This window comes from Pseudomonas sp. LBUM1655 (assembly GCF_059716085.1).
The window spans coordinates 401,404-459,074 of sequence record NZ_CP166801.1; the positions used below are offsets into that span (position 1 = coordinate 401,404).

Here is a 57,671-nt window from a genome sequence, read left to right on the forward strand (position 1 = left end):
TTGCTGCAAATCGAAAAAGGCGAGCCATGCCTGCTGATTCGCCGTCGCACATGGTCGGGCCGTCAGCCGGTGACCGCCGCGCGATTGATTCACCCGGGTTCCCGTCATCGTCTGGAAGGCCGGTTCCATAAATAGAGAGCATAAATGAATGGTTTGAAGGTTTTACGCGCCGAAGGCTACCCGCGCATGCCGTGGAAAAACGGCGGCGGCAGCACTGAAGAAATCACCCGTGACTCGGGGGCTGGCCTCGATGGGTTTGGCTGGCGTCTGTCGATTGCCGATATCGCCGAGTCCGGCGGCTTTTCGACCTTCGCCGGTTACCAGCGGGTGATCACTGTGCTGCAAGGTGACGGTATGACTTTGTGCGTCGACGGTGACGACACTCGGCCACTGTTACCCCTCGACCCGTTCGCCTTCAGCGGTGAGAGCCAGGTCTCCTGCACGCTGCTCGGCGGCGCAATCCGCGACTTCAACCTGATCTACGCGCCGCAGCGCTACAGCGCGCGCTTGCAGTGGCTGGACGGCGAACAGCGGTTTTTCAGTTCGGCGGGCACGGTGTTGGTGTTCAGTGTCAGTGAGTTGCTGCAGGTGCGGGTCGGTGACAGCGTTGCGCAACTTGGCCGACACGATTGCCTGCAACTGGACGGTAACACCGGGCTGGTTGAAGTCGCCGTCGATGCGGCCTGCTGCGTAATCGAACTCACTGCACGCTGATCTAAATCTGGTAACACATCCTGTGGTGAGGGGATAAATCCCCTCACCACAAAAGCGTTCATACCTCCTGTTTCTTTCTCCGCACCAATTTGTTACCGAACGCCCCAGCGTGGCGCAAAACCACGCTCTCGTAACAACTCCCCAACTTCCAAAACCACCCCCGCGAAAAATTTCACCCACGCCAGAACCCTTGATTCAGGCGCCCTCCAGTCGTATCCGCAATTTTTCTTGAGCACTCCACCAGCAAGTTGGCCGCTTGATTGCATATGCTTGTATGTACAAGTAAAGACGTATGCGTATAAGTCCGCAGCGTCCACTGATTCGCTTGTCGCGCATTGAAGCGCACAGGCTGCTTGCCCACTGCCAGGGTTGGTTTGAATTGATCGCTGAGGAGTCTTTTTCGTGACTGACAACAAGATGACCACTGCTACTACCTTTACGAAGCACCGTGACGTCGAAATCCGTGCATCGCGCGGCAACAAGCTGACCGCCAAGAGCTGGCTGACCGAAGCGCCGCTGCGCATGTTGATGAACAACCTCGACCCGGAAGTCGCCGAGAACCCGAAAGAGCTGGTGGTCTACGGCGGTATCGGTCGCGCCGCGCGTAACTGGGAGTGCTACGACAAGATCGTCGAGAGCCTGACCAACCTGAACGACGACGAGACCCTGCTGGTGCAATCCGGCAAGCCGGTCGGCGTGTTCAAGACTCACAGCAACGCCCCGCGTGTACTGATCGCCAACTCCAACCTGGTTCCACACTGGGCGAGTTGGGAGCACTTCAACGAACTCGACGCCAAAGGCCTGGCCATGTACGGCCAGATGACTGCCGGCAGCTGGATCTACATCGGCAGCCAGGGCATCGTCCAGGGCACCTACGAAACCTTCGTTGAGGCCGGTCGCCAGCACTACAACGACAACCTCACCGGCAAGTGGGTGCTGACCGCCGGTCTGGGCGGCATGGGTGGCGCTCAGCCTCTGGCGGCAACCCTGGCCGGCGCCTGCTCGCTGAACATCGAATGCCAGCAGGTCAGCATCGATTTCCGCCTGAAAAGCCGTTACGTCGACGAGCAAGCCACTGACCTCGACGACGCGCTGGCGCGCATCGCCAAGTACACCAAAGAAGGCAAAGCGATCTCCATCGCGCTGCTGGGCAACGCCGCAGAAATCCTCCCGGAACTGGTCAAGCGCGGCGTGCGCCCGGACATGGTCACCGACCAGACCAGCGCCCATGACCCACTCAACGGCTACCTGCCGGCCGGCTGGACCTGGGACGAATACCGCGCCCGCGCCAAGACCGAACCGGCCGCTGTGATCAAAGCCGCCAAGCAGTCGATGGCCGTGCACGTCAAAGCGATGCTGGAATTCCAGAAGCAAGGCATCCCGACTTTCGACTACGGCAACAACATCCGTCAGATGGCCCAGGAAAAAGGCGTCGAGAACGCATTCGACTTCCCGGGTTTCGTACCGGCTTACATCCGTCCGCTGTTCTGCCGTGGCATTGGCCCGTTCCGCTGGGCGGCGCTGTCGGGTGATCCGCAAGACATCTACAAAACCGACGCCAAGGTCAAAGAGCTGATCCCGGACGACGCCCACCTGCACAACTGGCTGGACATGGCCCGCGAACGCATCAGCTTCCAGGGTCTGCCGGCACGTATCTGCTGGGTTGGCCTGGGCCTGCGCGCCAAGCTCGGTCTGGCGTTCAACGAAATGGTCCGCAGCGGTGAGTTGTCGGCGCCGATCGTGATCGGTCGCGACCACCTCGACTCTGGCTCGGTGGCCAGCCCGAACCGTGAAACCGAATCGATGCAGGACGGTTCCGACGCCGTGTCCGACTGGCCACTGCTCAACGCTCTGCTCAACACCGCGAGCGGCGCGACCTGGGTTTCCCTGCACCACGGCGGCGGTGTCGGCATGGGCTTCTCCCAGCACTCGGGCATGGTGATCGTCTGCGACGGTACTGACGAAGCGGCCGAGCGTATTGCGCGCGTGCTGCACAACGACCCGGCCACCGGTGTCATGCGTCACGCCGATGCCGGTTACCAGATCGCCATCGACTGCGCCAAGGAACAGGGCCTGAACCTGCCGATGATTACCGGTAAATAAACGCAAAAACCCTGTAGAAGCTGCCGAAGGCTGCGATCTTTTGATCTTCAAAAAGATCGCAGCCTCGTTTCACTCGACAGCTCCTACAGGGGTACGAACCAACCCAGAATAACAATCCACAGAGGTTGAACCATGGCTGTCAGTCCCGATCGTGCAGGCAACAAACCGTTGATCGAAAGGCGTTCGATCGACTACATCCCGGAAGCGGAAAGACACGGTCGTCTGTTCAGCCAATTCACACTGTGGATGGGTGCCAACCTGCAAATCACGGCGATTGTCACCGGGGCATTGGCCGTGGTGCTGGGCGGTGATGTGTTCTGGTCGTTGATCGGTCTGTTGATCGGTCAGCTGCTGGGCGGCGGCGTCATGGCGCTGCATGCGGCGCAAGGGCCGAAGCTTGGCCTGCCGCAGATGATCTCCAGCCGCGTGCAGTTCGGGGTTTATGGCGCAGCCATCCCGATCGTGCTGGTGTGCCTGATGTACCTGGGCTTCACCGCAACGGGCACGGTGCTTTCCGGCCAGGCGCTGGGCCAGTTGTTTGGCGTCAGCGACAGCATCGGCATTCTGATTTTCGCCAGCGTCATCGTGTTGGTGACGGTGATGGGTTATCGGGTCATCCACTGGATTGGCCGCGTCGCCAGCGTCATTGGCGTGATTGCGTTCGTTTTTCTGTTCTGGCGCCTGATGAGCCAGACCGACGTCGGCGCACTTCTGCAAATCCGCCACTTCAGCTGGAGCAGCTTCCTGCTGGCGGTGTCGCTCGCGGCGTCCTGGCAGATCGCTTTCGGCCCTTATGTGGCTGACTATTCGCGCTACCTGCCGAGCAAGACGTCAGCGGTGAAAACCTTTTTCGCCGCCGGCGCCGGTTCGGTGATTGGCGCCCAAGTGGCGATGATCCTTGGTGTGTTTGCTGCCGCTTCGGCCAACGGCCAGTTCGCCGGCCATGAAGTGGCTTACATCGTCGGTCTGGGCGGAACCGGTGCCACCGCTGCGCTGCTGTACTTCAGCATTGCGTTCGGCAAGGTGACCATCTCGACACTGAACTCCTACGGCAGCTTCATGTGCATCGCCACCATCATCAGCGGTTTCAAAGGCCATCTGCAGGTCTCGCGCATGCAGCGTCTGGTGTTCGTGCTGGTGATCGTTGGCGCGGCGACCCTGATCGCGTTGCTCGGTCAGCACTCGTTCCTCGGTGCGTTCAAGTCTTTCATCCTGTTCCTGCTCGCGTTCTTCACGCCGTGGAGCGCGATCAACCTGGTGGACTACTACTGCATCACTCGCGAGCGCTATGACGTGCCGGCGCTGGCCGATCCGAACGGTCGCTATGGCCGCTGGAACCTACTCGGTATCAGCGTTTATGTCTTCGGGGTACTGGTGCAATTGCCGTTCATCTCCACCAAGTTCTACACCGGTCCGCTGGTGGCCGCTCTCGGTGATGTGGATATCTCCTGGATCATCGGTCTGCTGCTGCCTGCCGCCGTGTATTACGTGTGCGCAAAAAAATGGCACAGCCCAGTGCCCGATCAACTGATTCTGCCGGTCGAGCAGGACAGCGTTGTACAACCTAAAACAAGTGGGGCCGTTCGCGCTGCGGCGCAGGCCTGATTGGACGTGGACAGGGCTGGATGCCTCTTGACTGCCGTAAGCCAATTCATGATTAGGAGCGTCGCAACAATGAAATCGAACAAGACCCTGCTGACTACATTGCTGTCCATGGGCCTGTTGGCCAGCGCTGGCGCCACTCAAGCCGCCGGCTGGTGCGAATCGGGCAAACCGGTGAAATTCGCCGGTCTGAACTGGGAAAGCGGCATGCTGCTGACCGACGTGCTGCAAGTGGTGCTGGAAAAAGGTTATGACTGCAAGACCGACAGCCTGCCGGGCAACTCCATCACCATGGAAAACGCCCTGAGCAGCAACGACATTCAAGTGTTCGCCGAAGAGTGGGTCGGCCGCAGCGAGGTCTGGAACAAGGCCGAGAAGGCCGGCAAAGTCGTCGGCGTTGGCGCCCCCGTAGTGGGCGCTATCGAAGGCTGGTATGTGCCGCGTTACGTGATCGAAGGCGACGCCAAGCGCAAACTTGAACCGAAAGCCCCTGACCTGAAAAACATCGCTGATCTGGCCAAGTACTCTGCTGTGTTCAAGGACGCCGAAGAGCCCTCCAAAGGCCGTTTCTACAACTGCCCGGCCGGCTGGACTTGTGAGCTGGACAACAGCGAAATGCTGAAAAGCTATGGTCTGGAAAGCAGCTACACCAACTTCCGTCCGGGCACCGGCCCGGCGCTGGATGCGGCGGTGCTGTCGAGCTACAAGCGTGGCGAGCCGATCCTGTTCTACTACTGGTCGCCAACCCCGCTGATGGGCCAGGTCGATCTGGTCAAACTGGAAGAAAAACCGGGCGTCGACAAGCGCGTGACGATCAAGGTCGGCCTGTCCAAGACCTTCCACGAGCAAGCCCCGGAGCTGGTGGCCGTGCTGGAGAAGGTCAACCTGCCAATCGACCTGCTCAACCAGAACCTCGGCCGCATGGCGAAGGAGCGTATCGAGTCGCCAAAACTGGCGAAAATCTTCCTCAAGGAACATCCTGAAGTCTGGCACGCATGGGTGAGCGAAGACGCAGCCAAAAAGATCGACGCGGCCTTGTAGGTCCAGCTTCTCCGGCTGCCGGCCACGGCAGTCGGATGCTTGATCGCAACCCCTTGATTGAGAGTCTCTTATGTTTCCCGAAAGCTTTACCTTTTCCATCGCCGACTGGGTCAACGGTTGGGTCGATTCCCTGGTCACCAACTATGGTGATGTGTTCCGCCAGATCTCGGACACCCTGCTGTGGGCCATCGTCAATCTTGAAGGCCTGCTGCGTGCAGCGCCGTGGTGGTTGATGCTGGCAATCGTCGGTGTCGTCGCCTGGCACGCAACGCGCAAAGTGGTGACCACGGCGGTGATCGTCGGTCTGCTGTTCCTCGTTGGCGCTGTCGGCCTGTGGGACAAACTCATGCAAACCCTGGCGCTGATGATGGTCGCGACGATCATTTCGGTGCTGATCGGCATACCGTTGGGGATTCTCTCGGCGCGCAGCAATCGCCTGCGCTCGGTGCTGATGCCGCTGCTCGACATCATGCAGACCATGCCGAGTTTCGTGTACCTGATCCCGGTGCTGATGCTGTTCGGTCTGGGCAAGGTGCCGGCGATTTTCGCGACCGTGATCTACGCCGCGCCGCCACTGATTCGCCTGACCGATCTGGGCATCCGCCAGGTCGACGGCGAAGTCATGGAAGCGATCAATGCGTTCGGCGCGAACCGCTGGCAGCAACTGTTCGGCGTGCAACTGCCGCTGGCCCTGCCGAGCATCATGGCCGGGATCAACCAGACCACCATGATGGCCCTGTCGATGGTGGTGATCGCCTCGATGATCGGCGCCCGTGGCTTGGGTGAAGATGTGTTGGTGGGGATTCAGACCCTCAACGTCGGGCGGGGTCTTGAGGCCGGTCTGGCGATCGTGATTCTCGCAGTGGTCATCGACCGCATTACTCAGGCGTATGGTCGGCCACGGCATGAGGTGAGCAAATGAGCAACGCAACCGTGAGCAAGATTGAAGTCAAAAACGTCTTCAAGATTTTCGGCAACCGCGCCAAGGACGCCCTGGCCATGGTTGGCCAGGGCAAGACCAAGGATCAGGTGCTGAACGAAACCGGTTGCGTGGTCGGGGTCAACGACCTGTCGCTGAGCATCGGCACCGGCGAGATCTTCGTGATCATGGGCCTGTCCGGCTCGGGCAAGTCGACGCTGGTGCGCCATTTCAATCGCCTGATCGACCCGACCAGCGGCGCGATCCTGGTCGACGGCGTGGACATCCTGCAATACGACATGGAAGCCCTGCGCGAATTTCGCCGGCACAAGATCAGCATGGTCTTCCAGAGCTTCGGCCTGCTGCCGCACAAGACCGTGATCGACAACGTCGCCTACGGCCTGAAAGTGCGCGGCGAGAGCAAGCAACTGTGCGCCGAGCGGGCGCTGCACTGGATCAACACCGTGGGCCTCAAGGGCTACGAAAACAAATACCCGCATCAGCTTTCCGGCGGCATGCGTCAGCGTGTCGGCCTGGCCCGTGCCTTGGCGGCGGACACTGACATCATCCTGATGGACGAAGCGTTCAGCGCGCTGGATCCGCTGATCCGCGCCGAGATGCAGGACCAGTTGCTGGAACTGCAAAAGACCCTGCACAAGACCATCGTCTTCATCACCCACGACCTCGACGAGGCCGTGCGCATCGGCAACCGCATTGCGATCCTCAAGGACGGCAAGCTGATTCAGGTCGGTACGCCGCGCGAGATCCTGCATTCGCCGGCGGATGAGTATGTCGACCGGTTCGTGCAGCGGCGTGCGGCGGTGGTTTGACAGCTTTTGTGGTGAGGGTATTTATCCCCGATGGGCGGCGAAGCCGCCCCTCAGGATTGCATGCGGTGTACCTGAAGCAGCCGGGCTGCATATTTGGGGCGGCTTCGCCACCCATCGGGGATAAATCCCCTCACCACAGGATTTCCGCATCAACAGAATTGGCATGAGGTTTTAGATGTCCCAGGCTGAAAAAATCGTGATCACCGGCAGCCCCCTGCGTTGGCAGGACGTGGTCGCCGTCGCGCGGCACGGCGCGCAACTTGAGCTGTCGGGCGAGGCCTGGGCGCGCATCGAAAACGCTCAGGCCATCGTTCAGCGCATTGTCGTCAGCGGCGAGCGCGCTTATGGCGTCAACACCGGTCTGGGCGGGTTGTCCAACGTCTCGCTGAAAGACGAACAACTCAGCCAGTTGTCGCGCAACACCTTGCTCAGCCACGCCTGCGGCGTCGGCCCGGTACTGCCTGACGAACAGACCCGCGCCATCCTCTGCGCGGCGATCCGCAACTTCAGCCAAGGCAAATCCGGCCTGCACCGCCGGGTCGTCGAAGCACTGTTGGCACTGCTCAATCGCGGCATCACCCCGCAGGTTCCGTCGCAAGGCTCGGTGGGCTACCTGACCCACATGGCGCACATCGGCATTGCGCTGCTGGGCGTGGGCAATGTCAGCTATCGCGGGCAGATTATTTCTGCACAACAGGCCTTGGCAGAAGAGGGCCTGCAACCGGTGCAACTCGGCGCGAAAGACGGTTTGTGTCTGGTCAACGGTACGCCGTGCATGACTGGCCTCAGCTGTCTGGCCATCGCCGATGCCACGCGTCTGCTGCAATGGGCCGACGTCATCGGCGCCATGAGTTTCGAAGCTCAGCGTGGTCAGATCGATGCGTTCGATGCCGAGATCATTGCGCTTAAACCGCACCCGGGCATGCAGCAGGTTGGCGTCAATCTGCGCGCGTTGCTTGATGGCAGTGAAGTGATCGCGTCGAGCAAAGGCATTCGCACTCAAGATGCCTTGAGCATTCGTTCGATCCCGCAGGTGCATGGCGCCGCGCGCGATCAACTCGAGCACGCAATCAAACAGGTCGAAGCTGAACTCAACGGCTGCACCGACAACCCGTTGCTGTTGGGTACGCCGGACGATTTCCGCGTCATGTCGCAAGCCAATCCGCACGGCCAATCGGTAGCGATGGCCGCTGATCTGCTGGCGATCGCAGTGGCGGAAATCGGCTCGATTGCCGAGCGCCGTCTCGATCGTCTGGTCAACCCGCACGTCAGCGGTTTGCCGGCGTTTCTGGTGGCCAATCCGGGGGTGAACTCGGGGATGATGATCGTGCAATACGTCGCCGCGTCGCTGTGTGCGGAAAACCGCCAATTGGCGCAACCGGCGGTGCTCGACAACTACGTCACCTCCGGTTTGCAGGAAGACCATCTGAGCATGGGTACCAGCGCCGCGCTGAAGCTGCATCGCGCGCTGGAAAACTGCACGCAGATCCTCGCCATCGAATATCTGCTGGCGGCCCAGGCGTTTGAATTCTTGAAAGCGCAGCGCTTTGGCGCGGGCACCGATATCGCGTGGCGCCTGCTGCGTGAGAAAGTCCCGGCCCACGATCAGGACCGCTGGCTGGCGCCGGATATCGCCGCCGCTGCGAGCGTTTTGAAAGCCCCGAATTTGCTGCACAACGTATTACCGAATTTGCACTGATTTCTTAAACGCCAGCGTGCCAAGGCGCGGATCGCCCAAAAAGCGAAATGCGACGGATAACGGAATGCTCCGGAGCGACTGGCGAGCCAATAACAATCTCTCAAAAGGAGCATTTAAATGACTGCGCTAAACCTGATCCCCGGCCAACTGAGCCTGGCTCAACTGCGTGACGTTTTTCAAAACCCGGTCAAGCTGACCCTCGACAACAGCGCATCGCAGCAGATCGAAGCCAGTGTGGCCTGCGTCGAACAGATCCTCGCCGAGAACCGCACCGCCTACGGCATCAACACCGGGTTCGGCCTGCTGGCCTCGACTCGTATTGCCAGCGAAGACCTGGAAAACCTCCAGCGCTCGCTGGTGTTGTCCCACGCCGCCGGCGTCGGCGAGCCGATCAGCGATGCGCTGGTGCGTCTGGTCATGGTGCTCAAGGTCAACAGCCTCAGCCGTGGTTTCTCCGGGATTCGTCGGCAGGTGATCGATGCGCTGATTGCGCTGATCAATGCCGAGGTCTATCCGCACATTCCGCTGAAAGGTTCGGTGGGGGCTTCCGGTGACCTCGCGCCACTGGCGCATATGTCGCTGGTGCTGCTGGGCGAGGGCAAGGCGCGTTACAAGGGCGAGTGGATGGAAGCGACCGAGGCGCTGAAAGTCGCCGGCCTGACGCCGCTGACGCTGGCGGCGAAAGAAGGTCTGGCGCTGCTCAACGGGACTCAGGTCTCGACTGCGTTCGCCTTGCGTGGTCTGTTTGAAGGTGAGGATCTGTTTGCCGGTGCGATCGCGTTGGGCGGTCTGACCGTTGAAGCGGTGCTCGGCTCGCGCTCGCCGTTTGACGCGCGTATCCACGCCGCTCGTGGCCAGAAAGGCCAGATCGATGCCGCCGCCGCTTACCGTGATTTGCTGGGTGAGCGCAGCGAAGTTTCCGACTCGCACCAGAACTGCGAGAAGGTTCAAGACCCGTACTCGCTGCGTTGCCAGCCGCAAGTCATGGGCGCGTGCCTGACCCAATTCCGTCAAGCGGCTGAGGTGCTGGCGGTCGAAGCCAACGCCGTGTCGGATAACCCGTTGGTGTTCGCCGCTGAAGGCGATGTGATTTCCGGCGGTAACTTCCACGCCGAACCGGTGGCCATGGCCGCTGACAACATGGCCCTGGCCATCGCTGAAATCGGCTCGCTGAGCGAACGCCGCATCTCGCTGATGATGGACAAGCACATGTCGCAACTGCCGCCGTTCCTGGTGGCCAATGGCGGGGTCAACTCCGGTTTCATGATCGCCCAAGTGACGGCGGCGGCACTGGCCAGTGAAAACAAGGCGCTGTCCCATCCGCATTCGGTGGACAGCCTGCCGACCTCGGCCAACCAGGAAGACCATGTGTCCATGGCCCCGGCTGCCGGCAAACGCTTGTGGGAAATGGCCGAGAACACTCGCGGGATTCTCGCGGTGGAATGGCTCGCGGCGGTACAGGGGCTGGATCTGCGTAACGGCCTGAAGACTTCGGCGAAGCTGGAAAAGGCCCGGGCGATTCTGCGTAAGGAAGTGCCGTTCTATGAGAAGGACCGGTTTTTTGCGCCGGACATCAATGCGGCGACCGAGTTGTTGGCTTCGCGGTGTTTGACTGAGCTGGTGCCGGCGAAATTGCTGCCTAGCCTGTAAGGGCCTCTTCGCGAGCAGGCTCGCTCCCACAGTTGGAATGCGTATCCCTGTGGGAGCGAGCCTGCTCGCGAAATCGATTTTGAATAGTGTGGAGACTAAGGGATGAAAACCCTCTGGCAACACTGCCACGTCGCAACCATGGCGCAAGGCGTCTACTCGATCATCGAAGATGCGGCCATCGTGACGTCCGGTGCGCATATCGAGTGGATCGGCCCGCGTCATCAATTACCGTCCGGCGAATACCCGGCGGTCAATGATCTGCAAGGCGCGTGGGTTACCCCCGGCCTGATCGATTGCCACACCCACACCGTGTTCGGCGGCAACCGCAGCGGCGAATTCGAAAAGCGCCTGCAAGGTGTCAGCTACGCCGAGATCGCGGCGCAGGGTGGTGGCATTGCCAGTACCGTACGCGCCACTCGTGAAGCAACCGAAGACGAACTGTTCGCCAGCGCCGCCAAACGCCTGAAAAGCCTGATGCGCGACGGCGTGACCACGGTGGAAATGAAGTCCGGCTACGGTCTCGATCTAGCCAATGAACGCAAAATCCTCCGTGTCATCCGTCGCCTGGCAAAAGAGCTGCCGATCAGCGTGCGCAGCACCTGCCTGGCCGCCCACGCGTTGCCACCGGAATACAAGGATCGCGCCGACGACTACATCGATCACATCTGCGCCGAGATGCTGCCAGCGCTGGCCGCTGAAGGTCTGGTCGATGCCGTGGATGCCTTCTGCGAATACCTGGCGTTCTCGCCGGAGCAAGTCGAGCGCGTTTTCATCACCGCGAAAAAACTCGGTCTGCCGGTGAAACTGCACGCCGAGCAATTGTCGTCGCTGCACGGCTCCAGCCTGGCCGCGCGCTACCACGCGTTGTCCGCCGATCACCTGGAGTTCATGGACGAAGCCGACGCCATCGCCATGGCCGCGTCCGACACCGTCGCGGTGCTGCTGCCGGGCGCGTTCTACTTCCTGCGTGAAACCCAGTTGCCGCCGATGGACGCCCTGCGCAAGCACAAGGTGAAGATCGCCATCGCCAGCGATCTCAACCCCGGTACCTCGCCGGCGCTGTCGTTGCGCCTGATGCTGAACATGGCTTGCACCTGCTTTCGTATGACCCCGGAAGAAGCCTTGGCCGGCGCGACGATTCATGCCGCGCAAGCGCTGGGCATGGCCGACACTCACGGCTCACTGGAAGTCGGCAAGGTCGCGGATTTCGTCGCCTGGCACATCGATCGTCCGGCGGATCTGGCCTATTGGCTAGGTGGTGATCTGGACAAACGCGTCGTGCGTCACGGCGTTGAATCAAGTCTGTAGGAGAGCGGTTGTGGATAAGGTTCTGAACTTCAAACAAGGTCGCGTGCCGCTGCTGATCAGCATGCCCCATGCCGGTGTACGTCTGACCCCGGTGGTCGAGGCCGGCCTGATTGGCGACGCGAAAAGTCTGCCGGACACTGACTGGCATATTCCGCAGCTCTACGACTTTGCCGAAGAACTGGGCGCCAGCACGCTGGCGGCCGAGTACTCGCGTTTCGTCATCGACCTCAACCGGCCGTCCGACGACAAGCCGCTGTACGCCGGCGCCACCACCGGGCTGTACCCGGCGACGCTGTTTGATGGCATCCCGTTGTTCAAGGAAGGGCTGGAGCCGTCGAAAGAAGAACGCGCGACATATCTGGAGCAGATCTGGACGCCGTATCACCGCACCTTGCAAGAGGAGCTGGCACGGCTGAAGGCCGAGTTCGGTTACGCGTTGCTGTTTGACGCACACTCGATCCGCTCGATCATCCCGCACCTGTTCGACGGCAAATTGCCGGACTTCAACCTCGGCACCTTCAACGGCGCGAGCTGCGATCCGCAACTGGCCGCGCAACTGGAAGCGATCTGCGCGCGTCATGGCGATTACAGCCATGTGCTCAACGGTCGCTTCAAGGGCGGCCACATCACCCGCCATTACGGCAACCCGGCCGAGAACATCCACGCTGTGCAACTGGAACTGGGTCAGTGTACGTACATGGAAGAGTTCGAACCGTTCCGCTATCGCGCCGATCTGGCCGAGCCGACACGGGTGGTGCTCAAGGAGTTGCTGCAAGGCTTCATCGCCTGGGGCAAATCCCGCTACAGCGCATAAACCTCTTTCTGTGGGGGCATGCTCATTGACGTAAATCGGGTTTATGATGCCCAACGGCAGAATAATAGAAGTCCCCCCAGGGATGACCTCGACCCCTTACGGAGCGCGCAATGCAGACTTTGTTTCCGCAGATCAAACCACACGCCCGGCACGATCTGGCTGTCGATGACACGCATACACTGTACGTCGACGAAAGCGGTTCGCCGGAAGGCTTGCCGGTCGTGTTCATCCACGGCGGCCCCGGTGCCGGGTGCGATGCACAGAGCCGCCGGTATTTCGATCCGAACCTGTACCGCATTGTCACCTTCGACCAGCGCGGCTGCGGACGCTCCACCCCGCACGCCAGCCTGGAAAACAACACCACCTGGGATCTGGTCGCCGACCTTGAGCGAATCCGCAAACACCTGGGCATCGACAAATGGGTGCTGTTCGGAGGCTCGTGGGGTTCGACCCTGGCACTGGCCTACGCGCAAACCCATCCGGAGCGCGTTCACGGTCTGATCCTGCGCGGGATCTTTCTCTGCCGTCCGCAGGAAATCGAGTGGTTCTACCAGGCCGGTGCCAGCCGTCTGTTCCCCGATTACTGGCAGGACTACATTGCGCCGATCCCAGTGGACGAGCGCGACGACCTGCTCAACGCTTTCCACAAGCGCCTGACCGGCAATGATCAGATCGCCCAGATGCACGCGGCCAAAGCCTGGTCGACCTGGGAAGGGCGCACCGCGACCCTGCGGCCGAACCCGCTGGTGGTCGATCGTTTCTCCGAACCGCAGCGCGCCTTGTCGATTGCGCGGATCGAATGCCACTACTTCACCAATAACGCCTTCCTTGAACCGAACCAACTGATTCGCGATATGGGCAAGATCGCCCATCTGCCCGGCGTGATCATCCACGGCCGTTACGACGTGATCTGCCCGCTCGATAACGCTTGGGAATTGCATCAGGCCTGGCCGAACAGTGAGCTGCAAGTGATCCGCGATGCCGGCCACGCTGCGTCCGAACCGGGTATCACCGACGCATTGGTACGTGCCGCCGGTCAAATGGCCCGACGCCTGCTCGACCTGCCGCCCGAAGAAGCATGAAGGGGCTTTTACAACGCGTGCGTGGCGCGCGAGTCGAAGTGGCGGGAGAGGTGGTTGGCGCGGTAGATCACGGTTTGCTGGTGCTGGTGGCGGTCGAACCCGACGACACGCGTGCCAGCGCCGACAAACTTCTGCATAAGCTGCTTAACTATCGGGTATTCAGCGACGCCGAGGGCAAGATGAACTTGTCCCTCGCGGACGTTGGCGGCGGGCTGTTGCTGGTCTCTCAGTTCACCCTCGCTGCCGACACCAAAAGCGGGTTGCGGCCGAGCTTTTCAACCGCCGCCCCTCCGGCGCTGGGCGAGGAATTGTTCGACTATCTATTGAGCAAAGCGAAACAGGTGCATGGCACTGTGGCATCAGGTAGATTCGGCGCCGATATGCAGGTGCATTTGGTCAACGATGGCCCTGTTACCTTTTTGTTACAGACCTGAAAGCACCTGAAACACCTTTTTAGGAAATTTCGACTGTTTTTAGGGTGTTTTCGCGATAAATACTTTGTTACCCCTGATGCGTTGTCACGCGGGCTACTAGATAATCGCGCGCTATGGGGATCAGCGTTCGTTGGTCCATTTTTGACTTAGGTAGAGACTTGTCTGGATCCGATTGGGGAATCATTTTGCCCTAGCGGAGTCGGAACAATGCTCGCCAACTTGGCAAGGGTGCTCTGGTAGGTCGGCTTTTCAATGCCGATACCTTTAAAGACACTTCATCTGGCCGTTGGTTTTTTGATCTGTTTTCGGCGAGGGTTGCTCGTGATCGTTAGTCCCTGTAATGCAGCAAAAATGTCTGCCAAACGCATGCGAAGTGCCCTGGTAGCGGGTTCGGCGCTCCTGTGCCTGCTTAGCGCCGGTCAGCTTTGGGCGTTCAATCTTGACGATGTATCCGCCAAGGCTAAAGAGCTGGCCGGGCAGAAGTTCGAAGCCCCGCGCAGCAACCTGCCGAACGAGTTCCGCGACATGAAGTTCGCGGATTATCAGAAAATCCGTTTCCTCACCGAAAAGGCTGAGTGGGCTGATCAGAAGACGCCGTTCAAACTGTCCTTCTATCACCAGGGTATGCACTTCGATACACCGGTGAAAATCAACGAAATCACGGCGAACACCGTCGAAGAGATCAAATACGATCCGACGCGTTTCGATTTCGGCGATTTGAAATTCGATCCTAAAGCCACCGAACAACTGGGTTATGCCGGTTTCCGTGTGCTGTACCCGATCAACAAGGCCGACAAGCAAGACGAAATCATGACCATGCTCGGCGCGAGCTACTTCCGCGTCGTCGGCAAGGGTCACACTTACGGTCTGTCGGCCCGTGGTCTGGCGGTCGATACCGCGCTGCCGTCGGGTGAAGAATTCCCGCGTTTTCGCGAATTCTGGATTCAACAGCCGAAGCCGGGCGACAAGCACCTGGTGATCTTCGCTCTGCTGGATTCGCCGCGTGCCACCGGTGCCTACCGTTTGATCCTGCGTCCGGGCAGCGACACCATTGTCGACGTCAAGGCGCAGATGTTCCTGCGTGACAAGGTCGGCAAACTGGGCATCGCGCCACTGACCAGCATGTTCCTGTTCGGCGCCAACCAGCCGTCGAAAGTTCTCAACTATCGTCGTGAGCTGCACGACTCCAGCGGTCTGTCGATCCATGCCGGCAACGGCGAGTGGATCTGGCGCCCACTGAACAACCCGAAACATCTGGCCGTGAGCAACTTCAGCGTCGAGAACCTGCGTGGTTTCGGTCTGCTGCAACGTGGCCGTAACTTCAGCCACTACGAAGACCTCGACGACCGCTACGACAAGCGCCCAAGCGCGTGGATCGAACCGAAGGGCGACTGGGGCAAAGGCACCGTCGATCTGGTCGAAATTCCGACTGCCGACGAAACCAACGACAACATCGTTGCGTTCTGGAGCCCGGAAAAAATGCCGGAGCCAGGCCAGCCGCTGGACTTCGCTTACCGCATGCACTGGACCATGGACGAAGCGGCGATTCACGCGCCGGACAGCGCCTGGGTTGCGCAGACTCTGCGTTCCACCGGTGACGTCAAACAATCGAACCTGATCCGTCAGCCGGACGGCAGCGTTGCCTATCTGGTCGACTTCGAAGGCCCATCGCTGGCCGCTCTGACTCCGGATGCCGACGTGCGCAGCCAGGTCAGCGTTGGCGACAACGCCGAACTGGTCGAGAACAGCGTGCGCTACAACCCGGAAACCAAGGGCTGGCGCTTGACCCTGCGGATGAAGATCAAGGACGCGAGCAAGTCGACCGAGATGCGAGCCGCCCTGGTGCAGCCAATCGTGACCGCTGATCTGGCCAAGTCTTCGGTGCCGGCGTCCAACTCGTCCGTCGCCAAGGCCGACAAGGTTGCCGCCAAGCAGCAAGAGAAGCTCGACAAGGAAGCCAAGGCTGCCGAGGCCAAACAGGCCGAAGCCAAGCCAGTTGCAGATGCCAAGGACAAGGCCAACAAAGACGCCAAGCAGCCAGTCGCTGCGGACGCGGCCCCAGCCACACCGGAATCGGCGCCGACTGAAGAAGTCCTGACCGAGACCTGGAGCTATCAGTTGCCTGCCGATGAGTAACTCTCAAGTACAGCCAGAGACTCTGTCCGAGTATCTGGCGCATCTGCCGATGACCGACCAGCAGCGCGCGGAACTCGCGGGTTGCCAGTCGTTCAGCGAGCTGCATCAACGCCTGTCGTCCTCGACGTTCGACGCCCCCACCGAAGCCGCCCAGGCTTCGGTGGGCAAGCGCCTGACCCTGAGCACCGCCGAAGAGCTTGAAGAAGCGGAAATGCTGGTGCTCGACGCCAGCGGTCGAGTCAGCCTCAAGGCCACGCCGCCGATTCGTCGGACCAAAGTCGTTCCGGAGCCATGGCGCACCAATATTCTGGTGCGTGGCTGGCGCCGTATGACCGGCCGTACCAATCCACCGCAACCGCCGAAGGACGAGAACGTCCTGCCGGCCGCGCGCTGGCGCACTGTCGGTTCGATCCGCCGCTACATTCTGTTGGTGTTGATGCTCGGCCAGACCATCGTTGCCGGCTGGTACATGAAAGGCATCATGCCTTACCAGGGCTGGTCGTTCGTCGATCTGGACGAAGTCCTGCACCAGCCGCTGCTGCAAACCGCCACGCAAGTGCTGCCGTATGCGCTGCAAACCAGCATTCTGATTCTCTTCGGCATTCTGTTCTGCTGGGTGTCGGCCGGTTTCTGGACGGCACTGATGGGCTTCCTCGAGTTGCTCACCGGTCACGATAAATACCGCATTTCCGGCAAAAGCGCCGGCAACGAGCCGATTGCCAAAGACGCTCGTACCGCGCTGGTCATGCCGATCTGCAACGAAGACGTGCCACGGGTATTTGCCGGTCTGCGCGCAACGTTCGAATCGGTTGCCGCTACCGGTGATCTGGATCGCTTCGACTTCTTCGTGCTCAGCGACAGTAACGACACCGACATCTGCGTGGCCGAGCAACAGGCCTGGCTGGACGTCTGCCGCGAAGCCAAGGGCTTCGGCAAGATCTTCTATCGCCGCCGTCGCCGTCGCGTTAAGCGCAAGAGCGGCAACCTCGACGACTTCTGCCGTCGTTGGGGTGGTGATTACAAGTACATGGTCGTCCTCGACGCTGACTCCGTGATGAGCGGTGAGTGTCTGACCAGTCTGGTGCGCCTGATGGAAGCTACGCCGGACGCCGGGATCATCCAGACCGCGCCGCGTGCGTCGGGCATGGACACTCTGTATGCGCGCATGCAGCAGTTCGCCACTCGCGTTTATGGGCCGCTGTTCACCGCCGGTCTGCACTTCTGGCAGTTGGGCGAATCCCACTACTGGGGTCACAACGCGATCATCCGCATGAAGCCGTTCATCGACCACTGCGCCTTGGCGCCGTTGCCGGGCAAGGGCGCGTTTTCCGGTGCGATTCTGTCTCACGACTTCGTTGAAGCCGCGCTGATGCGTCGTGCCGGTTGGGGCGTGTGGATTGCCTACGACCTGCCAGGCAGCTACGAAGAACTGCCGCCGAACCTGCTCGACGAACTCAAGCGTGACCGTCGCTGGTGCCACGGCAACTTGATGAACTTCCGTCTGTTCCTGGTCAAAGGCATGCATCCGGTACACCGCGCGGTGTTCCTCACCGGCGTGATGTCGTACCTGTCGGCGCCGTTGTGGTTCTTCTTCCTGGTGTTGTCGACTGCGCTGCTGGCGGTGAACACGCTGATGGAGCCGCAGTACTTCCTTGAGCCGCGTCAGCTCTATCCGCTGTGGCCACAATGGCACCCGGACAAGGCGATCGCGCTGTTCTCGACGACTATCGTGCTGTTGTTCCTGCCGAAACTGTTGAGCATCATTCTGATATGGGCCAAGGGCGCGAAAGAGTTCGGCGGCAAGTTCAAGGTAACGCTGTCGATGCTGCTGGAGATGCTGTTCTCCATGCTGCTGGCGCCGGTGCGGATGATTTTCCACACCCGTTTCGTGCTGGCCGCGTTCCTCGGCTGGGCCGCGACCTGGAACTCGCCACAGCGTGACGACGACTCCACACCGTGGAGCGAGGCGGTCAAACGCCACGGCCCGCAGACCCTGCTGGGCTTCTGCTGGGCGCTGTTGGTGATCTGGCTGAACCCGAGCTTCCTGTGGTGGCTGGTACCGATTGTCGGTTCGCTGATGCTGTCGATCCCGGTGTCGGTGATTTCCAGCCGTGTCGGTCTGGGCCTCAAATCCCGTGACGAGAGCCTGTTCCTCATCCCTGAGGAATACAATCCGCCACAGGCGCTGCTGGCGACTGACCAGTACACCCACGAGAACCGTTGGCATGCGCTGAATGATGGCTTTATCCGTGCAGTGGTCGATCCGCAGCAGAACGCCTTGGCGTGCTCGCTGGCGACTTCCCGTCACGGTCAGGCCGAGCCGATCGAATGGCTGCGTCAGGAGCGTGTTCGTCACGCGATCAAGGTTGGCCCTGCCGGGTTGAATAACCATGATCGTCTGCAACTGCTGAGCGACCCGGTTGCGCTGGCGCGCTTGCATGAGCAGGTCTGGGGCGAAGGTCACGCCGAGTGGCTGGACGCATGGCGGGCTTCGGTGAAAGCCGATCCGCATGCGCCGCTGCTGCCGCTGCGACCGGTGAGCATGCAAGCTCAACCGGCCTGATAAGAAGCCCCGCGAAAGCGGGGTTTTTTTTTGCCCTGACGACAGCGGGCGCTGATCTGCAATCGATCAAAAAACCTTGTGCAAACGAACGAGTGCGTTAGCATCCGTCCAAGAATTGGCGCACCCGGGCATTTTTGCCCGTCTCTGTTGGTTTTCGCGCCGCAAACGCAATGGTTTTGGGGACTTGAAGATGAAGAAGTATCTGTCGATGCTGCTGGTCGGCGTCACGGCACTGGTTGCAGTCACTGCGGCGCAGGCTGGCGCAATTGATGAAGCGGTCAAGCGCGGCACGTTGAAAGTCGGTATGGATCCGACCTACATGCCGTTCGAGATGACCAACAAGCGCGGCGAGATCATCGGCTTCGAAGTCGACATCCTCAAAGCCATGACCAAAGCCATGGGCGTCAAGCTGGAGCTGGTTTCGACCGGCTACGACGGCATCATCCCGGCGCTGATGACCGACAAGTTCGACATGATCGGCAGCGGCATGACCCTGACTCAGGAACGCAACCTGCGCCTGAACTTCAGCGAGCCGTTCATCGTCGTCGGCCAGACCCTGCTGATCCGCAAGGAACTGGAAGGCACCATCAAGTCGTATAAAGACCTGAACACCGCCGACTACCGCATTACCTCAAAACTCGGCACCACCGGTGAAATGGTCGCCAAGAAGCTGATCTCCAAAGCCAAGTACCACGGCTACGACAACGAGCAGGAAGCCGTGCTCGACGTGGTCAACGGCAAGGCCGACGCCTTCATCTACGACGCGCCATACAACGTTGTCGCGGTAAACAAGGTCGGCGCCGGCAAACTGGTGTTCCTCGACAAGCCCTTCACCTACGAGCCACTGGCCTTCGGTCTGAAGAAGGGTGACTACGACAGCCTCAATTTCATCAACAACTTCCTGCACCAGATCCACGAAGACGGCACCTACGATCGCATCCATGACAAGTGGTTCAAGAGCACCGAGTGGCTCAAGGACATGGAATAACGCCGGTCTGCAAGACCGCGTTACCCCTTTCGCGAGCAGGCTCGCTCCCACATTGGAATGCATTTCAAATGTGGGAGCGAGCCTGCTCGCGAAGAGGACCTTGTAAGCAACACCAATCCCGGAACCTGCAATGAAACATAAAAAAGCCCAATGGCCCTGGCACGTCCTCACCGTGCTGGTGCTGATCGGCCTGGCCGGTGCGTTGTATTACGCCACGTCGCTGATGTCCTACGAATGGCGCTGGAATCGCGTGCCGCAGTACTTCGCCTATCAGGCCGAAGAAACCCAGCGTGCCGCCGACATTTCCACCGTCACCGAACTGGTGCGCAAGGGCAGTAGCGCGCAAGTCACTCTGCGCAACGATGCCGGTGACGAGCAGCACCTGACCGTCGACGAGAACAGCCTGCAATTCGCTCAGGGCGACGATGTGGCCGAAGGCGACGTCGTGGGTGTCACTCGGCATTGGGCGGCAGGGCCGCTGTTGTGGGGGCTGTGGACGACGCTTTGGCTGTCGGTGGTCTCCGGCATTCTCGGTTTGTTGATCGGTCTGGTCACCGGGCTGTGCCGTTTGTCGAGCAACCCGACTCTGCGCGACCTGTCGAGCATCTACGTCGAACTGGTACGCGGCACGCCGCTGCTGGTGCAGATTTTCATTTTCTACTTCTTCATCGGCACGGTGATGAACCTGTCCCGGGAGTTCGCCGGGATCGCCGCGTTGTCGCTGTTCACCGGCGCCTACGTTGCCGAGATCATCCGTTCCGGCGTGCAGTCAATTGCCCGTGGCCAGAACGAAGCCGCGCGTTCGCTCGGTCTGAGCGCTGGCCAGTCGATGCGCCATGTGGTGCTGCCACAAGCGTTCAAACGCGTGCTGCCGCCACTGGCCGGGCAGTTCATCAGTCTGGTCAAGGACACCTCGCTGGTGTCGGTGATCGCCATCACCGAGCTGCTGAAAAGCGGCCGTGAAGTCATCACGACTTCGTTCTCGCCGTTCGAGATTCTGTTCTGCGTGGCCGGTCTGTACCTGTTGATCAACCTGCCGCTGTCGAAAATCGCCAGCCGGCTTGAGCGGAGGCTCGCGCAAAGTGATTGAAGTCCGCGATCTGGTAAAAGTCTTCGACACCCGTGGCCAGGTAGTGCGCGCGGTGGATAACGTCAGCACCAAGGTGGCCAAGGGCGAAGTACTAGTGGTGATCGGCCCGTCCGGTTCCGGCAAGTCGACGTTCCTGCGTTGCCTCAATGGCCTGGAAGAGTTCGACTCCGGTTCGGTGAGCATCGACGGTCTGCAACTGGCTGACCCGAAAACCGACGTGAATGCCTACCGCCGCGAAGTCGGCATGGTGTTCCAGCATTTCAACCTGTTCCCGCACATGACCGTGTTGGAAAACCTTTGTCTGGCGCAAAAAGTCGTGCGCAAGCGCGGCAAGAAAGAGCGCGAGGCGAAGGCCATGGAGTTGCTGAAAAAGGTCGGTATCGCGCAGAAAGCCAACGAGTTTCCGTCACGCCTGTCCGGCGGTCAGCAGCAGCGCGTGGCAATCGCCCGGGCGCTGGCGATGGAGCCGAAGGTGATGCTGTTCGATGAGCCGACCTCGGCCCTCGACCCGGAAATGGTCGGCGAAGTACTGGATGTGATGAAGAACCTGGCCGTGGAAGGCATGACCATGGTCTGCGTCACCCACGAAATGGGCTTCGCCCGGGAAGTGGCAGATCGGGTGCTGTTCTTCGATCACGGCAAGTTGCTGGAAGATGCGTCGCCGGCGGAGTTCTTTGATGCGCCGAAGGATCCGCGCGCTCAGGCTTTTCTACGCCAGGTCCTGTAACTTCGGCGTCCTCTCGGACGCCATCGCTGGCAAGCCAGCTCCCACAGTGAATCGGCTGAACACAAACTTTGTGATCGACTACAAACCTGTGGGAGCTGGCTTGCCAGCGATAGCATCACCTCGGTCCACAGTGAACCGAGGCAGATGAATCACCTCAAACCTTGAATCGCCCCACCAGCGTCTGCAGATGCGTCCCCAGCCGCGCCAGCTCAACGCTGGACGCTGCCGTCTCTTCACTCGCCGCCGATGTCTGATCCGACACATCGCGCACATTCAGCACGCTACGGTTGATCTCTTCCGCCACCGCGCTCTGCTGCTCTGCCGCCGCAGCGATCTGCTGGTTCATCGCCTGAATCGCCGAAACAGTGCGGGTGATGCTTGCCAGCGAGCCACCGGCCCGACGGGTCAGCTCAACGCTGCTGTCGGTCAGGGTGCGGCTGTTGTCCATGATCGTCGCCACTTGCTGGGTGCCGTTTTGCAGGCCGACGATCAGCTCTTCGATCTCTTCGGTGGACTTCTGCGTGCGCTGGGCGAGGCTGCGTACTTCATCGGCAACCACGGCGAAACCACGACCGGCCTCACCGGCACGCGCCGCCTCGATGGCCGCGTTGAGCGCCAGCAGGTTGGTTTGCTGGGCCACGGATTTGATTACGTCGAGGACGCTGCCGATCTTGTCGCTTTCGCGCTTGAGTTCGCCCATGGCTTCGGTGGAGTGACCGACTTCAACGGCCAGACGCTCGATCTGCGCAATGGCTTCGCCGACGACTTTGTCGCCTTCGCGGGCCTGTTGGTCCGCAGCGACAGCGGCTTCGGAAGCCTCTTCAGCGTTGCGCGCAACTTCCTGCACGGTGGCAGCCATTTCGTTCATGGCGGTGGCGACCTGATCGGTCTCGATCTTCTGATTGTTGACCCCGGCGCTGGTTTGCTCGGTCACGGCGGACAGCTCTTCGGCGGCACTGGCGATCTGTGTGACGCCATCGCTGATCCCGCCGATCAACTCGCGCAGGCCTTGGGTCATGCTCTGCATCGAACGCTGCAACTGGCCAAGTTCGTCGCGGCGCAACGAGACCAGGTTGTGGGTCAGGTCGCCGGCTGCGACGCGCTCGGCGACTTTCAGGGTCTGGTTCAGCGGAATGATGATTTGCCGCGTGATCGCCCAAGCCGCCAGCAGGCCGAAGGCCAAGGCCAGCAGGGTGGCGATCAACAGCATGTTCTTGGCGTGGGCGGCATCGGTGTCGCGCACGATAGTTTGCGAAGCCGTCAGCTTCTTGCTGAGGTCGATCAAGATGTCGCCCTGAGCGGACATGCGCGCGAGTGACTTGGCATTGGTGACCTGCGAGTCGCGGAACTGAGCGACCGCCGCGCGATAGGCTTTGATCGAATCGGTGGCCTGTTGCAGGTTGGCGATGTGTTGTTCCGGCAGTTTCGACGACAGGCTTTCAAGATTTTTGAGGGCATTGTCGATGGCATTCAGTGCCGGTTGCTCTGCTTCAGCCTTGCCGCTGTAGGTGTAGCCGCGCACTTGATAACGCGCCTGCTGGAGCAGTTTGCTCAGTTCAATCACGCTGTTGAACTGCGCGACGCTGTCACCTTGCAGCAAGGATTTTTCAACTTCCGATACCTTTGCCACGGCGTTGTCGGCGCTGGCGCCCAGCTTGCTGCGGGCGTCTTCGCGCTGGACGGTGGCTTGAGTCATGTCGGCAAAAGCACGTTTGTATTCGGCAACGGCGGCCAATTGCTGATCGACCATGGCGGCGTCGGATGGTTGTTCAATCAGGCCGCGTGCGGTTTGCAGGCCGCTGTCGAGTTTGTTCAGCAACTCGTTGACCGCGCCCGGGCCTTGTTCGCCACGGCGTGCGTCATAGTCCACGCGCGCCAGGCGCAGGTCTTTGGTCAGCTCGTTGAGGCTGGAGATGAAACCGAGCTTGTCCCCACGGCTGATGATGCCGCTCATGCCGGTCCAGCCGGTAAAGGTGATCAACAGCGTCAGCACCAGCACCAGGCCGAAACCGATTCCCAGTTTGCGTTTGACGCTGACGTTTCCAAGACTCTCGGCTAACCAACGGTACATGCGACGACTCCCTCAGACCACTCATTGGACTTATGGGAACTGTATCGGCTGCGTGATGGCATTCTGTAATGCCATCTGTCCTGGCTAGAAGAGGCGGGCGAGGAGGGCGGTGACGGCGGTTTCGACGCGCAGGATGCGTTCGCCCAGTTGCACCGGTTGCAGGCCGGATTTGGCCAGCAGATCGATTTCGTAAGGAATCCAGCCACCTTCGGGGCCGATGGCCAAAGTCACCGGTTCGCTCAATGCGCGCGGGCAGGGCGGATAGTTACCGGGATGGCCGACCAGACCGAGTGTGCCTTCAGTAATCGCTGGCAGGCGGTCTTCGACAAACGGCTTGAAGCGTTTCTCGATGATGATTTGCGGCAGCACCGTATCCCGCGCCTGTTCGAGGCCGAGGATCAGCTGTTCGCGGATTGCGTCAGGTTCGAGAAACGGTGTCTGCCAGAAACTCTTCTCGACCCGATAGCTGTTGACCAGAATGACCTTTGACACACCCATGGTCGCCACGGTCTGGAACACCCGACGCAGCATTTTTGGACGCGGCAGGGCCAGTACCAAGGTCAGCGGCAGTTTGGCCGGTGGCGGCTGATCGACGCTGACGCGTAGTTCAGCTTCACCAGCCTCCAGCCGCAAAAGCTCAGCCGAACCCATCAGCCCATTGATGCGACCGACCCGCAGGCTGTCACCCACTTGCGAGCGATGAACTTCCTGCATGTGCGTCAGGCGTCGATCACGCAGCACCACACGGTCGGCCGCAATGAAGTCGGCCTCTTCGAGCAGCAGCAGGTTCATGCCTGGGTCGCTGGCGGCTGGTCGTTGTGATCGTCGGCCGGATTTTCATCCGGACGTTCGCGCTTGCTGACCAGACCACCGAACAGAATGCCGATTTCAAACAGCATCCACATCGGCACGGCCAACAGGGTCTGCGAGAAAATGTCCGGCGGCGTGAGAATCATGCCGACCACGAAGCAGCCAATGATCACGTACGGACGGATCTTTCTCAGGTAGGCGACGTCGACCACGCCGATCCACACCAGCAGCACCACGGCCACCGGTATCTCGAACGCCACGCCGAAGGCGAAAAACAACGTCATGACGAAATCGAGGTAGCTGGCAATGTCGGTCATCATTTCCACGCCGGCCGGGGTGGCGGCGGCGAAGAACTTGAAGATCAGCGGGAATACGAAGTAATAGGCGAAAGCCATGCCGGTGTAGAACAGCAGGATGCTGGAGACCAGCAACGGCACGGCGATGCGCTTCTCATGCTTGTACAGGCCCGGCGCGATGAAGCCCCAGATCTGATGCAGGATCACCGGAATCGCGAGGAACAGCGAGACCATCATCGTCAGCTTCAGTGGCGTCAGGAACGGCGACGACACGTCGGTGGCGATCATCGTCGCGCCGACCGGCAGGTACTGACGCAGCGGCGTCGAGACGAAGGTGTAGATCTGCTGGGTGAAGGCGAACAGCCCGGCGAAGATGATGAAGATCGCCGCCACACAACGCAGCAGGCGGGTGCGCAACTCGGTGAGGTGCGAAACCAGCGGCATATGCTGGTCGTTTTCTGGGAGATCGCTCATGGGGCTCGCGGCGGCAGTGTAGGGTCGTGAGGGGCCGGCGCGGTCGGCGCGACGGTAGGAGCAATGTGTTCAATCGAAGTAGGTGTCACGGCCGGTGCCGGCTCGGTGGCAGCTACAACCGGGGCAACTGCGGCAGGCGCATGAATCGTCTGCTCACCCACATGTTCAACCGGAGTCGGCTCTTGCTGAACCGGATTGAAAATCTTCCGCGCCTCCTGCTCCAGCGACAGAATGTGCTCGTTGTGCAGTTGCCGACGAATCTCGTCGGCACCGATTTCACGTTCAACTTCCTGTTTGATCGCGTTGAAGCTGCGCTTCAGCCGTCCGACCCACAGTCCGGCGGTGCGTGCAGCGCCCGGCAGACGCTCGGGGCCCAGCACCAGCAGGGCAACGAGGCCGACGAGCAGCAGTTCAGAGAAGCTGATACCAAACATTAGTCAGTGCTCACACGTCTTTGCGGATCGGCTCTTCGACTTTCTGCGCCTGCACGTCGATGGTGTGCGGCGGGTTGGCCTGAGCGGTGGCTTGCGGCTGTACCGGTGGCACTGGCTGCGCAGGCGTCACGGTAGGATCGGCAGCTGGCTTCTCGTCGTCGTTCATGGCTTTGCGGAAGCCCTTGATCGACTCACCCACGTCGGTGCCGAGGTTTTTCAGTTTCTTGGTGCCGAACACCAGCACCACGACTACCAGAATGACGATCCAGTGTTTCCAGTCAAAAATGCCCATGTTGCTGTTCCTCTCTAATAGTTGTTCAGGCGGACGGGCGCGAGGCTTTCTCGACGTGTCCGGACAGGCCGAAGCGACGATCCAGTTCATCGAGTACAGCCTGTGGATGCTGCCCCAGTTGAGCGAGCATGACCATGCTGTGGAACCACAGGTCGGCGGTCTCGTAGATCACGTCGCTGCAGTCGCCGCTGATGGCGGCGTCCTTGGCGGCAATAATGGTTTCGACCGACTCTTCGCCGACTTTCTCCAGAATCTTGTTCAGACCCTTGTGATACAGGCTGGCGACATACGAGCTGTCGGCCGCTGCGCCTTTGCGCTCTTCGAGCACTTCGGCCAGGCGGGTCAGGGTGTCACTCATGTTTGTGTCCTGCGGAATAGATTGCGTGCGGGTCTTTCAGCACCGGGTCGACCGTTTTCCAGTCGCCGTTTTCGAAGACGCGGTAAAAGCAGCTTTGACGGCCGGTATGGCAAGCGATGTCGCCGATCTGTTCAACCATCAGGATGATCACGTCGGCGTCACAGTCCAGACGCATCTCATGCAAGGTCTGTACGTGGCCGGACTCTTCGCCCTTGCGCCATAGCTTGCCACGGGAACGTGACCAGTAGATTGCACGGTTTTCCGCGGCGGTCAGTTCGAGCGCTTCGCGGTTCATCCAGGCCATCATCAGTACACGTCCGGTCTTGTGATCCTGGGCAATCGCGGGCACCAGGCCGTCAGCGTCCCACTTGATCTCGTCCAGCCAGTTTTTCATCTTCGACTCCGACAGCGAACCCACACTTCAAATAGTCGGGTTCAGGCGTTGAAACAGTGTGCCAGCCGATCACGGAACTGGCTATCGGCGAACGACCAGATACAAGCCCACGGCTACCATGATCCCGGCGGGCCAATGCCCCAATTCGTTCAGCGGGCCACCGGCGGCGAGGATCGCACCGCCGGCCAGATGGGCGCTGCCGAGCAGGCGCAGGAACCAGTCGTCCTTGCGTTTGTGCCACGGCGGCGGTGGGTCTTTGGCGTGTGGCTGGGACATGCGTTCAAGCAGATCGCGGGCCATGTTGGCCAGATGCGGAATCTGTTCGAACTGGCTCTGCACGTTGCCGAGCAAGGCTTTCGGGCTGACACGTTCGCGCATCCAGCGTTCAAGGAACGGCTGTGCGGTGTTCCACAGATCCAGATCCGGATAGAGCTGACGACCGAGGCCTTCGATGTTCAGCAAGGTCTTTTGCAGCAGTACGAGTTGCGGCTGCACTTCCATGTTGAAGCGGCGTGCAGTCTGGAACAGGCGCATCAGCACCTGGCCAAATGAAATATCTTTTAACGGTTTTTCGAAGATCGGTTCGCACACGGTACGGATCGCCGCTTCGAACTCGTTGAGTTTGGTTTCCGCCGGCACCCAGCCCGAATCGATGTGCAATTGCGCAACGCGGCGGTAGTCACGTTTGAAGAAGGCGAACAGGTTGCGCGCCAGATAATCCTGATCTTCCGGGGTCAGGCTGCCGACGATCCCGCAGTCGATCGCGATGTACTGCGGGCTCCACGGGTTGACGGTGCTGACGAAGATGTTGCCCGGGTGCATGTCGGCGTGGAAGAAACTGTCGCGGAACACCTGGGTGAAGAAGATCTCCACACCACGTTCGGCAAGCATTTTCATGTCGGTGCGCTGATCGGCAAGGGTCGCCAGATCGGTAACCTGGATGCCGTAGATGCGCTCCATCACCAGCACTTTCGGCCGGCACCAGTCCCAATAGACTTGCGGCACGTAAAGCAACGGCGAGCCCTCGAAATTGCGCTTCAACTGGCTGGCGTTGGCCGCCTCGCGCAGCAGGTCGAGCTCGTCGTAGATGGTTTTCTCGTAGTCCTGCACCACGTCCACCGGGTGCAGCAGGCGGGCGTCAGCCGAGACCTTTTCGGCGGCGCGGGCGAGGATGAACAGCCACGCCAGATCCTGAGCGATGATTGGCTTCAGACCCGGGCGGATCACCTTCACCACCACTTCTTCGCCGGTTTTCAACTGCGCGGCGTGCACCTGCGCCACCGAGGCCGAGGCCAGCGGTTGAACATCGAATCGGCTGAACACTTCGCTGATTTTCTTGCCCAGCTGCTCTTCGATCAGCTTGATCGATAGCTGCGAATCGAACGGAGGTACGCGATCCTGCAACAGCATCAGCTCATCGGCGATGTCTTCCGGCAGCAAGTCGCGGCGGGTCGAGAGAATCTGCCCGAACTTGATGAAGATCGGCCCCAGATCCTGTAATGCCAGGCGCAGGCGCGCGCCACGGCTCAGGTCCAGCGGCTTGCGAGGGAACCAGCGCCATGGCAGCACATAGCGCAGCGCCAGCAGGAACCAGGGCAGCGGTAGATCGAACAGCAGGTCATCGAGACGGTAGCGGATCACGACGCGCTGGATGCGCAACAGACGGCGGACGGCAAGCAGCTTCATGCGTTATCGCTTGGGTCGAGGGATCGGGAAAGGCGCTCGAAACGCGCCTCGAGACGTTCCAGATCAAGTTTGATCCGGTCCAGTTCGCTGAACCGCGCTTCGGCTTCGCGCTGCCCGACGAGGGTGCGCGATTCTTCGGCGAGGTATTCGGCAAGATTCTGGTTGAGGCTGGCAAATCCTTGTTGATACCAGCGTGCGCGGCTGCGCAAATGACCGCCAACCAGTTGCGTGGCCACAGGTCCCAGCCAGCGCGAGAGTTCGTACTCCCAGTCCAGCTCCAGATCCTGCAGCACACCGGCCAGCTCCAGCAGCACGCCGCTGTCGCCGTCGAGTTCGACTTCCGGGGCGTGCAGCACCGCTGTCTTGTCCTTGCTCAGGGCCAGTTTCAACAGACTCGAAGCCGGGGCGCGCAGGGTGCAGTCGACACCGGTTTCCCAGTGGGACGCGAGCATCAAACCTTCATCGCTCGGCAGAATGAACAGTTGCAGCGCCGGGCTACGGCAGTCGATGGCAATCACCTTGCCGGTCAGATGCGCCAGCCGCGGCAGCGCCGTGCTGTCGAGACGCAGCACCCGGTTGAGGCCGAGTTCGACGCTGGCGAGCAGCCCGGTGAGCAGCATCAGGGCTTGATGCCGCGGTGCAGGGCGACGATGCCTGCGGTCATGTTGTGATAGGTCACGCGGTCGAAACCGGCGTCGACCATCATCGACTTCAGGGTTTCCTGATTCGGGTGCATGCGGATCGATTCGGCCAGGTAGCGATAGCTTTCCGAGTCATTGGTGATCAGTTTGCCCATCAGCGGCATGAAGGCGAACGAGTAGGCGTCGTAGGCTTTGGACATCAGCGCGTTGGTTGGCTTGGAGAATTCCAGCACCAGCAAGCGACCGCCGGGCTTGAGCACGCGCAGCATCGAGCGCAGGGCGTCTTCCTTGTGCGTCACGTTGCGCAGGCCGAAAGCGATGGTCACGCAGTCGAAATGGTTGTCCGGAAACGGCAGTTTTTCAGCGTCCGCCTGAACGAATTCGACGTTGCCGGCCACACCCAGATCCAGCAGGCGGTCGCGGCCGACCTTGAGCATGGATTCGTTGATGTCGGCCAACACCACCTGACCGGTAGGGCCTACCAGATGGGAGAATTTTTTGGTCAGGTCACCAGTGCCGCCGGCAATGTCCAGAACGCGATTGCCGCTGCGCACGCCCGACAGTTCGATCGCGAAACGCTTCCACAAGCGGTGCATGCCGCCCGACAGAAGGTCGTTCATCAGGTCGTACTTTGCGGCTACGGAGTGGAACACCTCAGCGACTTTTTCCGCTTTCTGGCTTTCCGGAACGTCTTTGAAGCCGAAGTGAGTGGTGGGTTCGGCATCGCTGCCTTTGCGCTGATCAGTCATATCGCTGTCACCAAAAGAGAATGCGCGACATTCTAATCCCCAAGCCATGCTTTGTCTTGGAATGGCTAAAGGTAAGATGGACAACCTTCGGGACGATTTGCCGCAGACGCGGTCAAGATTTACCGATGAACATTCATAAGTCAGGAGTCATTCGATGGCCCGTATTAGTGTTGAACGTGCCCATAGCCTGGGCAAGGAAGCTGCCCGCGAGAAGGCCGACAAGCTGGCGCAGAAACTGTCCGAGCAATACGGCCTGGAGCCGCAGTGGTCGGGCGACACCTTGAACCTCAAGCGTTCGGGCGTTAAAGGCGCGGTGCATGTGGCTGACGATTCGATCAAGGTCGACGTGGAACTGGGCCTGATGATGTCGGCCATGAGCGGCATGATCAAAGCCGAGATCGAGAAGGCGTTGGACAAAGCGCTGGTTTGATTTCTGCCTGAAACGAATCCCGTGTGGGAGCGAGCCTGCTCGCGAATGCGGTGTGTCAGTCACAGAAAATCCGACTGATAAAACGCTTTCGCGAGCAGGCTCGCTCCCACATTCGTTTCGTGTGAAGCCAGAGGTTTATGTCAGTTGTTAGGGTGCCGTTTCTAATTTTTCTACCTACTTTGTGCCAGAGCCCGACACTTTCGCGGGCAGTTCCTCAAACCTTCTGCGCGTGAGGTGCACCATGGCCAAAGTTATTTTGAAGAAAAAAATCGACGCTTCGACAACCGCTCTGAGCGACGTCAAATCTTATGCCCGCAAGATCTGGCTGGCAGGCCTGGGTGCCTACGCCAAGGTCGGCCAAGAGGGTAGTGACTACTTTCAAGAGTTGATCAAGGCTGGTCAAACTGTTGAAAAGAAAGGCAAAAAAGTCGTCACCGAAAAACTCGAAGCGGCCAACGCCGAGATCGATGAAGCCCGTGACGAAGTCAGTTCTTTCAAAGGCCGTGTCGAAGTTCAACTCGACAAGGTCGAGAAGGCGTTCGACAGCCGCGTAGCAAGCGCCTTGAATCGTATCGGCATTCCGTCTAAACATGACGTTGAGACACTCTCTGCTAAGCTCGATGAGCTGACGGCATTGCTCGAACGCGTCGCGCGTAAATCTTAAGGAGAACGGGATGGCTGGTAAAAAGAACACCGATAAAGAAGGCAGCTCGTGGATTGGGAAAGTCGAAGACTACTCCCGCAAAATCTGGCTGGCTGGTTTAGGCGTGTACTCGAAGATCGACACTGACGGCAGCAAGCTCTTCGATACATTGGTCAAAGACGGCGAGAAAGCCGAGAAGCTCACCAAGTCGGCAGTCGGCAAAAAAGTCGATGCCGCCAAGGATTCCGCTTCCTCGGCCAAGTCGCGCATCAGCGGCGTGAAAGATCGCGCGCTGGGCAAGTGGGATGAGCTGGAAGGGGCTTTCGACAAGCGTCTGAACAGCGCGATTTCGCGCTTGGGCGTACCGAGCCGCAATGAAGTCAAAGCGCTGCACAGCAAGGTGGAAACCTTGACCAAGCAGATCGAAAAACTGACTGGCGAGAAGGCCCGTCCTGTCGCGAAAACCGCTACGGCCAAGCCAGCAGCTAAAACTGCGGCGGCAAAACCGGCAGCCAAAACAGCCGCCAAGCCACTGGCCAAAGCGGCTGCCAAACCGGTGGCGAAGGCTAAAGCAGCAGTTAAATCCGTAGCAAAGACTGCTGCCGCCAAACCTGCTGCGAAAGCAGCGGCCAAGCCGGTTGCAGCCGCCAAGGCAGCCGCGAAGCCCGCCGCTAAAACCGCGGCGAAGCCAGCAGCCAAGCCAGCAGCGAAAACCGCTGCCGCCAAACCTGCTGCCAAGCCAGCGGCCAAACCGGCTGCGGCGAAGAAACCGGCAGTGAAAAAACCGGCCGCACCGAAAGCCGCAGCGCCGAAACCGGCAGCTCCCGCGGCCAAGCCTGCTACCCCGGCAGCTCCGGTGAGCGCGTCAAACTCCGCCGCGGCACCGACTCCGGTGGCCACTCCGACTGCTGCATCGACCCCGTCGACGCCAACCAGTCAGTCCTGATTTTTCAGGGCAAAACAAAACGCCCGGCCTGTGAAGGTCGGGCGTTTTTGTTTGTGCTTTTTAAAAGCTTACCCTCACCCCAGCCCTCTCCCCGAGGGAGAGGGGGCCGATTCGGGGATGCTTCAGCCTTACACCGACCTGAAAGTGTCGTATTGAATTCATAATCGACTGGATTTTTCAGGTCGCCGTATCGCGTAAGACAATAAGGTCAGTCCCCTCTCCCTCTGGGAGAGGGTTAGGGTGAGGGGCTCTTGATTTCATTCGTGATCTTCGAGGTATTGCAGGGCCATCCGTTCGGTCGCCACCTTCACCGGCGGCAACAAATGCGGCGCCACCAGCATCATGATCTGATAAACCACCAATCTGACCTCGCCCTCCCGATCAAGAATGCGCTGATAGTCCAGCGAAAACAGCAGCGTCATGGTGATCTGCTCCACCAGTTGCCCCAGTGCCTGGGTATCGCTGACCAACTGCCCCGACGCTTTCAAACGCGCCAGCAACGACGCCAGCGTGCGCTTCAATGCATTGAGCAGATGACGAATCCCCTTCGCCAGTTTCGGCAGGCGTCCGGCCAGGTTCGACAAGTCCTGAAACAGGAACCGGTACTGCGCGAGGCGCTCGACGATCAGGTGCAAAAACAGCCAGTAATCCTCCGGCGCCAATTCCACATCCGGCGGTGGATCGAGCAGCGGCGCGAGTTCATTCTGGAAGCGTTCGAACAACCCGAGTATCAGCGGCTCCTTGCCGTGGAAGTGGTAGTAGAGGTTGCCGGGGCTGATCCCCATTTCGTTGGCAACCTCCATGGTGGAGACGTTCGGTTCGCCCTTTTCATTGAACAGTTGCAGAGCACATTCGAGAATCCGGTCGCGGGTTTTCATCCAGTCTTCTTAGAAAAGTTCGGTTAAGCGTCAGCGCACACGCACGTAAGTACCGGGTGCTGCCTCCATCGGTGGATAGTTCGGGTTGCCGAGGGTCATCTGGGTTTCGTGCTGGGCGCCCGAGCGCTGCTGAATCCATTCCAGCCACTGCGGCCACCAACTGCCGTCGACGTGTTTGCCGTCGTAGTACCAGGCGCGCGGGTCGCTGCTCATCTTGCCGTTCTCGACGTAAGCGGCTTTCGGGTTGCTTGGCGGGTTGAGGATGCTTTGCACGTGGCCGCTGTTGGACAGCACGAAGCGCTTGTCACCACCCAGCAGCAGGGTCGAGCGATACACCGCGTCCCACGGCGTGATGTGGTCGTTCATGCCAGCGACGCTGAAACTGTCGACGGTGACTTTCTGCAGATCGATCGGCGTGCCGCAGACTTCGAGGCCGCCCGGATGGGTCAGCGGGTTATGTTTGAAGAAGTCCAGCAAGTCGCCATGAAACGCGGCGGGCAGCCGGGTGTTGTCATTGTTCCAGTAAAGAATGTCGAAGGCCGGCGGCTCTTTGCCCAACAGGTAGTTGTTGACGAAGTAGCTCCAGATCAAGTCGTTGGGGCGCATCCAGGCGAAGATCCTGGCCATGTCGCGACCATCCAGCACGCCTTTCTGATAGGAACGACGCTTGGCGGCTTCCAGGGTCTGTTCATCGGCGAACAGTGTGGCCGGGGTGTCGATCTCGCTGTCGAGCAGGCTGACCAGATAGGTTGCACTGGATATGCGCCGCAGCTGCCGCTTGGCCTGCAAATGCCCTTGCAGGGCGGCGATGGTCAGGCCGCCGGCGCAGGCGCCCATCAGGTTGATCTCACGGGCGCCGGTAATCGCCCTGCACACGTTCATCGCTTCTTCCACCGCTTCGACGTAGGTCGACAGGCCCCATTCGCGATGGCGCACATCAGGGTTGCGCCAACTGATCATGAACGTCTGCAAGCCGTTCTTCAGGGCGTACTGGACGAAGCTGTTTTGCGGGCTGAGGTCGAAAATGTAGTACTTGTTGATTTGCGGTGGCACCACCAGCAGCGGCTTGGCGTATTGCTTTTCGCTCATCGGTCGGTACTGGATCAGTTCCAGCATTTCGTTGCGAAACACCACCGAGCCGGTGGTGGTAGCGACGGTCTTGCCGACCTCGAAAGCCTGCCGGGTGACTTGCCGTGGCAGACCGTCGTTGTGCAGCAAATCATCGAACAAATGACTAAGACCGCGCACCAGACTGTTGCCACCGGAGTTGAACAACTCCTTGATCGCCAGCGGGTTGAGCAGGGTGTTGGACGGCGCCACGGCGTCGTTAAGCAGCGTGAAGGCAAACTGCGCCCGGGCGCGGTCATCCGGGCTCATGTCGCTGTCGTCGATCCAGCTTTTGACCTGTTTCTGCCAGGCCAGATAGGCCTGCAGGCTGCGCCGGTAAAACGGATTCAGGCTCCACGCCGGGTCGGCAAAACGAGTGTCCTGTGGATTGGTCGGGTGCAGGGTTTCGCCAAGCAGCACTCGGCCGAGCTGGCCGCCAAGTTTCAAGGCGTGCTTGGCACTGTGGATCGGATTGCGCAGGCCATGGGCTGCGACGCTGCGCAGGGTCGAGAGCAGGTCCCGACCACGCAAGCCGGTGATCGCACTTTGTGCGTTGATGAACACGGCGGGGCTGGGTACCACGCCCGTCGCTGGTTTTTCGCGCATGACTCAACACTCCTTCGTCTTCAGGCCAAAAACAAACTCACCGAACCAGAACACCATAGACGCTGTTGTGGCTTGTTGCCTGCGCTGCGTCCTGCCGCGCATGTTGTTCAAAGCCCTGCATAAAGCCTGCCGCGGTGGTTAACCGCCCAGCGGTGACGGGTGCGGGTGCATCACCGCCCGCTGCCGCTCCTCTTCGAGGAATTTCATGATGATCGGCGCCACCGCTTCGGCGCGGGTAATCAGGAACAGATGACCGTCGTCGATGATGTGCAACTGAGCATTGGGAATCCGCCAGGCGAGCATGCGCATGTTGATCAACGGGATCAGCGGATCGTCATCGCCGGCCAGCACCAGCGTCGGTTGATTGATCTTGTGCAGCCAGTGAATGCTGGTCCAGCCAAGGCCGGCGAACAGTTGCCAGTAGTAACCGAGCTTGCCCGCCGAACGCACTTTCGCTGCATGGCTGGCGGCCAGGGTCGGGTCGCGGCGGAACGAACCGCCGTAGATCAACGGCGCGATGCGGATCACGTGGGACGGCTGAATGTAGCGCCGGGGGCTGGCCATCATCCACAGGACTTTCGGCTTGCCCGGCACCATCACTGCACCGGCTGCGGTCGCGGCCAGCACCAGTTTCTTGCAGCGCTCGGGGTAGTCGTAGGCGAATTGCTGCGCGAGTGCGCCGCCCCACGACACTCCAATCACATTGACCTGGCCGTAGTCGAGGTAATCGAGCATCCGCGCAGTCAGCTTGGCGAGGCCGGGAAAGCGATACGGCCGGTTCGGCGTGGAGGAACCACCGACACCGGGCACGTCGAAGGCGATCACTTCCAGATCCGGGTCCAGCGCTGCGACAAACGGAAACACCAGCTCCAGGTTGGCGCCGATGCCGTTGAAAATCAGCAAGGGCGTCAAGTGAGGCTTGCCGGGGCGTACCGCCGTGCGGAGGGTCTGGCCATCCAGGTCGACGGTGCGAAAGATGAACGGTTGCGGCATGCTTCAGGCCCTGTGAATTTAAATTCACCGCGCCTCATGTAGGCGCTGCCTTCGGCAGCTCCTACATTGAGAGCGAGATGTGTCAGTTACCGCTCATGTACATAAGTGCCCGGCGATGCTTCACCTGGCGCATACGCCTTGTTGCCCAGTTTGGTCGGGGCTTTTTTCAAGTTGCCCGAACGCTCGGCCTGCCACGCCTGCCAGTACAGCCACCAGGAATCGGTGTGCTTGGTCGAGTTCTCTTGCCAGTCATTGGCATTGGCAGCCATTTCTTCGCCAGTCATGTAACGCGATTTCGGGTTGCCCGGCGGGTTCAGAATGCTCTGGATATGTCCGCTGCTCGACAACACGAATTCCACCTTGCCACCGAACAACTGCGCCGACTTGTAGCAGGACTTCCACGGGGTGATGTGGTCGTTGGTCCCGGCCAGCGAGAAGATGTCCGCCGTGACCTGCTTGAGGTCGATCGGTGTGCCGCACACTTCCAGTGCATTGGGGCGGATCAGTGGGTTGTTTTTGAACATCTCGATCAGGTCGCCGTGGAATGCGGCCGGCAACCTTGTGGTGTCGTTGTTCCAGAACAGGATGTCGAACACCGGCGGCTCGTTGCCGAGCAGGTAGTTGTTGACCCAGTAGTTCCAGATCAGGTCATTGGGGCGCATCCACGCGAAGACCTTGGCCATGTCTTTGCCTTCGAGCACACCAGCCTGATACGAGTGGCGCTTGGCGGTCTCAAGGGTCTGTTCATCGACGAACAGCGCGACGTCGCTATCGAGCGTGGTGTCGAGCACGCTGACCAGCAACGTGAGGGCATTGACCTTCTTCTGGCCAAGCGCTGCGTAATGGCCGAGCAGGGCGGTGCAGGTGATGCCGCCGGAGCAGGCGCCGAGCATGTTGATGTCTTTACTGCCGGTGATCGCGGTGACCACATCGACCGCCTCTTTGAGCGCATCGATGTACGTCGACAGGCCCCACTCGCGCTGCGCCTTTGTCGGATTGCGCCAGCTGACGATGAACGTCTGTACGTTATTGCGCAGGCAGAAACGCGCCAGACTCTTGTCCGGGCTCAAGTCGAATACGTAGAACTTGTTGATCTGTGGCGGCACCACCAGCAGAGGGCGCTCGTGGACTTGCTCGGTGATCGGCTTGTATTGGATCAGCTCCAGCACATCGTTGCGAAACACCACCGCGCCTTCGGTCACGCCCAGGCTCTTGCCGACCTCGAACGCGCCCATGTTGACCTGGCTCGGCATGCCGCCGTTGTGCACCAGATCCTTGGCCAGATGCGAGAGCCCGTCGAGCAGGCTCTTGCCGCCGGTCTCGAAGAAGCGTTTGACCGCCGCCGGGTTGGCCGCCGTGTTGGTCGGGGCCATGGCTTCGGTCATCAGGTTGATCACGAAGTGGCCGCGGGCGATGTCTTTGGGTGAAAGGCTGCTGTCGTCGATCCAGGAATGGAGTTCCTTGCGCCACGCCAGGTAAGTTTGCAGATAACGTTTGTAGAGCGGGTTCTGACTCCACGCGGGATCGGCGAAGCGACGGTCATCGCCGGCCGGTTGCAGTTCGGATTTGCCTAACAGCACGTTCTTCAGTTCAAGGCCGAAATGGGTGACGTGTTTGACACTATGAATAGGTTGTCTGATGGCCTGTTTCAGCACCATACGAGCAGAGGCCAGCAGATCCTTTCCGCGCAGCCCAACGACGGGATTAAGCCCCAGGGTGTTTTCCGAGGCTTGGTACTTCAGGTCATCGTTATTCTTGTTACTCATCTACGACGCTCCATTGTCCTGAGACGAGTACCCGGTTTTCTGCTGTGCAGTTCCACAGCCAATGCCAGGTACTACTGCTCGGGTGACCGTTAATTCTGCATAGCTGCTTTACAGTCGTAGAGCACTGCAGGGAACTTGCCAGCTCCATTGGTTACCCGAGTTTAATTTTTTTCGCAAGCAGGCCGATCCTCGACCACGCAGCAGAGCATTCAAACAGATGAATTTAGAAAATGCCCTCTAAAGAGCAAGACGCTCGGACTAGAGCATCAGCTTGACGATCGACTGGTCCGGGTCGCGAGTTTTGCCGGCGGCTTTGAGCTCGGCCAAATAATCGGCCCAGAGTGCGTCATGACGTCGCCCCAGTTCGTAGAGATAGTCCCAGGTGAACAGGCCGCTGTCGTGGCCGTCGTCGAAGGTCAGTTTCAGTGCGTAGTGACCGGCCGGTTCCAGTTTGGTCAAGCCGACGTTGAGCTTGCCGAATTGCAGGATCGGCTTGCCGTGGCCCTGGACCTCGGCGGAGGGGGAATGCACGCGCAGGAATTCGGCGGGCAGGGTGAATTCCTCGCCGGACGCGTAAGTGAGCGTCAGGGTTTTCGAGGCTTTGTGCAGTTTGATGTCGGTGGGGATTGTGTTGGTCATGGGGCCAGTCATCCGTCTGAAAAGAGGCCCTGTGTCAGCGGACCCTTGTGGCGAGGGGATTTATCCCCGATCGGCTGCGAAGCAGTCGTAAACCCGTTGAATGCGGTGTGTCTGAGACACCGTATTCAACGGGATAAGGGCCGCTTCGCGCCCCATCGGGGATAAATCCCCTCACCACAGAAGCCCGCTCACACAGAAGGTGACCTACAGGATATAACGGGACAGGTCTTCGTTCTGCGCCAATTCGCCGAGGTGGCTGTTGACGTACTCGGCGTCGATCAGGATTGCCTTGTCGTCATGAGCACTGGCCAGATCGCCGGCACTGAACGACACCTCTTCGAGCAGACGCTCAAGCAGCGTGTGCAGGCGACGGGCACCGATGTTCTCGGTCTTCTCGTTGACCTGCCAGGCGATCTCCGCCAGGCGCTTGATACCTTCGGGCTGGAACTGGATATTCAGGCCTTCGGTTTTCAGCAGCGCGCAGTACTGCTCCGTGAGCGAGGCGTGCGGTTCGCTGAGGATGCGTTCGAAGTCTTCCGGGCTCAGAGCCTTGAGTTCGACGCGGATCGGCAGACGGCCTTGCAGCTCCGGCACCAGATCGCTCGGCTTGCTCAGGTGGAACGCGCCGGAAGCGATGAACAGGATGTGGTCGGTTTTGACCATACCCAGTTTGGTGTTGACGGTGCAGCCTTCGATCAGCGGCAGCAGGTCGCGCTGGACGCCTTCACGGGACACATCAGCGCCGCCGACGTTGCCACGCTTGGCCACCTTGTCGATTTCGTCGATGAACACGATACCGTGCTGCTCGACGGCTTCCAGGGCCTTGGCCTTCAACTCTTCTTCGTTGACCAGACGCCCGGCTTCTTCGTCGCGCACCATCTTCAGCGCTTCTTTGACCTTGAGCTTGCGAGCTTTCTTCTTGCCCTTGCCCATGTTGGCAAACAGGCTCTGCAGCTGGTTGGTCATCTCTTCCATGCCCGGCGGCGTGGCGATCTCGATGCCGGCCACTTCGGCAACTTCGATTTCGATTTCCTTGTCATCCAGCTGACCTTCGCGCAGGCGCTTGCGGAACAGCTGGCGAGTGTTGGAATCCGAGCTTGGCGCTTCTTCGTTGCTGAAGCCCATGCGTGCCGGCGGCAGCAGCGCGTCGAGGATGCGGTCTTCGGCAGCGTCTTCGGCGCGGTGGCGAACCTTGGTCATTTCCTGCTCGCGCAGCATCTTGATCGCGGCATCGGCCAGATCACGGATGATCGATTCGACATCACGGCCGACGTAGCCGACTTCGGTGAACTTGGTCGCTTCGACCTTGATGAACGGTGCGTTGGCCAGTTTCGCCAAGCGACGGGCGATCTCGGTTTTACCGACACCGGTCGGGCCGATCATCAGGATGTTTTTCGGGGTCACTTCAACGCGCAGCTCTTCAGGCAGCTGCATCCGGCGCCAGCGGTTGCGCAGGGCAATCGCGACGGCGCGCTTGGCATCGTCCTGGCCGATGATATGGCGGTTGAGTTCGTGGACGATTTCGCGGGGAGTCATGGACATAGTAGTTGACGGTCCTCAAGCAGAAACAAGCCGTGGCACAGGGCCGCGTCAGGCTTATTCAGCGAGATCCTGCTCCTCAATGGTCTGGGTGTGGTTGGTGAATACACAGATGTCGCCGGCGATACCGAGCGCGGTTTCGACGATTTCGCGGGCCGACAGGTCGGTCTTCTTCAGCAGTGCGCTGGCCGCTGCCTGTGCGTAGCCGCCGCCAGAACCCATGGCGATCAGGCCATCTTCAGGTTCGACCACGTCACCGTTGCCGGTAATGATCAAAGAGGCGTCTTTGTTGGCGACTGCGAGCATGGCTTCGAGGCGGCTCAACGAGCGGTCGGTGCGCCATTCTTTGGCGAGTTCGACGGCAGCGCGCACCAGATGGCCCTGATGTTTCTCAAGCTGGCCTTCGAAACGTTCGAACAGGGTGAAGGCGTCGGCGGTGGCACCGGCAAAACCGGCGATGACCTGACCGTGGTACAGGCGACGGACTTTTTTCGCGTTGCCTTTCATCACGGTGTTGCCAAGAGAAACCTGGCCGTCGCCGCCCATGACGACTTTGCCGTGGCGGCGGACTGAAACGATGGTGGTCAAGGGAAGAGTCTCCACACTGCGGGGCGAAAATGCCTTATGCCCATTCATATGGGGGTGGTGGAGAGGATTTCAACCGGCAGGGGCAATGGGAGACGAATGGTGTGTGATGACTGTGGCGAGGGGATTTATCCCCGATGGGGCGCGAAGCGGCCCTGAATCCAGCAATTGCAGTAGGACTGACACACCGCGAAGGCTGGATTTACGACTGCTGCGCAGCCGGTCGGTGATGAATCCCCTCACCACAGGGATTGTGGGCAGCCTCGGAATGAGGCGCCCACGGTGCGAGAATCAGCGGCTCTGGCGTTGTTGTAACAACAGGTTGCTGAAACCGCTGCCGGCCAGTTGTTTCTGCGCCGTGGTCAGTTGTTCGCGGTTGCTGAACGGGCCGACCAGTACGCGGTACCAGGTTTCGTCCTTCACTGTGCCCGACTCAACCGAAACGGCCTGGCCAAGCAGAATGATCTGCGCGCGGACCTTATCTGCATCCGCCTCTTTGCGGAAAGAGCCGGCCTGGAGGAAGAACTTGGTCACGGGTGCCGCTTTGCTGACAGGAGGCGCTGGCGGCGGGGTAATCCCGGCCAATGCCGCCTGAGCGCGGGCGGTGTCGATCTTCGCCGCTTCCGCCGGGGTCACCGGCGTGGTCGGGATGTTCGGCACTTGCGGCGTCGGCAGGGTTTTCTCCGGCACGGCGTCCGGCGGCACGATCACTTCCGATTCCGGCAGCAGGGTGTAGAAGTCGTACTTCGGCTTCACCGGTTGCGTCGGGCTCGGCGGGGTCTTGTTGGCCTCGGCGATCTTCGACGCTTTCTGCTGTTGTTCGACCTTCTCACGCTTGACCGTGTCACTGCCCTTGCCCGGTTCCAGCTTCATCAGGAACACGATGAAAGCACCGACCGTCAGGCCGATGGCCATCCACAGCCAACCCGGGATCGGTTGCTTCGCAGGAGCTTGGTAACGGCTGGCGCCACGCTTGGGTGCAGGTTTTTTCTTGGCAGCCAACTTACATACGCTCCAGAGTTTCCAGACCCAACAGCTCCAGGCCTTGCTTGAGGGTGCGGCCGGTCAGCGCGGCCAGGCGCAGACGGCTCTGCATCTGTGCCGGGGTCTCGGCGGCGAGGATCGGGCAGTTCTCATAGAAGCTGGAGAACAGACCGGCAACGTCGTACAGGTAGGTGCAAAGGATGTGCGGGGTGCCTTTGTCGGACACGTTGTTGAGCACTTCGCCGAACTGCGCCAGTTTCGCCGCCAGCTCTTGTTCGTGCGCCGCTTCGAGGACAATTTGGCCGTCGACTTCGCTGAAGTCCTTGCCCAGTTTACGGAACACGCCGGCCACGCGGGTGTAGGCGTACAGCAGGTATGGCGCGGTGTTGCCTTCGAAGTTCAGCATCAGGTCGAAGTTGAAGCTGTAGTCGCTGGCGCGGTGTTTCGACAGGTCGGCGTACTTCACCGCACCGATGCCGACGACCTTGGCGATGTTGCGCAGTTCGTCTTCGGCAAGCGTCGGGTTCTTCTCTTTCACCAGGTTGTAGGCGCGTTCCTGCGCTTCGGTCAGCAGATCGATCAGCTTCACGGTGCCGCCGTCACGGGTCTTGAACGGACGGCCATCGGCGCCGTTCATGGTGCCGAAGCCCATGTGCTCCATCTCCATCGGATGGGTCACGAAACCGGCCTTGCGCGCCACGGCGAACACTTGCTGGAAGTGCAGGGCCTGACGCTGGTCGACGAAGTACAGCGCGCGATCGGCTTTCAGTTTGCCACTGCGGTAGCGCACGGCCGCCAGGTCGGTGGTGGCGTACAGGTAACCGCCGTCAGCCTTGACGATGATCACCGGCAGCGGGTCGCCATCGGCGTTCTTGAACTCGTCGAGGAACACGCACTGAGCGCCGTTGCTCTCGACCAGCATGCCAGCGGCCTTGAGGTCGTTGACCACGTTGATCAGGTCGTCGTTGTAGGCACTTTCGCCCATCACATCGGCCATGGTCAGTTTGACGTTGAGCAGTTCGTAGATCTTCTGGCAGTGCGACAGCGAGATGTCCTTGAACTTGGTCCACAGCGCCAGGCACTCGGCATCGCCGGCCTGCAACTTGACCACCAGACCACGGGCGCGGTCGGCGAACTCTGCGGACTCGTCGAAACGCTGCTTGGCGGCACGGTAGAAGTTTTCCAGATCGGACAGCTCGTCGCTGGTGATCGGGTTTTCTTGCAGGTAAGCCATCAGCATGCCGAACTGGGTGCCCCAGTCGCCCACGTGGTTCTGGCGGATCACTTCGTCGCCGAGGAATTCGAGAACGCGCGCCACGCCGTCGCCAATGATGGTCGAACGCAGGTGGCCAACGTGCATCTCTTTGGCCAGGTTCGGTGCCGACAGGTCGACCACGGTGCGCTGCGCCGGGCCTGCCTTGCGCACGCCAACATGGGCGTCGGCCAGGGCGGCGTCGAGGCGGTTGGCCAGGGCCTGGGTGTTCTGGAAGAAGTTGATGAAGCCCGGGCCGGCGATTTCGGCCTTGGTGACGTTCTCGTCGGCCGGCAGCGCGGCGATGATTTTTTCCGCCAGATCGCGTGGCTTCATGCCCGCAGGCTTGGCCAGCATCATCGCGATGTTGCTGGCGAAGTCGCCGTGAGTCTTGTCACGGGCGTTCTCCACCTGGATCGCCGGCGACAGGCCTTCAGGCAACACACCTTCGTTGACGAGTTGGGTGAGGGCTTGTTGGATCAGCTGGCGAATGGTGTCTTTCATGGTCTTCTCTTTCGACCGCAAGCGCGGCGGCGCATCGATGCGCGGGTGGAAAAACTGGGCATTATCCGTTGCGAAGACGGGCTTGCCAACCTTAGCAGGCAGCTTATGGATATGTGGTGACATTAAGAGCGAAAGATCGCAGCCTGCGGCAACTCCTACAGATAAATGCGAATCCCTCTGTAGGAGCTGCCGCAGGCTGCGATCTTTTGATTTTCAGTACAAATCGACGGGATCGACATCCAGCGACCAGCGTACCGCCCGCCCGCTTGGCATTTGCTCCAGCACAAGCAACCAACTGGCCAGCAGCCGATGCAATGGCGCTCGCGCTGTCGCTTGCAACAGTAGCTGCGCGCGATAACGCCCGGCACGACGTTCCATAGGCGCCGGCACCGGTCCGAGCAATTCCATCCCGCTCAGATTCTGCTCGGTCAGCAAGCGCTCAGCCTCGCTGCACGCTTCATCGAGAAAGCCTTCAGCCTGCCCCGGTTTGTGCGCTTCGGCACGCAACAACGCCAAATGTGCAAAGGGCGGTAGCCCGGCAGCGCGGCGCTCGCTCAAGGCCTGTTCGGCAAAGGCGAAGTAACCCTGTTCGGTCAGTTGCACCAATAAAGGATGGTCGGCGAGGTGGGTCTGGATGATCACTTTGCCCGGCTCCTCCGCGCGCCCGGCACGCCCGGCAACCTGTACGATCAACTGCGCCATGCGCTCACTGGCGCGGAAGTCGCCGGAGAACAGCCCGCCGTCGGCATCAAGGATCGACACCAGCGTCACTCGCGGAAAGTGGTGCCCCTTGGCCAACATCTGGGTGCCGACCAGAATGCACGGCTGGCCCTTCTGAATCGTAGCGAACAGCTGATTCATCGCGTCCTTGCGCGAAGTGCTGTCGCGGTCGACCCGCAGCACCGGGTAATCGGGGAACAGAATCGCCAGCCGTTCTTCAGCACGCTCGGTGCCGGCGCCGACGGGCCGCAAGTCGACCTTGTTGCACTTCGGGCACTGGCGCGGTGTGCGTTCGACGTACCCGCAGTGATGGCAGCGCAGTTCACCGTGGCGCTGGTGCACAGTCATCCGCGCATCGCAGCGTGAGCACTCGGACATCCAGCCGCAATCGTGACAAAGCAGCGTCGGGGCAAAGCCGCGGCGATTGAGGAACACCAAAACCTGCTGCCCGTTCGCCAGCGTCTGGCCGATGGCTTGCTGCATCGGCCCGGAGATGCCGCTGTCCAGTGGACGGCTTTTCACGTCCAGGCGCAGGAAGCGCGGTTGTTTCGCGCCGCCAGCGCGTTCGTTCAGACGCAGCAGGCCATACCGCCCGGTGTAGGCGTTGTGCAGGCTTTCCAGTGAAGGCGTGGCGGAGCCGAGGACGATCGGGATGTTTTCCTGTCGCGCGCGCACCAGTGCCAGATCACGGGCGTGGTAACGCAAACCTTCCTGCTGTTTATAAGAGCCGTCGTGCTCTTCGTCGATGATGATCAGCCCGGGATTTTTCATCGGGGTGAACAGTGCCGAACGGGTGCCGATAATAATGTCGGCCTCGCCATCGCGGGCAGCGAGCCAGGCTTCGAGGCGTTCGCGATCGTTGACTGCCGAGTGGATCAGGGCGATCCGCGCGTTGAAACGTTGTTCGAACCGTGCCAGCGTCTGGGGGCCGAGGTTGATCTCCGGAATCAGCACTAGCGCCTGTTTGCCGGCCTCGAGGGTTTCGCGGATCAACTGCAAATAGACTTCGGTCTTGCCGCTGCCGGTGACGCCGGCCAGCAGGAACGCGTGATAACAGTCGAAGCCGGCGCGAATGGCTTCATAGGCGGCGCGCTGCTCGGCGTTGAGCGGCAGTTCCGGCTGCGCGAGCCAATGTTCATGGCGTGCGCCGGGTGCGTGTCGACGGATTTCCACCTGCACCAGATTCTTCGCCAGCAGCAGGTCGAGGCTGTCCTTGCTCAACATCAGTTTGCTCAGCAACTGATGGGCGACGCCGTGCGGGTGTTGGGCGAGCGTTGTCAGCGCCTCACGCTGGCGCGGTGCCCGGGCGATGCGCGGATCATCCACACTGGCGCCGGGAACGATTGACCAGAAGCGTTCCTGGCGGGCCTCGGCCAGTTCGCCCTGACGCAACAGCACCGGCAGCGCCCAACTCAAGGTATCGCCGAGGCTGTGCTGATAATATTGCGACGTCCACAGGCACAGCTTGAACAGCGCCGGGGGCAGCGGTGGCGTGGCATCGAGCAAGGCCAACGCCGGTTTGAGTTTTTCCACCGGTACTTCGCTGGTATCGGTCACTTCGACCAGAATCCCGATCATCTCCCGCCGGCCAAACGGCACCCGCAGGCGCATGCCCGGCTGCAACTGGGCGCGCAGCACGCCCGCCGGGGCTCGATAGTCGAACAGGCGGCGCAAGGGCGAAGGCAGGGCGAGGCGCAGAATGGCGTCGGGCACGCGGGGGGATCTCGATGTCGGGCGGTGAACAAGGCCGGGAGCCTAGCAGACGGTCGGTCTAAGGGACAGCTTGCGCGATTGACATTGTCTGGTAGAATCCGCGGCCTAATTACGTGCGGTATTCAACAATAGTGTTGGATGGCGGCACGCTAGCTGAGGAAGACACCATGAAAGCTGATATCCACCCGAACTACCCAGAAATCGCTGTTACCTGCAGCTGCGGTAACAAATTCGAAACTCGTTCGACCTTCGGCAAAGCCCTGTCGATCGACGTTTGCAACGAATGCCACCCGTTCTACACCGGTAAGCAAAAGACTCTGGACACTGGCGGCCGCGTTCAGCGCTTCGCCGACCGTTTCGGTGCTTTCGGCAAGAAACCTGCTGCTGCAGAGTAAGGTTGAAGAGCCCGGTGGGCTGTTCCTCACTGCTGAAAAAGGCGTCCCTCGCGGGCGCCTTTTTTGTGTCCGCGATTTGGCTGTCCGCCGCGCAAGCCTTCTGTCCGGCGCCTTCGGGACTTGCCACCGTCGCGGTGCAGCGCGTGGTCGATGGCGACACCTTGCGCCTGAGCGACGGCCGCAGTGTTCGCATGATCGGCCTCAACACGCCTGAACTGGGCAAGCAGGGCCGCAGTGACGAACCTTTCGCCGTGGCGGCGCGCAAACGCCTGGAATCATTGGTGGCTGACAGCGGCGGACGCGTCGGTTTGCTCCCCGGCAAGCAAGCGAAAGATCATTACGGACGTACGCTCGCCCACCTCTATAGCGTCAGCGGCGCCAATCTCGAAGCTCAGATGCTCGCCGATGGCCTCGGCTTTCAAGTCGCCGTGGCGCCGAATGTCGATCTGGTCGCCTGTCAGCAAGCCGCCGAGCGTAACGCACGACAGGCTGGGCGAGGTCTCTGGCGGCAATCACCTGTACTGAAAGCGGAGCAGATCCAGCGCTCGGGTTTTGCTGTGGTCAGCGGTCGTGTGAGCAAGGTGCAACGCAATCGCGGCGGAATCTGGATCGAGTTGCAAGACTCGCTTGTATTGCGTGTTGCACCCAATCTGGTCGGACAATTCGACAATGCTCGCTTGCAAGCGCTGAAGGGCAAGCAGATCGAGGCGCGCGGCTGGGTGGTCGATCGCTCGCGACGCGGTGGACTGCAATCGGGTCAAGCGCGTTGGCTGTTGCCGCTGACTGATCCTTCGATGCTGCAAACTTCCCGCTGAAGAAAAATTGTAGACATTTTTTCTGTCGATTGTGAACAGTCAAGCCCTTGTGCGCCGTGGCTCTTGGCCCAAAGTCGTAGGGCAGGGCGCTTGACAGTGGTGACCGCTCAGTCTTGTGGGGACTTTGCGAGGCGCGTATCCTCGCTGACCAGTCTGTCCAACAGTAAAAAGCGGAATGCCAAAATGTCTGATCTGAAAACTGCCGCTCTCGAATATCATGCCCATCCTCGTCCAGGGAAGCTGAGTGTCGAGCTCACCAAGGCCACTGCTACCGCCCGCGACCTGTCGCTGGCCTACAGCCCCGGCGTAGCTGAACCAGTGCGTGAGATCGCTCGCGATCCTGAACTGGCCTACAAATACACCGGCAAGGGCAACCTGGTTGCAGTCATTTCCGATGGCACCGCGATTCTGGGGCTGGGTAACCTCGGCCCACTGGCTTCCAAGCCAGTCATGGAAGGTAAAGGCGTACTGTTCAAGCGCTTCGCCGGCATCGATGTTTTCGACATCGAAGTCGACTCCGAAAGCCCGCAAGCCTTCATCGACACCGTAAAGCGCATCTCCATCACCTTCGGTGGCATCAACCTGGAAGACATCAAGGCACCTGAGTGCTTTGAGATCGAACGCGCTCTGATCGAGCAGTGCGACATTCCGGTGTTCCACGATGACCAGCACGGCACCGCTATCGTGACCGCTGCCGGCATGATCAACGCCCTGGAAATCGCTGGCAAAACCCTGCCGGAAGCCAAGATCGTCTGCCTGGGCGCCGGCGCTGCCGCCATCTCCTGCATGAAGTTGCTGGTGAGCATGGGCGCACGCATTGAAAACATCTTCATGGTTGACCGTACCGGTGTGATCCACTCCGGCCGTGACGACCTGAACCAGTACAAAGCCGTGTTCGCTCACGCCACCGACAAGCGCAGCCTGGCTGACGCTCTGAAAGGCGCTGACGTGTTCGTCGGTCTGTCCGGCCCGAACCTGCTGAGCGCTGAAGGCCTGCTGTCGATGGCGCCGAACCCGATCGTGTTCGCCTGCTCGAACCCGGATCCGGAAATCTCCCCGGAACTGGCGCACGCCACCCGTAGCGACGTGATCATGGCCACCGGCCGTTCGGACTACCCGAATCAGGTCAACAACGTACTGGGCTTCCCGTTCATCTTCCGTGGTGCCCTGGACGTTCGCGCCAAGCGCATCAACGAAGAAATGAAAGTGGCTGCAGCCAACGCTCTGCGTGAACTGGCCAAACTGCCGGTGCCACAGGATGTGTGCGACGCCTACGGCGGTGCCCCGCTGGAATTCGGCCGTGAGTACATCATTCCGAAGCCAATGGACAAGCGCCTGATCACCCTGATCTCCGACGCTGTGGCCAAAGCCGCGATCGAGACTGGTGTGGCCACCCTGCCGTATCCGAAGAACTACCCGCTGAAAAGCGTGGATGACGTGTTCAACGGCTAAGTCGTTGTAGTGCTTCAACCGAAAGCCCCAGCTCGTTATGAGTCGGGGCTTTTTTATGTCCGAGGGTTTTGCGGTGTGGTTCAGTGCCTCTTCGCGAGCAGGCTCGCTCCCACCTTGAAACACATTCCCCTGTGGGAGCGAGCCTGCTCGCGAAGTCGTCAGCTCGGCCAACACCTCAGAGGGCAGGCAATAAAAAGCCCCGCACTTCAATTGAAGGCGGGGCTTTTCAATAGAAGTGGATCAGAACAAATCGATCGGCGCCTGCTCATCCGCCGGCAGCGGGCTACCCGGTGCCGAGCCATTACCCAGCTCGTTCACCGACGGTGGCGTGTCTTCAGCCTTGAACAGCTCGAAGTACGCCCCAGGCGTGCTCGGCGTCGCCGCACGGCCGCTGACCGGATCTACCCGCAGACTGAGCAAGCCTTCCGGCTCAGGCTGGACGTGAGGCGGCTTGTCCTTCAGCGCGGCGGCCATGTAGTTCATCCAGATCGGTAGCGCCACGGTGCCACCGAACTCGCGGCGACCAAGGCTTTCCGGCTGGTCGAAGCCCGTCCACACGGTGGTCACGTAGTCGGCGTTGTAACCGGAGAACCAGGCATCTTTCGATTCGTTGGTGGTACCGGTTTTACCGGCGATGTCGCTACGGCCAAGAGCCAGTGCGCGACGACCGGTGCCGAGCTTGATCACGTCCTGCAACATGCTGTTGAGGATATAAGTAGTGCGACCATCGACGATCCGCTCCGCCACGGCCGGCGCTTGTGGTGCCGCTGCGGCGCCCGGGGCTTCACCCGGAACCGGCGCCGCGTTGACGGTGAACGACTGCTCGGCAGGTACCGCGATACCGTCGGTGGCCGAGCCGCCCTGCGGTACGGTCGGCGGGTTGGCGACGAACAGCGAGTCACCGTTACGGCTTTCGATCTTGTCGATGATGTACGGGGTGATCTTGTAGCCGCCGTTGGCGAAGGTGCTCCAACCTGTAGCGATCTCCATTGGCGTCAAGGTCGCGGTGCCCAGCGCCAGCGACAGGTTCGGCGGCAGGTCTTGCTTGTTGAAGCCGAAGCGGGTGATGTAGTCGATGGTCTTGCCCACGCCCATCGCCTGCAGCAAGCGGATCGACACCAGGTTGCGCGATTTGTACAACGCCTCGCGCAGACGGATCGGGCCGAGGAAGGTATTGGTGTCGTTCTTCGGACGCCAGACCTTGTCCAGGTACTCGTCGACGAACACGATCGGCGCATCGTTGACCAGCGTGGCGGCGGTGTAGCCGTTATCCAGTGCCGCGCTGTAGACGAACGGCTTGAAGCTCGAACCCGGCTGACGCTTGGCCTGCATGGCGCGGTTGTAGTTGCTCTGCTCGAAAGCGAAACCGCCAACCAGCGAGCGAATCGCGCCGTTCTGCGGATCCAGCGATACCAGCGCCCCTTGCGCCTGCGGAATCTGGCTGAACTTCAACGAATTGTCTTTCTGGCGTTGCACGCGAACCAGATCGCCGACCTGCGCCACATCCGAGGGCTGGCGCGGGTTGGCGCCCATGCTGTTGGTGTTGAGGAACGGCCGTGCCCATTTCATGGTGTCCCAGACAACGTGCTCTTCGCCGGTGCGGGTCAGCACTTGCAGACCGTTCTTGTCGATCTGGGTGACGATCGCCGGTTCCAGGCTGCTGATAGTGCGCTGTTTGGTCAGTTCGGTTGCCCACGCTTCACGGGTCTTGCCCGGCAGGCGCGACTCGGGGCCACGGTAGCCGTGACGCTGGTCGTAGGTCATCAAACCTTCGTGCAGCGCGGTGTTGGCCATTTCCTGCAAATTGCTTGGCACCGTGGTAGTGACGCGGAAACCTTCGGTGTAGGCGTCGCTGCCATAGCGGCCGACCATTTCGGCACGGGCCATTTCGGCGATGTACGGTGCGTTCACCTCCGGGGTCGGCACGTGATAGCTGGCGTTCAGTGGCTCGTTGATCGCAGCGGTGTAGTCCGTTTCGTTGATCTTGCCAAGCTTGTACATGCGCCCGAGGATCCAGTCGCGACGTTCTTTACTGCGCGCCGGGTTGGCCAGCGGGTTGAAACGCGACGGAGCTTTCGGCAGGCCAGCGATCATCGCCATCTGCGCGAGGCTGACGTCACGGATCGACTTACCGTAATAAACCTGCGCCGCCGCCTCGATGCCGTAGGCGCGGTTGCCCAGATAGATCTTGTTCACATACAGCTCGAGGATCTCGTCCTTGGTCAGCTGACGTTCGATTTGCAGAGCCAGGAGGATTTCGGTGGTTTTGCGCGAGAAACTGCGTTCGCTGGTCAGGAAGAAGTTCTTCGCCACCTGCATGGTGATGGTGCTGCCGCCGGATTGAATGTGTCCACTCTTGACCAGTTGGGTCGCGGCGCGCATCAGGCTGCTTGGATCGACACCGTAGTGATTGGCGAAATTGTCGTCTTCAGCACTTAGTAACGCATTAATGAAATTGGGGGGAATGTCGGCGAAACGGATCGGAGTCCGGCGCATTTCGCCGAATTCTGCGATCAACTTGTTATCGCTGCTGTAGACCCGCAGTGGAATCTGCAACTGAATGCTTCTCAGAGCCTCCACGGATGGCAAACCCGGACTAAGGTAAAGATACGCGCCACTGAGACCTAAAAGCAGTCCGCAGAAAACGGCGACGATGGACCAACCGAAAAATTTCAGCAAACGAATCAAGGCGTTTGGACATCCAGGGCAAAGAATGAATTTGGCAACGGGGGTTGTGGCGACACACAGAACGACCCGCGCTGGCAGTAAAAAGCGGAAAAAATCGCTGGGCATTATAAGCACTTTTCTGCTGGAGGCGTCATTTGCGCTTCTGTCAAGACGGGGTGAAGGAACGCAATGCGTATTACAGAGTCCGTAACTCACGGAAAGTCATAGGGAATTGGTAGTGCTGGGACTCTTCAATAAAAAGACCAATACGTTACTGGGGATCGACATCAGCTCCACGTCAGTGAAGCTGCTGGAATTGAGCCGTCAGGGCGACCGCTACCGGGTCGAGGCATACGCGGTGGAGCCGTTGCCGGCGAACGCCGTGGTCGAAAAAAACATCGCCGAGCTCGAAGGTGTGGGCCAGGCCCTGAGCCGGGTGCTGGTCAAGGCACGCACCGGCAACAAGAACGTGGCGGTGGCGGTGGCCGGTTCGGCGGTGATCACCAAGATCATCGAAATGGATGCGGGCCTGACCGACGACGAGCTGGAGAACCAGCTCAAGATTGAAGCCGACCAATACATTCCCTATCCGCTGGACGAGGTCGCCATCGACTTCGAAGTCCAGGGCGTGTCGCCGCGCAACCCGGAACGGGTCAACGTGCTGCTCGCCGCCTGTCGCAAGGAAAACGTCGAAGTCCGCGAAGCCGCGCTCGCGCTGGCCGGGCTTACCGCTCGCGTGGTCGACGTCGAGGCGTACGCGCTGGAGCGCTCGTTCGGCTTGCTCGCGACGCAGTTGGCCGCTTCCCAGGAGCGCCTGACCGTGGCGGTCGTCGACATCGGTGCGACCATGACCACCCTCAGCGTCCTGCACAACGGCAAGATCATCTATACCCGCGAGCAACTGTTCGGAGGCCGGCAACTGACCGAGGAAATCCAGCGTCGCTATGGCCTGACCATCGAGCAGGCGGGCCTTGCGAAAAAACAGGGCGGCCTGCCCGACGACTACGTCAGCGAGGTGCTGCAGCCGTTTCGCGAGGCGCTGGTGCAGCAGGTGTCGCGCTCTTTGCAGTTCTTCTTCGCCTCCGGGCAATACAACGCGGTCGACCACATTCTGCTGGCCGGCGGCACGGCGTCGGTGCCAGGGCTGGACCGGCTGATCGAGCAGCGTCTGAATACCCCGACCCAGGTGGCCAATCCGTTTTCCAACATGGCCTTGAGCAGCAAGGTCAACGCAGGGGCTCTGGCCAGTGATGCGCCGGCCCTGATGATTGCCTGCGGGCTCGCGCTCAGGAGTTTCGACTGATGGCGCGGATCAACCTGTTACCGTGGCGTGAAGAGCGCCGCGAAGAGCGGCGCAAACGCTTCCTGCTGACTTTGATCGGCGTGGTGGTCGGTTCGGTTGGCGCCGTATTCATTGCCGATCAGATCATCAGCAACGCCATCGCCCGGCAAGTGGCGCGTAACGACTATATCGGCAAGCAGATTGCTGTGGTCGACGAGCGGATCAAGCAGATCAGCGAGCTAAAGGCCCATCGCCAGCAACTGGTCGAACGCATGCGCATCATTCAGGACTTGCAAGGCAATCGGCAGGTCAGCGGGCGGATCTTCGATCAACTGGCGCGCACGTTGCCTGACGGCGTGTATTTCACCGACGTGAAAATGGCCGGCAAAACCCTGTCGATCAGCGGAGCGGCGGAGTCGAACAATCGTGTCTCCGAGTTGATGCGCAATCTGGATGCGTCCGACTGGTTCGACGCCCCTAGCCTGAACGAAGTGAAATCAACCTCCGCCGATCAGCAGGAGCAGGCCAATCTCTTTCAGTTGACTGTTCGTCAGACCCAGCCCAAAACCGTGGAGGACGAGCCATGAAGCCGTCCGAATGGCTGGACAGTCTGCGCAGCATCGACTTCAACGATCTGGATACCAGCAATATCGGTTCCTGGCCGGCGGCAGTGAAGGCCATCGCCGGGGCGCTGTTGATGGTGTTGGTGTTGGCGCTTGGTTACAACTTTTTCATCAGTGACATGGAAAACCAGCTCGATGCCAAACGCGAGGAGGAGACCACGCTCAAGGAGCAATTCGCCAGCAAGGCGCGACTGTCGGCCAATCTGGAGCTGTACACCCAGCAGATGAAAGAGATGGAAAACACCTTTGGCGTGTTATTGCGGCAACTGCCCAGCGACACGGAGGTTCCAGGCCTGCTGGAAGACATCACGCGTACAGGTTTGGGCAGCGGCCTGGAATTTGAAGAGATCAAACTGTTGCCGGAGGTCGCCCAGCAGTTCTACATCGAACTGCCGATTCAGATCACCGTCACTGGCGCCTATCACGACCTCGCTACCTTCGTCAGCGGAGTGGCCGGGTTGCCGCGCATCGTCACCCTGCATGACTTCGAACTGGCCCCCGCCAATAAGGAGGGCGGGCCGAAACTGCGCATGAGCATCCTTGCCAAGACTTACCGCTATAACGACAAAGGGCTGCAAAAATGACCCTGATTCGTTATTCGGCCTTGTCGATGGTGCTGCTGGCATTAAGCGGGTGTGGTGGCAGCGATGACGTCAGCGACCTCGACGCCTACATGAATGAAGTACGCCTGCGCCCGGCAGGCAAGATTGAACCAACCCCGACATTTCGGTCTTACCCGACATTCACTTACAGCGCCGCCAACCTGCGTAGCCCGTTCTCGCGCCAGGTGCGCGTCGATCTGGCCGGGCAGAAACACGGCTCGCGCAACGTAAAACCTGATCCCAACCGGATCAAGCAATACCTCGAAGGTTTCAACATCGAGCAGTTCGAGATGGTCGGTACGATCGGCAATGCCGCCGGTTCTTTCGCGCTGTTGCGCGGAGCGGGTGGCGTGCATCGCCTGAAGGTTGGCGATTACCTGGGGCGCAACGATGGCCGCATCGTTGCCATCAGCGCCACCCAGGTCGATGTAGTCGAAATCGTGCCTGATGGCGACGGCGCCTGGCTGGAGCGTCCGCGCACCATTCCTTTGAAAGAGCACTCATAGTGGAAGTCGAATAATGAACAGGATTTTCTCCACCCTCGGTTTTTCGCTATGGATAGCGCTGATGTCACCGATGGTTCAGGCGGCTAATCTGAAGACGCTGGATGTGGCAGCGTTGCCGGGTGACCGTGTCGAGTTGAAGCTGTCATTCGACGGGCCGCCGCCGCAGCCCAAGGGCTACACCACCGATTCGCCGGCGCGGATCGCGCTGGATTTGCCCGGTGTCGCCAGCCAGTTGGCCAGAAAGCATGTCGATCTGGGTAGGGGCAATGCACGCACGGCCACGGTGGTTGAAGCCAAGGATCGGACGCGCCTGATCGTCAATCTCACGCAATTGGCGCCATATGACACGCGGGTCGAGGGCAACAATCTTTTTGTGGTGGTAGGTCAGGGTGCGCCGACAACCGCTGCGCGCCCGGTTGCTGTGGCGGCGTCCCGTGCGACCGCGGCAGCGACTCCCACACCCGCCAAGGCGTTCGTGCCGAAAACCAAAGCCATTCGCGGCGTGGATTTTCAACGCGGTACGGCGGGCGAGGGTAACGTGGTCATCGACCTGTCCGACCCGACCATCGCCCCGGATATCCAGGAACATGACGGCAAGATCATCCTCAGCTTCGCCCGCACGCAATTGCCCGACAAGCTGCGGGTGCGCCTCGACGTCAAGGATTTCGCCACGCCAGTGCAGTTCGTCAACGCTGCCGCGACCGGCGATCGCGCGATCATCACCGTCGAGCCCAGCGGCACCTTCGACTATTCCACCTACCAGACCGATAACAAACTGACCGTCAGCATCCGGCCGATCACGGCGGACGACCTGCAAAAACGCAACGCTGATCGACAGGCCTACGTCGGCGACAAGCTATCGCTGAACTTCCAGGACATCGACGTGCGCTCGGTGCTGCAACTGATCGCCGATTTCACCAACCTCAATCTGGTGGCGAGTGACACGATTCAGGGCGGCATCACGTTGCGTCTGCAAAATGTGCCGTGGGATCAGGCGCTGGATCTGGTGTTGAAAACCAAGGGGCTGGACAAGCGCAAGATCGGCAACGTGTTACTGGTCGCTCCGGCCGATGAAATCGCCGCCCGCGAACGCCAGGAGCTCGAATCCCAGAAACAGATCGCCGAACTGGCGCCGCTGCGCCGTGAGCTGTTGCAAGTGAACTACGCCAAGGCAGCGGACATCGCCAAGCTGTTTCAGTCGGTGACCAGTGCCGAGGCCAAAATCGACGAGCGTGGTTCGATTACCGTCGATGAGCGCACCAACAACATCATCGCCTACCAGACTCAGGATCGTCTCGATGAACTGCGGCGCATCGTGGCGCAACTGGATATTCCAGTGCGTCAGGTGATGATCGAGGCGCGGATCGTTGAAGCCAACGTGGATTACGACAAGAGCCTGGGTGTGCGCTGGGGTGGGTCGATCCAGAACAAGGGCAACTGGAACACCTCCGGGGTCAGTAACGGCTCATCGACCACCATCGGCACGCCGGGCAGCACCAGCACCAACTCGCCATTCGTCGACATGGGCACCGTCAACAACACGTCCGGGATTGGTATTGCCTTCATCACTGACAATGTTCTGCTCGATCTTGAGCTGACGGCCATGGAGAAGACCGGTAACGGCGAAATCGTCTCGCAACCGAAGGTAGTCACCTCCGACAAGGAAACCGCGAAGATCCTCAAAGGCACCGAGATTCCCTATCAGGAAGCCAGCTCCAGCGGCGCCACGTCGGTGTCGTTCAAGGAGGCTTCTCTGTCGCTGGAAGTGACGCCGCAGATTACTCCGGACAACCGCATCATCATGGAGGTCAAGGTCACCAAGGACGAACCGGACTACTTGAACAAAGTGCAGGATGTACCGCCGATCAAGAAGAACGAGGTCAACGCGAAGGTGCTGGTCAATGACGGTGAAACCATCGTGATTGGTGGCGTTTTCTCAAATACTCAAAGCAAGGTTGTAGATAAGGTGCCATTTCTTGGCGATGTGCCGTATCTTGGCCGCCTTTTCCGGCGTGATGTGGTTTCGGAGAAAAAATCCGAGCTGCTGGTATTTCTCACTCCGCGTATCATGAATAACCAGGCGATTGCTGTGAGTCGTTGATTCTGTGCGAAATTTGATTCTTGTAGGACCGATGGGCGCTGGAAAAAGCACCATCGGCCGGTTGCTGGCCAAAGAGCTGCGCCTGCCGTTCAAAGATTCCGACAAGGAAATTGAACTGCGCACGGGCGCCAATATCCCGTGGATCTTCGACAAGGAAGGCGAGCCCGGCTTTCGTGACCGTGAGCAGGCGATGATCGCCGAACTGTGCGGATTCGACGGCGTGGTGCTGGCGACCGGCGGTGGCGCGGTAATGCGTGACGCCAACCGCAAGGCCCTGCATGAAGGCGGCCGTGTGGTGTATCTGCACGCCTCCGTCGAGCAGCAGGTCGGCCGCACGGCGCGCGATCGCAATCGGCCGCTGCTGCGCACCGCCAATCCCGAGAAAACCCTGCGCGACCTCCTCGCAATACGTGATCCGCTCTATCGGGAAATCGCCGATCTGGTAGTGGAAACCGATGAACGGCCACCGCGCATGGTAGTGCTCGACATTCTCGACCGCCTGGCGCAGCTTCCACCCCGTTAAAGCATCGCCCGAAATGCGCTATCCTCGGCGTCCTGTCACAGCCCGGCGAGGTTGTGGCGGAGGGCGTGCGAGCGGCGTCATACCCGCTATAGGCCGCAGATAACCAATAATTCAGGGCAGGACGCCTGCTTCCATCTTCACTGTGGGGACACATGCAGACACTCAAGGTCGATCTAGGCGAGCGCAGCTACCCGATTCATATTGGCGAAGGTTTGTTGGATCAGCCCGAGCTGCTGGCTCCGCATATCCATGGGCGGCAAGTGGCAATCATCTCCAACGAGACCGTTGCGCCGCTCTATCTCGAGCGTCTGACTCGCAGCCTTGCGCAGTTCTCAGTGATTTCCGTGGTGCTGCCGGACGGTGAAGCCTTCAAGAACTGGGAAACCCTGCAACTGATCTTCGACGGTCTGCTGACCGCTCGTCATGATCGCCGCACTACCGTGATCGCCCTTGGCGGCGGCGTGATCGGCGATATGGCCGGTTTTGCTGCTGCCTGCTACCAGCGTGGCGTCGATTTCATTCAGATCCCCACTACATTGCTGTCCCAGGTCGATTCGTCGGTGGGCGGCAAGACCGGGATCAACCATCCGCTGGGCAAAAACATGGTCGGCGCGTTCTATCAGCCGAACGTGGTGCTGATCGACACCGCGTCCCTGAAGACCCTGCCACCGCGTGAGCTGTCGGCGGGTTTGGCGGAAGTCATCAAGTACGGCCTGATCTGCGACGAGCCGTTCCTGACCTGGCTGGAGGACAACGTTGACGCCCTGCGTGCGCTGGACCAGAAAGCCCTGACGTATGCCATCGAGCGCTCCTGTGCAGCCAAGGCTGCGGTGGTCGGCGCCGATGAGAAGGAAACCGGCGTACGTGCCACGCTCAATCTCGGCCACACCTTCGGCCACGCCATCGAGACCCACATGGGCTATGGTGTCTGGCTGCATGGTGAAGCGGTGGCGGCTGGCACCGTGATGGCGCTGGAGATGTCTGCGCGTCTGGGCTGGATCAGCGAACAGGAGCGCGATCGCGGCATTCGTCTGTTCCAGCGCGCCGGTCTGCCGGTGGTTCCGCCTATAGAGATGAGCGAAGCTGATTTTCTCGAACACATGGCTATTGATAAAAAAGTGATCGACGGTCGTCTGCGCCTGGTGCTGCTGCGCCGGATGGGTGAAGCGGTAGTGACCGACGATTATCCGAAAGAAGTTCTACAGGCCACGCTGGGAGCGGATTACCGCGCCCTGGCTCAGCTTAAAGGTTAATAAGATTCCGATGACTAGTTTGCATGCCGACGAGGCGTTCCTCGGCCATTTCCAGTTAAGTCACGACCCCTTCGCTCCGCGGGTGCCGGGCTTCAAGTTCTTCCCGGCCCAGCGCAAACCGGTGCTGGGTCAACTGCATCACCTGGCGCGTTACAGCCAGTTGCTGTTGGTAGTCACCGGCCCGCAGGGCAGCGGCAAGACGCTGCTGCGTCAGGCACTGGTGGCCAGCACCAACAAGCAAT

General features: G+C 60.3%; 53 protein-coding genes and 1 pseudogene (2 of these 54 only partly in view). 32 read left to right on the forward strand and 22 right to left on the reverse strand.

Translation table 11 applies throughout. The annotated features are described in order from the left end of the window. The 18 genes from hutC to ACA074_RS01890 all read left to right on the forward strand — a co-directional run. Positions 1-135 carry the end of a histidine utilization transcriptional repressor HutC gene (hutC, locus tag ACA074_RS01805; protein WP_162130175.1) on the forward strand. 576 nt of this gene lie to the left of the window's left edge, so the window shows 135 of its 711 coding nt (coding positions 577-711); its start codon lies beyond the left edge, outside the window; its stop codon occupies positions 133-135. A 9-nt stretch (positions 136-144) separates the two neighbouring features. Continuing rightward, positions 145-714, forward strand: coding sequence for a HutD/Ves family protein (locus ACA074_RS01810; RefSeq protein WP_489879711.1), 570 nt, complete (start codon positions 145-147; stop codon positions 712-714). A 417-nt stretch (positions 715-1,131) separates the two neighbouring features. After that, on the forward strand, positions 1,132-2,817 hold the full coding sequence (hutU, locus tag ACA074_RS01815) for a urocanate hydratase (protein ID WP_497679305.1): 1,686 nt from the start codon (positions 1,132-1,134) through the stop codon (positions 2,815-2,817). A gap of 132 nt (positions 2,818-2,949) precedes the next feature. After that, positions 2,950-4,422, forward strand: a complete 1,473-nt coding sequence (locus ACA074_RS01820; protein WP_497678336.1) for a purine-cytosine permease family protein — start codon at positions 2,950-2,952, stop codon at positions 4,420-4,422. Positions 4,423-4,491: 69 nt separating this feature from the next. Then, entirely contained in the window at positions 4,492-5,460 is a 969-nt protein-coding gene (locus ACA074_RS01825; RefSeq protein WP_187678854.1) for an ABC transporter substrate-binding protein, read from the forward strand. Positions 5,461-5,530: 70 nt separating this feature from the next. Beyond that, positions 5,531-6,382: an ABC transporter permease gene (locus ACA074_RS01830; protein WP_042557230.1), complete on the forward strand. Its 852-nt coding sequence runs from the start codon at positions 5,531-5,533 to the stop codon at positions 6,380-6,382. Continuing rightward, positions 6,379-7,209 (forward strand): quaternary amine ABC transporter ATP-binding protein, encoded by an 831-nt coding sequence (locus ACA074_RS01835; RefSeq protein WP_497678337.1) that lies wholly within the window; start codon positions 6,379-6,381, stop codon positions 7,207-7,209. The genes ACA074_RS01830 and ACA074_RS01835 overlap by 4 nt, the downstream gene beginning before the upstream one ends. Positions 7,210-7,384: 175 nt before the next feature. Further along, positions 7,385-8,908, forward strand: coding sequence for a histidine ammonia-lyase (gene hutH / locus ACA074_RS01840; protein ID WP_497678338.1), 1,524 nt, complete (start codon positions 7,385-7,387; stop codon positions 8,906-8,908). A 117-nt stretch (positions 8,909-9,025) separates the two neighbouring features. Continuing rightward, entirely contained in the window at positions 9,026-10,558 is a 1,533-nt protein-coding gene (hutH, locus tag ACA074_RS01845; protein ID WP_497678339.1) for a histidine ammonia-lyase, read from the forward strand. A 102-nt stretch (positions 10,559-10,660) separates the two neighbouring features. Continuing rightward, positions 10,661-11,866, forward strand: coding sequence for an imidazolonepropionase (gene hutI, locus ACA074_RS01850; RefSeq protein ID WP_497678340.1), 1,206 nt, complete (start codon positions 10,661-10,663; stop codon positions 11,864-11,866). 10 nt (positions 11,867-11,876) lie between these two features. Then, positions 11,877-12,680: an N-formylglutamate deformylase gene (gene hutG, locus ACA074_RS01855; protein ID WP_497616094.1), complete on the forward strand. Its 804-nt coding sequence runs from the start codon at positions 11,877-11,879 to the stop codon at positions 12,678-12,680. A gap of 110 nt (positions 12,681-12,790) precedes the next feature. Beyond that, positions 12,791-13,762, forward strand: a complete 972-nt coding sequence (pip, locus tag ACA074_RS01860) for a prolyl aminopeptidase (RefSeq protein WP_187678848.1) — start codon at positions 12,791-12,793, stop codon at positions 13,760-13,762. Next, complete coding sequence (gene dtd / locus ACA074_RS01865) at positions 13,759-14,196, forward strand: D-aminoacyl-tRNA deacylase (RefSeq protein WP_187678847.1); 438 nt, start codon at positions 13,759-13,761, stop codon at positions 14,194-14,196. Before pip ends, dtd begins: the two co-directional genes overlap by 4 nt. Positions 14,197-14,547: 351 nt before the next feature. Then, positions 14,548-16,332, forward strand: coding sequence for a glucan biosynthesis protein G (locus ACA074_RS01870; RefSeq protein WP_497678341.1), 1,785 nt, complete (start codon positions 14,548-14,550; stop codon positions 16,330-16,332). Further along, the gene (gene mdoH, locus ACA074_RS01875; RefSeq protein WP_497616099.1) at positions 16,325-18,895 is read left to right on the forward strand and encodes a glucans biosynthesis glucosyltransferase MdoH; all 2,571 of its coding nucleotides are present in this window, start codon (positions 16,325-16,327) and stop codon (positions 18,893-18,895) included. Before ACA074_RS01870 ends, mdoH begins: the two co-directional genes overlap by 8 nt. 190 nt (positions 18,896-19,085) lie before the next feature. Beyond that, positions 19,086-19,883 (forward strand): transporter substrate-binding domain-containing protein, encoded by a 798-nt coding sequence (locus ACA074_RS01880; protein ID WP_187678844.1) that lies wholly within the window; start codon positions 19,086-19,088, stop codon positions 19,881-19,883. Positions 19,884-20,013: 130 nt separating this feature from the next. Next, positions 20,014-20,973, forward strand: a complete 960-nt coding sequence (locus ACA074_RS01885; RefSeq protein ID WP_187679576.1) for an amino acid ABC transporter permease — start codon at positions 20,014-20,016, stop codon at positions 20,971-20,973. Then, on the forward strand, positions 20,966-21,700 hold the full coding sequence (locus ACA074_RS01890; protein WP_401270415.1) for an amino acid ABC transporter ATP-binding protein: 735 nt from the start codon (positions 20,966-20,968) through the stop codon (positions 21,698-21,700). Before ACA074_RS01885 ends, ACA074_RS01890 begins: the two co-directional genes overlap by 8 nt. 154 nt (positions 21,701-21,854) lie before the next feature. Here the strand turns inward: ACA074_RS01890 and ACA074_RS01895 are convergent, their stop codons facing one another. From ACA074_RS01895 to ubiE, 11 genes and pseudogenes are all read right to left on the reverse strand, one after another. Further along, on the reverse strand, positions 21,855-22,727 hold the full coding sequence (locus tag ACA074_RS01895) for a methyl-accepting chemotaxis protein (protein ID WP_401270428.1): 873 nt from the start codon (positions 22,725-22,727) through the stop codon (positions 21,855-21,857). Continuing rightward, a pseudogene (locus ACA074_RS01900) lies at positions 22,710-23,771 on the reverse strand (methyl-accepting chemotaxis protein); the annotation flags it as partial. The gene ACA074_RS01895 and the pseudogene ACA074_RS01900, both read right to left, overlap by 18 nt. Before the next feature lie 84 nt (positions 23,772-23,855). Beyond that, positions 23,856-24,563 (reverse strand): 16S rRNA (uracil(1498)-N(3))-methyltransferase, encoded by a 708-nt coding sequence (locus tag ACA074_RS01905; RefSeq protein WP_187679578.1) that lies wholly within the window; start codon positions 24,561-24,563, stop codon positions 23,856-23,858. Then, positions 24,560-25,351 carry a twin-arginine translocase subunit TatC gene (tatC, locus tag ACA074_RS01910; RefSeq protein ID WP_401270421.1) on the reverse strand — a complete coding sequence of 264 codons (792 nt, stop codon included), beginning with the start codon at positions 25,349-25,351 and terminating at the stop codon, positions 24,560-24,562. The genes ACA074_RS01905 and tatC overlap by 4 nt, the downstream gene beginning before the upstream one ends. Then, positions 25,348-25,785: a Sec-independent protein translocase protein TatB gene (tatB, locus tag ACA074_RS01915; RefSeq protein WP_497678342.1), complete on the reverse strand. Its 438-nt coding sequence runs from the start codon at positions 25,783-25,785 to the stop codon at positions 25,348-25,350. The genes tatC and tatB overlap by 4 nt, the downstream gene beginning before the upstream one ends. Positions 25,786-25,795: 10 nt before the next feature. After that, entirely contained in the window at positions 25,796-26,077 is a 282-nt protein-coding gene (locus tag ACA074_RS01920; protein ID WP_003220847.1) for a twin-arginine translocase TatA/TatE family subunit, read from the reverse strand. 25 nt (positions 26,078-26,102) lie between these two features. After that, positions 26,103-26,435, reverse strand: coding sequence for a phosphoribosyl-ATP diphosphatase (locus tag ACA074_RS01925; RefSeq protein WP_007909355.1), 333 nt, complete (start codon positions 26,433-26,435; stop codon positions 26,103-26,105). Beyond that, on the reverse strand, positions 26,428-26,829 hold the full coding sequence (gene hisI, locus ACA074_RS01930; RefSeq protein WP_007909357.1) for a phosphoribosyl-AMP cyclohydrolase: 402 nt from the start codon (positions 26,827-26,829) through the stop codon (positions 26,428-26,430). The genes ACA074_RS01925 and hisI overlap by 8 nt, the downstream gene beginning before the upstream one ends. A gap of 81 nt (positions 26,830-26,910) precedes the next feature. Then, positions 26,911-28,515 carry a ubiquinone biosynthesis regulatory protein kinase UbiB gene (gene ubiB / locus ACA074_RS01935; RefSeq protein WP_497616108.1) on the reverse strand — a complete coding sequence of 535 codons (1,605 nt, stop codon included), beginning with the start codon at positions 28,513-28,515 and terminating at the stop codon, positions 26,911-26,913. Further along, the gene (locus ACA074_RS01940; protein WP_187679583.1) at positions 28,512-29,135 is read right to left on the reverse strand and encodes a ubiquinone biosynthesis accessory factor UbiJ; all 624 of its coding nucleotides are present in this window, start codon (positions 29,133-29,135) and stop codon (positions 28,512-28,514) included. Before ACA074_RS01940 ends, ubiB begins: the two co-directional genes overlap by 4 nt. Further along, positions 29,135-29,905, reverse strand: coding sequence for a bifunctional demethylmenaquinone methyltransferase/2-methoxy-6-polyprenyl-1,4-benzoquinol methylase UbiE (ubiE, locus tag ACA074_RS01945; protein WP_187679584.1), 771 nt, complete (start codon positions 29,903-29,905; stop codon positions 29,135-29,137). The genes ACA074_RS01940 and ubiE overlap by 1 nt, the downstream gene beginning before the upstream one ends. A 154-nt stretch (positions 29,906-30,059) precedes the next feature. Here ubiE and ACA074_RS01950 point away from each other — a divergent pair, with 154 nt between their 5' ends. The 3 genes from ACA074_RS01950 (at position 30,060) to ACA074_RS01960 (ending at position 31,924) form a co-directional block, all read left to right on the forward strand. Further along, a complete protein-coding gene (locus tag ACA074_RS01950) occupies positions 30,060-30,335 on the forward strand; it encodes a polyhydroxyalkanoic acid system family protein (protein ID WP_187679585.1) in 276 nt (91 codons plus the stop codon). A gap of 241 nt (positions 30,336-30,576) precedes the next feature. Then, positions 30,577-30,999 (forward strand): phasin family protein, encoded by a 423-nt coding sequence (locus tag ACA074_RS01955; protein WP_187679586.1) that lies wholly within the window; start codon positions 30,577-30,579, stop codon positions 30,997-30,999. 10 nt (positions 31,000-31,009) lie between these two features. Beyond that, complete coding sequence (locus ACA074_RS01960; RefSeq protein WP_401271755.1) at positions 31,010-31,924, forward strand: phasin family protein; 915 nt, start codon at positions 31,010-31,012, stop codon at positions 31,922-31,924. 257 nt (positions 31,925-32,181) lie between these two features. Here the strand turns inward: ACA074_RS01960 and ACA074_RS01965 are convergent, their stop codons facing one another. From ACA074_RS01965 to ACA074_RS02010, 10 genes are all read right to left on the reverse strand, one after another. Then, on the reverse strand, positions 32,182-32,802 hold the full coding sequence (locus ACA074_RS01965) for a TetR/AcrR family transcriptional regulator (RefSeq protein ID WP_187679588.1): 621 nt from the start codon (positions 32,800-32,802) through the stop codon (positions 32,182-32,184). 30 nt (positions 32,803-32,832) lie between these two features. Next, positions 32,833-34,515, reverse strand: a complete 1,683-nt coding sequence (gene phaC / locus ACA074_RS01970; RefSeq protein WP_187679589.1) for a class II poly(R)-hydroxyalkanoic acid synthase — start codon at positions 34,513-34,515, stop codon at positions 32,833-32,835. Positions 34,516-34,653: 138 nt separating this feature from the next. Beyond that, the gene (gene phaZ, locus ACA074_RS01975) at positions 34,654-35,508 is read right to left on the reverse strand and encodes a poly(3-hydroxyalkanoate) depolymerase (protein ID WP_187679590.1); all 855 of its coding nucleotides are present in this window, start codon (positions 35,506-35,508) and stop codon (positions 34,654-34,656) included. Between the two features lie 86 nt (positions 35,509-35,594). After that, positions 35,595-37,274: a class II poly(R)-hydroxyalkanoic acid synthase gene (gene phaC / locus ACA074_RS01980; protein ID WP_187679591.1), complete on the reverse strand. Its 1,680-nt coding sequence runs from the start codon at positions 37,272-37,274 to the stop codon at positions 35,595-35,597. Between the two features lie 258 nt (positions 37,275-37,532). Continuing rightward, complete coding sequence (locus tag ACA074_RS01985; RefSeq protein WP_401271763.1) at positions 37,533-37,913, reverse strand: gamma-butyrobetaine hydroxylase family protein; 381 nt, start codon at positions 37,911-37,913, stop codon at positions 37,533-37,535. A 204-nt stretch (positions 37,914-38,117) separates the two neighbouring features. Continuing rightward, the gene (hslU, locus tag ACA074_RS01990) at positions 38,118-39,455 is read right to left on the reverse strand and encodes an ATP-dependent protease ATPase subunit HslU (RefSeq protein ID WP_187679593.1); all 1,338 of its coding nucleotides are present in this window, start codon (positions 39,453-39,455) and stop codon (positions 38,118-38,120) included. 54 nt (positions 39,456-39,509) lie between these two features. Further along, on the reverse strand, positions 39,510-40,040 hold the full coding sequence (hslV, locus tag ACA074_RS01995) for an ATP-dependent protease subunit HslV (RefSeq protein ID WP_016984593.1): 531 nt from the start codon (positions 40,038-40,040) through the stop codon (positions 39,510-39,512). Between the two features lie 288 nt (positions 40,041-40,328). Then, entirely contained in the window at positions 40,329-41,039 is a 711-nt protein-coding gene (locus ACA074_RS02000; RefSeq protein ID WP_187679594.1) for an SPOR domain-containing protein, read from the reverse strand. A 1-nt stretch (position 41,040) separates the two neighbouring features. Beyond that, a complete protein-coding gene (gene argS / locus ACA074_RS02005; protein WP_497678343.1) occupies positions 41,041-42,777 on the reverse strand; it encodes an arginine--tRNA ligase in 1,737 nt (578 codons plus the stop codon). 213 nt (positions 42,778-42,990) lie between these two features. Continuing rightward, positions 42,991-45,210 (reverse strand): primosomal protein N', encoded by a 2,220-nt coding sequence (locus tag ACA074_RS02010; protein WP_497678344.1) that lies wholly within the window; start codon positions 45,208-45,210, stop codon positions 42,991-42,993. 167 nt (positions 45,211-45,377) lie between these two features. Between ACA074_RS02010 and rpmE the strand changes: the two genes are divergently transcribed. From rpmE to ACA074_RS02025, 3 genes are all read left to right on the forward strand, one after another. Further along, on the forward strand, positions 45,378-45,605 hold the full coding sequence (rpmE, locus tag ACA074_RS02015; RefSeq protein ID WP_123530569.1) for a 50S ribosomal protein L31: 228 nt from the start codon (positions 45,378-45,380) through the stop codon (positions 45,603-45,605). A gap of 14 nt (positions 45,606-45,619) precedes the next feature. After that, positions 45,620-46,420: a thermonuclease family protein gene (locus tag ACA074_RS02020; RefSeq protein WP_401271771.1), complete on the forward strand. Its 801-nt coding sequence runs from the start codon at positions 45,620-45,622 to the stop codon at positions 46,418-46,420. 183 nt (positions 46,421-46,603) lie between these two features. Continuing rightward, positions 46,604-47,872, forward strand: coding sequence for a malic enzyme-like NAD(P)-binding protein (locus ACA074_RS02025; RefSeq protein WP_489880429.1), 1,269 nt, complete (start codon positions 46,604-46,606; stop codon positions 47,870-47,872). 240 nt (positions 47,873-48,112) lie between these two features. Here ACA074_RS02025 and ACA074_RS02030 read toward each other — a convergent pair whose 3' ends face one another. Continuing rightward, the gene (locus ACA074_RS02030) at positions 48,113-50,557 is read right to left on the reverse strand and encodes a penicillin-binding protein 1A (protein ID WP_497679306.1); all 2,445 of its coding nucleotides are present in this window, start codon (positions 50,555-50,557) and stop codon (positions 48,113-48,115) included. Positions 50,558-50,777: 220 nt separating this feature from the next. Between ACA074_RS02030 and ACA074_RS02035 the strand changes: the two genes are divergently transcribed. The 8 genes from ACA074_RS02035 to ACA074_RS02070 all read left to right on the forward strand — a co-directional run. Further along, a complete protein-coding gene (locus tag ACA074_RS02035) occupies positions 50,778-51,842 on the forward strand; it encodes a pilus assembly protein PilM (protein ID WP_401271775.1) in 1,065 nt (354 codons plus the stop codon). Then, positions 51,842-52,408 (forward strand): PilN domain-containing protein, encoded by a 567-nt coding sequence (locus ACA074_RS02040; protein WP_187679602.1) that lies wholly within the window; start codon positions 51,842-51,844, stop codon positions 52,406-52,408. The genes ACA074_RS02035 and ACA074_RS02040 overlap by 1 nt, the downstream gene beginning before the upstream one ends. Beyond that, positions 52,405-53,028: a type 4a pilus biogenesis protein PilO gene (gene pilO, locus ACA074_RS02045; RefSeq protein ID WP_187679603.1), complete on the forward strand. Its 624-nt coding sequence runs from the start codon at positions 52,405-52,407 to the stop codon at positions 53,026-53,028. Before ACA074_RS02040 ends, pilO begins: the two co-directional genes overlap by 4 nt. After that, positions 53,025-53,552, forward strand: a complete 528-nt coding sequence (locus tag ACA074_RS02050) for a pilus assembly protein PilP (RefSeq protein WP_489880427.1) — start codon at positions 53,025-53,027, stop codon at positions 53,550-53,552. The genes pilO and ACA074_RS02050 overlap by 4 nt, the downstream gene beginning before the upstream one ends. A 13-nt stretch (positions 53,553-53,565) precedes the next feature. Continuing rightward, positions 53,566-55,653 carry a type IV pilus secretin PilQ gene (locus ACA074_RS02055; protein WP_497678345.1) on the forward strand — a complete coding sequence of 696 codons (2,088 nt, stop codon included), beginning with the start codon at positions 53,566-53,568 and terminating at the stop codon, positions 55,651-55,653. 4 nt (positions 55,654-55,657) lie between these two features. Continuing rightward, entirely contained in the window at positions 55,658-56,176 is a 519-nt protein-coding gene (aroK, locus tag ACA074_RS02060) for a shikimate kinase AroK (RefSeq protein WP_187679606.1), read from the forward strand. 152 nt (positions 56,177-56,328) lie between these two features. Then, a complete protein-coding gene (gene aroB, locus ACA074_RS02065; protein WP_187679607.1) occupies positions 56,329-57,429 on the forward strand; it encodes a 3-dehydroquinate synthase in 1,101 nt (366 codons plus the stop codon). A gap of 10 nt (positions 57,430-57,439) precedes the next feature. After that, positions 57,440-57,671 carry the 5' portion of an AAA family ATPase gene (locus ACA074_RS02070; RefSeq protein ID WP_497678346.1) on the forward strand. It continues 1,361 nt past the right edge of the window, so only the first 232 of its 1,593 coding nucleotides appear in the window; its start codon is at positions 57,440-57,442; the stop codon falls past the right edge of the window.

Bases quoted from the DNA above. Each gene is read 5' to 3' on its own strand.
- ACA074_RS01810 (WP_489879711.1), top strand. From the start codon at position 145: ATGAATGGTTTGAAGGTTTTACGCGCCGAAGGCTACCCGCGCATGCCG.
- hutU (WP_497679305.1), top strand. From the start codon at position 1,132: ATGACCACTGCTACTACCTTTACGAAGCACCGTGACGTCGAAATCCGT.
- ACA074_RS01820 (WP_497678336.1), top strand. From the start codon at position 2,950: ATGGCTGTCAGTCCCGATCGTGCAGGCAACAAACCGTTGATCGAAAGG.
- ACA074_RS01825 (WP_187678854.1), top strand. From the start codon at position 4,492: ATGAAATCGAACAAGACCCTGCTGACTACATTGCTGTCCATGGGCCTG.
- ACA074_RS01830 (WP_042557230.1), top strand. From the start codon at position 5,531: ATGTTTCCCGAAAGCTTTACCTTTTCCATCGCCGACTGGGTCAACGGT.
- ACA074_RS01835 (WP_497678337.1), top strand. From the start codon at position 6,379: ATGAGCAACGCAACCGTGAGCAAGATTGAAGTCAAAAACGTCTTCAAG.
- hutH (WP_497678338.1), top strand. From the start codon at position 7,385: ATGTCCCAGGCTGAAAAAATCGTGATCACCGGCAGCCCCCTGCGTTGG.
- hutH (WP_497678339.1), top strand. From the start codon at position 9,026: ATGACTGCGCTAAACCTGATCCCCGGCCAACTGAGCCTGGCTCAACTG.
- hutI (WP_497678340.1), top strand. From the start codon at position 10,661: ATGAAAACCCTCTGGCAACACTGCCACGTCGCAACCATGGCGCAAGGC.
- pip (WP_187678848.1), top strand. From the start codon at position 12,791: ATGCAGACTTTGTTTCCGCAGATCAAACCACACGCCCGGCACGATCTG.
- dtd (WP_187678847.1), top strand. From the start codon at position 13,759: ATGAAGGGGCTTTTACAACGCGTGCGTGGCGCGCGAGTCGAAGTGGCG.
- ACA074_RS01870 (WP_497678341.1), top strand. From the start codon at position 14,548: ATGTCTGCCAAACGCATGCGAAGTGCCCTGGTAGCGGGTTCGGCGCTC.
- mdoH (WP_497616099.1), top strand. From the start codon at position 16,325: ATGAGTAACTCTCAAGTACAGCCAGAGACTCTGTCCGAGTATCTGGCG.
- ACA074_RS01880 (WP_187678844.1), top strand. From the start codon at position 19,086: ATGAAGAAGTATCTGTCGATGCTGCTGGTCGGCGTCACGGCACTGGTT.
- ACA074_RS01885 (WP_187679576.1), top strand. From the start codon at position 20,014: ATGAAACATAAAAAAGCCCAATGGCCCTGGCACGTCCTCACCGTGCTG.
- ACA074_RS01895 (WP_401270428.1), bottom strand. From the start codon at position 22,727: ATGCAGAGCATGACCCAAGGCCTGCGCGAGTTGATCGGCGGGATCAGC.
- ACA074_RS01905 (WP_187679578.1), bottom strand. From the start codon at position 24,563: ATGAACCTGCTGCTGCTCGAAGAGGCCGACTTCATTGCGGCCGACCGT.
- tatC (WP_401270421.1), bottom strand. From the start codon at position 25,351: ATGAGCGATCTCCCAGAAAACGACCAGCATATGCCGCTGGTTTCGCAC.
- tatB (WP_497678342.1), bottom strand. From the start codon at position 25,785: ATGTTTGGTATCAGCTTCTCTGAACTGCTGCTCGTCGGCCTCGTTGCC.
- ACA074_RS01920 (WP_003220847.1), bottom strand. From the start codon at position 26,077: ATGGGCATTTTTGACTGGAAACACTGGATCGTCATTCTGGTAGTCGTG.
- ACA074_RS01925 (WP_007909355.1), bottom strand. From the start codon at position 26,435: ATGAGTGACACCCTGACCCGCCTGGCCGAAGTGCTCGAAGAGCGCAAA.
- hisI (WP_007909357.1), bottom strand. From the start codon at position 26,829: ATGAAAAACTGGCTGGACGAGATCAAGTGGGACGCTGACGGCCTGGTG.
- ubiB (WP_497616108.1), bottom strand. From the start codon at position 28,515: ATGAAGCTGCTTGCCGTCCGCCGTCTGTTGCGCATCCAGCGCGTCGTG.
- ACA074_RS01940 (WP_187679583.1), bottom strand. From the start codon at position 29,135: ATGCTGCTCACCGGGCTGCTCGCCAGCGTCGAACTCGGCCTCAACCGG.
- ubiE (WP_187679584.1), bottom strand. From the start codon at position 29,905: ATGACTGATCAGCGCAAAGGCAGCGATGCCGAACCCACCACTCACTTC.
- ACA074_RS01950 (WP_187679585.1), top strand. From the start codon at position 30,060: ATGGCCCGTATTAGTGTTGAACGTGCCCATAGCCTGGGCAAGGAAGCT.
- ACA074_RS01955 (WP_187679586.1), top strand. From the start codon at position 30,577: ATGGCCAAAGTTATTTTGAAGAAAAAAATCGACGCTTCGACAACCGCT.
- ACA074_RS01960 (WP_401271755.1), top strand. From the start codon at position 31,010: ATGGCTGGTAAAAAGAACACCGATAAAGAAGGCAGCTCGTGGATTGGG.
- ACA074_RS01965 (WP_187679588.1), bottom strand. From the start codon at position 32,802: ATGAAAACCCGCGACCGGATTCTCGAATGTGCTCTGCAACTGTTCAAT.
- phaC (WP_187679589.1), bottom strand. From the start codon at position 34,515: ATGCGCGAAAAACCAGCGACGGGCGTGGTACCCAGCCCCGCCGTGTTC.
- phaZ (WP_187679590.1), bottom strand. From the start codon at position 35,508: ATGCCGCAACCGTTCATCTTTCGCACCGTCGACCTGGATGGCCAGACC.
- phaC (WP_187679591.1), bottom strand. From the start codon at position 37,274: ATGAGTAACAAGAATAACGATGACCTGAAGTACCAAGCCTCGGAAAAC.
- ACA074_RS01985 (WP_401271763.1), bottom strand. From the start codon at position 37,913: ATGACCAACACAATCCCCACCGACATCAAACTGCACAAAGCCTCGAAA.
- hslU (WP_187679593.1), bottom strand. From the start codon at position 39,455: ATGTCCATGACTCCCCGCGAAATCGTCCACGAACTCAACCGCCATATC.
- argS (WP_497678343.1), bottom strand. From the start codon at position 42,777: ATGAAAGACACCATTCGCCAGCTGATCCAACAAGCCCTCACCCAACTC.
- rpmE (WP_123530569.1), top strand. From the start codon at position 45,378: ATGAAAGCTGATATCCACCCGAACTACCCAGAAATCGCTGTTACCTGC.
- ACA074_RS02025 (WP_489880429.1), top strand. From the start codon at position 46,604: ATGTCTGATCTGAAAACTGCCGCTCTCGAATATCATGCCCATCCTCGT.
- ACA074_RS02040 (WP_187679602.1), top strand. From the start codon at position 51,842: ATGGCGCGGATCAACCTGTTACCGTGGCGTGAAGAGCGCCGCGAAGAG.
- pilO (WP_187679603.1), top strand. From the start codon at position 52,405: ATGAAGCCGTCCGAATGGCTGGACAGTCTGCGCAGCATCGACTTCAAC.
- ACA074_RS02050 (WP_489880427.1), top strand. From the start codon at position 53,025: ATGACCCTGATTCGTTATTCGGCCTTGTCGATGGTGCTGCTGGCATTA.
- ACA074_RS02055 (WP_497678345.1), top strand. From the start codon at position 53,566: ATGAACAGGATTTTCTCCACCCTCGGTTTTTCGCTATGGATAGCGCTG.
- aroB (WP_187679607.1), top strand. From the start codon at position 56,329: ATGCAGACACTCAAGGTCGATCTAGGCGAGCGCAGCTACCCGATTCAT.